49 protein-coding genes and 1 pseudogene (2 of these 50 only partly in view) are annotated in these 57,671 nt (G+C 48.7%); 33 read left to right on the top strand and 17 right to left on the bottom strand.

Going from position 1 to position 57,671, the window contains the following annotated elements; translation table 11 throughout:
* The 11 genes from LHL18_RS14935 to adk all read left to right on the top strand — a co-directional run.
* Positions 1-2,501 carry the 3' portion of a TonB-dependent receptor domain-containing protein gene (locus LHL18_RS14935; protein ID WP_134057080.1) on the top strand. It extends 484 nt beyond the left edge of the window, so 2,501 of the gene's 2,985 nt are visible here — the last part of the coding sequence; its start codon lies beyond the left edge, outside the window; the stop codon is at positions 2,499-2,501.
* A gap of 259 nt (positions 2,502-2,760) precedes the next feature.
* Positions 2,761-5,727, top strand: coding sequence for a TonB-dependent receptor domain-containing protein (locus LHL18_RS14940; RefSeq protein WP_226767639.1), 2,967 nt, complete (start codon positions 2,761-2,763; stop codon positions 5,725-5,727).
* A gap of 167 nt (positions 5,728-5,894) precedes the next feature.
* Complete coding sequence (locus tag LHL18_RS14945) at positions 5,895-6,266, top strand: HvfA family oxazolone/thioamide-modified RiPP metallophore (RefSeq protein WP_226767640.1); 372 nt, start codon at positions 5,895-5,897, stop codon at positions 6,264-6,266.
* Between the two features lie 56 nt (positions 6,267-6,322).
* On the top strand, positions 6,323-7,174 hold the full coding sequence (locus LHL18_RS14950) for an HvfB family MNIO-type RiPP peptide maturase (RefSeq protein WP_226767641.1): 852 nt from the start codon (positions 6,323-6,325) through the stop codon (positions 7,172-7,174).
* 4 nt (positions 7,175-7,178) lie between these two features.
* The gene (locus LHL18_RS14955) at positions 7,179-7,925 is read left to right on the top strand and encodes an HvfC family RiPP maturation protein (protein WP_226767642.1); all 747 of its coding nucleotides are present in this window, start codon (positions 7,179-7,181) and stop codon (positions 7,923-7,925) included.
* Positions 7,926-8,176: 251 nt separating this feature from the next.
* On the top strand, positions 8,177-8,725 hold the full coding sequence (gene apt / locus LHL18_RS14960) for an adenine phosphoribosyltransferase (protein ID WP_134057070.1): 549 nt from the start codon (positions 8,177-8,179) through the stop codon (positions 8,723-8,725).
* Between the two features lie 46 nt (positions 8,726-8,771).
* A complete protein-coding gene (gene dnaX / locus LHL18_RS14965) occupies positions 8,772-10,931 on the top strand; it encodes a DNA polymerase III subunit gamma/tau (protein ID WP_226767643.1) in 2,160 nt (719 codons plus the stop codon).
* A gap of 113 nt (positions 10,932-11,044) precedes the next feature.
* Positions 11,045-11,371, top strand: a complete 327-nt coding sequence (locus tag LHL18_RS14970) for a YbaB/EbfC family nucleoid-associated protein (protein WP_134057066.1) — start codon at positions 11,045-11,047, stop codon at positions 11,369-11,371.
* The gene (gene recR, locus LHL18_RS14975) at positions 11,371-11,973 is read left to right on the top strand and encodes a recombination mediator RecR (RefSeq protein WP_134057064.1); all 603 of its coding nucleotides are present in this window, start codon (positions 11,371-11,373) and stop codon (positions 11,971-11,973) included. Before LHL18_RS14970 ends, recR begins: the two co-directional genes overlap by 1 nt.
* 117 nt (positions 11,974-12,090) lie before the next feature.
* A complete protein-coding gene (htpG, locus tag LHL18_RS14980) occupies positions 12,091-14,025 on the top strand; it encodes a molecular chaperone HtpG (RefSeq protein WP_226767644.1) in 1,935 nt (644 codons plus the stop codon).
* Positions 14,026-14,518: 493 nt separating this feature from the next.
* A complete protein-coding gene (adk, locus tag LHL18_RS14985; protein ID WP_134057060.1) occupies positions 14,519-15,163 on the top strand; it encodes an adenylate kinase in 645 nt (214 codons plus the stop codon).
* Between the two features lie 67 nt (positions 15,164-15,230).
* On the opposite strand, the gene LHL18_RS14990 is transcribed toward adk, so the two are convergent.
* Positions 15,231-15,698, bottom strand: coding sequence for an Hsp20 family protein (locus tag LHL18_RS14990; RefSeq protein ID WP_226767645.1), 468 nt, complete (start codon positions 15,696-15,698; stop codon positions 15,231-15,233).
* Positions 15,699-15,863: 165 nt separating this feature from the next.
* Positions 15,864-16,484, bottom strand: a complete 621-nt coding sequence (gene tpx / locus LHL18_RS14995; protein ID WP_226767646.1) for a thiol peroxidase — start codon at positions 16,482-16,484, stop codon at positions 15,864-15,866.
* Between the two features lie 130 nt (positions 16,485-16,614).
* Here tpx and LHL18_RS15000 point away from each other — a divergent pair, with 130 nt between their 5' ends.
* Positions 16,615-17,631 (top strand): response regulator, encoded by a 1,017-nt coding sequence (locus LHL18_RS15000; RefSeq protein WP_226767647.1) that lies wholly within the window; start codon positions 16,615-16,617, stop codon positions 17,629-17,631.
* 2 nt (positions 17,632-17,633) lie between these two features.
* A complete protein-coding gene (locus LHL18_RS15005; protein WP_134057052.1) occupies positions 17,634-18,599 on the top strand; it encodes a sensor domain-containing diguanylate cyclase in 966 nt (321 codons plus the stop codon).
* A gap of 2 nt (positions 18,600-18,601) precedes the next feature.
* On the opposite strand, the gene LHL18_RS15010 is transcribed toward LHL18_RS15005, so the two are convergent.
* The 4 genes from LHL18_RS15010 to sodB form a co-directional block, all read right to left on the bottom strand.
* Positions 18,602-20,122, bottom strand: coding sequence for a SpoVR family protein (locus tag LHL18_RS15010; RefSeq protein WP_226767648.1), 1,521 nt, complete (start codon positions 20,120-20,122; stop codon positions 18,602-18,604).
* A gap of 30 nt (positions 20,123-20,152) precedes the next feature.
* Entirely contained in the window at positions 20,153-21,421 is a 1,269-nt protein-coding gene (locus tag LHL18_RS15015; protein ID WP_134057048.1) for a YeaH/YhbH family protein, read from the bottom strand.
* Positions 21,422-21,442: 21 nt separating this feature from the next.
* Entirely contained in the window at positions 21,443-23,365 is a 1,923-nt protein-coding gene (locus LHL18_RS15020; protein WP_134057046.1) for a PrkA family serine protein kinase, read from the bottom strand.
* 226 nt (positions 23,366-23,591) lie between these two features.
* Positions 23,592-24,176, bottom strand: coding sequence for a superoxide dismutase [Fe] (gene sodB / locus LHL18_RS15025; RefSeq protein WP_226767649.1), 585 nt, complete (start codon positions 24,174-24,176; stop codon positions 23,592-23,594).
* Between the two features lie 240 nt (positions 24,177-24,416).
* Between sodB and LHL18_RS15030 the strand changes: the two genes are divergently transcribed.
* Positions 24,417-24,758, top strand: a complete 342-nt coding sequence (locus tag LHL18_RS15030; RefSeq protein WP_134057042.1) for a Grx4 family monothiol glutaredoxin — start codon at positions 24,417-24,419, stop codon at positions 24,756-24,758.
* 62 nt (positions 24,759-24,820) lie between these two features.
* Here the strand turns inward: LHL18_RS15030 and rnt are convergent, their stop codons facing one another.
* A complete protein-coding gene (gene rnt / locus LHL18_RS15035; RefSeq protein WP_134057040.1) occupies positions 24,821-25,501 on the bottom strand; it encodes a ribonuclease T in 681 nt (226 codons plus the stop codon).
* Positions 25,502-25,630: 129 nt separating this feature from the next.
* On the opposite strand from rnt, the gene LHL18_RS15040 reads away from it, so the two are divergent.
* A complete protein-coding gene (locus tag LHL18_RS15040) occupies positions 25,631-26,500 on the top strand; it encodes a flagellar protein MotY (RefSeq protein WP_226767650.1) in 870 nt (289 codons plus the stop codon).
* Between the two features lie 13 nt (positions 26,501-26,513).
* On the opposite strand, the gene LHL18_RS15045 is transcribed toward LHL18_RS15040, so the two are convergent.
* The 4 genes from LHL18_RS15045 to mnmC form a co-directional block, all read right to left on the bottom strand.
* Positions 26,514-26,846: a hypothetical protein gene (locus LHL18_RS15045; protein WP_226767651.1), complete on the bottom strand. Its 333-nt coding sequence runs from the start codon at positions 26,844-26,846 to the stop codon at positions 26,514-26,516.
* Positions 26,847-26,915: 69 nt separating this feature from the next.
* On the bottom strand, positions 26,916-27,341 hold the full coding sequence (locus LHL18_RS15050) for a response regulator (RefSeq protein WP_226767652.1): 426 nt from the start codon (positions 27,339-27,341) through the stop codon (positions 26,916-26,918).
* Positions 27,334-27,969 carry a response regulator gene (locus LHL18_RS15055; RefSeq protein WP_226767653.1) on the bottom strand — a complete coding sequence of 212 codons (636 nt, stop codon included), beginning with the start codon at positions 27,967-27,969 and terminating at the stop codon, positions 27,334-27,336. Before LHL18_RS15055 ends, LHL18_RS15050 begins: the two co-directional genes overlap by 8 nt.
* A gap of 33 nt (positions 27,970-28,002) precedes the next feature.
* Positions 28,003-29,850: a bifunctional tRNA (5-methylaminomethyl-2-thiouridine)(34)-methyltransferase MnmD/FAD-dependent 5-carboxymethylaminomethyl-2-thiouridine(34) oxidoreductase MnmC gene (gene mnmC, locus LHL18_RS15060; protein WP_226767654.1), complete on the bottom strand. Its 1,848-nt coding sequence runs from the start codon at positions 29,848-29,850 to the stop codon at positions 28,003-28,005.
* A 174-nt stretch (positions 29,851-30,024) separates the two neighbouring features.
* Here mnmC and fabB point away from each other — a divergent pair, with 174 nt between their 5' ends.
* Positions 30,025-31,239, top strand: a complete 1,215-nt coding sequence (gene fabB, locus LHL18_RS15065) for a beta-ketoacyl-ACP synthase I (protein ID WP_226767655.1) — start codon at positions 30,025-30,027, stop codon at positions 31,237-31,239.
* A gap of 48 nt (positions 31,240-31,287) precedes the next feature.
* On the opposite strand, the gene LHL18_RS15070 is transcribed toward fabB, so the two are convergent.
* Complete coding sequence (locus tag LHL18_RS15070) at positions 31,288-31,482, bottom strand: PA3496 family putative envelope integrity protein (protein ID WP_134057028.1); 195 nt, start codon at positions 31,480-31,482, stop codon at positions 31,288-31,290.
* Positions 31,483-31,567: 85 nt separating this feature from the next.
* Positions 31,568-32,608, bottom strand: a complete 1,041-nt coding sequence (locus tag LHL18_RS15075; protein ID WP_226767656.1) for a glutathione synthetase — start codon at positions 32,606-32,608, stop codon at positions 31,568-31,570.
* 175 nt (positions 32,609-32,783) lie between these two features.
* On the opposite strand from LHL18_RS15075, the gene LHL18_RS15080 reads away from it, so the two are divergent.
* The 9 genes from LHL18_RS15080 (at position 32,784) to LHL18_RS15120 (ending at position 41,709) form a co-directional block, all read left to right on the top strand.
* Positions 32,784-33,326, top strand: a complete 543-nt coding sequence (locus tag LHL18_RS15080; RefSeq protein ID WP_226767657.1) for a sigma-70 family RNA polymerase sigma factor — start codon at positions 32,784-32,786, stop codon at positions 33,324-33,326.
* Positions 33,323-34,000, top strand: coding sequence for an anti-sigma factor (locus LHL18_RS15085; RefSeq protein ID WP_226767658.1), 678 nt, complete (start codon positions 33,323-33,325; stop codon positions 33,998-34,000). Before LHL18_RS15080 ends, LHL18_RS15085 begins: the two co-directional genes overlap by 4 nt.
* A gap of 113 nt (positions 34,001-34,113) precedes the next feature.
* A complete protein-coding gene (locus tag LHL18_RS15090; RefSeq protein WP_226767659.1) occupies positions 34,114-35,694 on the top strand; it encodes a DUF4331 domain-containing protein in 1,581 nt (526 codons plus the stop codon).
* A gap of 10 nt (positions 35,695-35,704) precedes the next feature.
* Positions 35,705-36,187, top strand: coding sequence for an Ig-like domain-containing protein (locus LHL18_RS15095; RefSeq protein ID WP_226767660.1), 483 nt, complete (start codon positions 35,705-35,707; stop codon positions 36,185-36,187).
* 56 nt (positions 36,188-36,243) lie between these two features.
* Complete coding sequence (locus LHL18_RS15100) at positions 36,244-37,302, top strand: tetratricopeptide repeat protein (protein ID WP_226767661.1); 1,059 nt, start codon at positions 36,244-36,246, stop codon at positions 37,300-37,302.
* A complete protein-coding gene (locus tag LHL18_RS15105) occupies positions 37,302-37,814 on the top strand; it encodes a hypothetical protein (RefSeq protein ID WP_226767662.1) in 513 nt (170 codons plus the stop codon). Before LHL18_RS15100 ends, LHL18_RS15105 begins: the two co-directional genes overlap by 1 nt.
* A 10-nt stretch (positions 37,815-37,824) precedes the next feature.
* Positions 37,825-39,876, top strand: coding sequence for a TonB-dependent receptor (locus LHL18_RS15110; RefSeq protein ID WP_226767663.1), 2,052 nt, complete (start codon positions 37,825-37,827; stop codon positions 39,874-39,876).
* An 85-nt stretch (positions 39,877-39,961) separates the two neighbouring features.
* The gene (locus LHL18_RS15115; protein WP_134057010.1) at positions 39,962-40,513 is read left to right on the top strand and encodes a glutathione peroxidase; all 552 of its coding nucleotides are present in this window, start codon (positions 39,962-39,964) and stop codon (positions 40,511-40,513) included.
* Positions 40,514-40,785: 272 nt separating this feature from the next.
* Positions 40,786-41,709, top strand: a complete 924-nt coding sequence (locus LHL18_RS15120) for a DUF2167 domain-containing protein (protein WP_226767664.1) — start codon at positions 40,786-40,788, stop codon at positions 41,707-41,709.
* A gap of 67 nt (positions 41,710-41,776) precedes the next feature.
* Here LHL18_RS15120 and LHL18_RS15125 read toward each other — a convergent pair whose 3' ends face one another.
* Together LHL18_RS15125 and LHL18_RS15130 are read right to left on the bottom strand one after the other, a co-directional pair.
* A complete protein-coding gene (locus LHL18_RS15125; protein ID WP_226767665.1) occupies positions 41,777-41,998 on the bottom strand; it encodes a 2-hydroxymuconate tautomerase family protein in 222 nt (73 codons plus the stop codon).
* A 23-nt stretch (positions 41,999-42,021) separates the two neighbouring features.
* Positions 42,022-42,765 carry an SDR family NAD(P)-dependent oxidoreductase gene (locus tag LHL18_RS15130; protein ID WP_226767666.1) on the bottom strand — a complete coding sequence of 248 codons (744 nt, stop codon included), beginning with the start codon at positions 42,763-42,765 and terminating at the stop codon, positions 42,022-42,024.
* Positions 42,766-42,905: 140 nt separating this feature from the next.
* Between LHL18_RS15130 and LHL18_RS15135 the strand changes: the two genes are divergently transcribed.
* From LHL18_RS15135 to LHL18_RS15150, 4 genes and pseudogenes are all read left to right on the top strand, one after another.
* Entirely contained in the window at positions 42,906-43,832 is a 927-nt protein-coding gene (locus LHL18_RS15135) for a LysR family transcriptional regulator (protein WP_226767667.1), read from the top strand.
* 118 nt (positions 43,833-43,950) lie between these two features.
* Positions 43,951-44,877 carry a homoserine O-succinyltransferase gene (locus tag LHL18_RS15140; RefSeq protein WP_226767668.1) on the top strand — a complete coding sequence of 309 codons (927 nt, stop codon included), beginning with the start codon at positions 43,951-43,953 and terminating at the stop codon, positions 44,875-44,877.
* A 15-nt stretch (positions 44,878-44,892) separates the two neighbouring features.
* Positions 44,893-48,578 (top strand): annotated as a pseudogene (gene metH / locus LHL18_RS15145) (methionine synthase).
* A gap of 132 nt (positions 48,579-48,710) precedes the next feature.
* A complete protein-coding gene (locus tag LHL18_RS15150) occupies positions 48,711-49,466 on the top strand; it encodes a substrate-binding periplasmic protein (protein WP_226767669.1) in 756 nt (251 codons plus the stop codon).
* Between the two features lie 21 nt (positions 49,467-49,487).
* Here LHL18_RS15150 and LHL18_RS15155 read toward each other — a convergent pair whose 3' ends face one another.
* Both LHL18_RS15155 and LHL18_RS15160 read right to left on the bottom strand, forming a co-directional pair.
* Positions 49,488-53,036: a hybrid sensor histidine kinase/response regulator gene (locus tag LHL18_RS15155; RefSeq protein ID WP_226767670.1), complete on the bottom strand. Its 3,549-nt coding sequence runs from the start codon at positions 53,034-53,036 to the stop codon at positions 49,488-49,490.
* 74 nt (positions 53,037-53,110) lie between these two features.
* Positions 53,111-53,599, bottom strand: a complete 489-nt coding sequence (locus tag LHL18_RS15160) for a TIGR00645 family protein (RefSeq protein WP_226767671.1) — start codon at positions 53,597-53,599, stop codon at positions 53,111-53,113.
* A gap of 188 nt (positions 53,600-53,787) precedes the next feature.
* Between LHL18_RS15160 and LHL18_RS15165 the strand changes: the two genes are divergently transcribed.
* The 4 genes from LHL18_RS15165 to alaS form a co-directional block, all read left to right on the top strand.
* A complete protein-coding gene (locus tag LHL18_RS15165; protein WP_226767672.1) occupies positions 53,788-55,830 on the top strand; it encodes a S46 family peptidase in 2,043 nt (680 codons plus the stop codon).
* A gap of 113 nt (positions 55,831-55,943) precedes the next feature.
* Entirely contained in the window at positions 55,944-56,666 is a 723-nt protein-coding gene (locus LHL18_RS15170; RefSeq protein WP_134056988.1) for a DUF2189 domain-containing protein, read from the top strand.
* 11 nt (positions 56,667-56,677) lie between these two features.
* The gene (locus LHL18_RS15175; protein WP_226767772.1) at positions 56,678-57,115 is read left to right on the top strand and encodes a regulatory protein RecX; all 438 of its coding nucleotides are present in this window, start codon (positions 56,678-56,680) and stop codon (positions 57,113-57,115) included.
* A 30-nt stretch (positions 57,116-57,145) separates the two neighbouring features.
* Positions 57,146-57,671, top strand: the 5' portion of a protein-coding gene (alaS, locus tag LHL18_RS15180) for an alanine--tRNA ligase (RefSeq protein ID WP_404817945.1). 2,093 nt of this gene lie beyond the right edge of the window; the window shows 526 of its 2,619 coding nt (coding positions 1-526); it begins with the start codon at positions 57,146-57,148; the stop codon falls past the right edge of the window.

Below are 57,671 nucleotides of genomic sequence, written 5' to 3' on the forward strand. Positions count from 1 at the left end.
ACGCAATTTCTGGTGCTATTAACGTTATTCTGAAAAAGAATTTTGAAGGCGTTGAACTGGATGTGTCTCACTCACGCACGGCAGAAGCTGATGCACAGACAAAAAATATTGCCCTGACGCTTGGCGGCAACTTTGATGATGATCGTGGTAACGCGGTATTATCATTCAGCTGGTTAGATCGTGACCCGCTGTTATTAGGCCAGCGCAGCCTGGGTAACTACGGTATCGCAACTGCAAGCGGTGCTAACTACCAGAACTTCGTAGACGGCATTGCTCCGGTTCCACCAGCGGATCCACTGTGTGGCGGCAGCACACCAAACGTTGTTGCGCCAGGCGGCGGTAGCGGCACTACTATCCCAACCCGCGTTGGTGTAGTTGGCGTGCCTGCAGTTGCCGGCCAGTTCCGTGATGACGGTACTTTAGGTATTGGCCCTGCATGTAGTGCCTTTAACTTCAACCCATTCAACTACTATCAGACGCCTGCTAAGCGTTACAGCGCAACAGCAATGGCGCACTATGATCTGAATGATGAACATTCAATCTACGGTACCTTTAACTTTACCAATACCTCTGTTCGCCAGCAGGTTGCACCATCAGGTATTTTCGGTTCCACGTTCTGGATCCCGATGGCTAACCCGTTCCTGTCTGCGCAGGCGCGTAACGCTATTTTAACCGGCTCTAACGCAAATATTGGTGCGCTGAATGGTCCAGGCCTGGAAACATGGCGTGATGTTAACGGCAACGGTGTCGTAGATGAAGCTGACTCATTATTAATGAGCGTTAACCGTCGTACGCCTGAACTGGGTGCGCGTTCTACGTCATTTAATACTGACCAATTCCAGATCGTTGCTGGTATCGAAGGTTTTATCAACGACAGCTGGGCATATGATGTATCAATCCAGCATGGCGAAACAAACCGTGTAAACACTAACGCTGGTTATACTAACGTTGCTAACATCGCTAACGCCTTAAACGCAGTTTCTGAAACAGAATGTTTAACGGGCGGTGCTGGCTGTGTGCCATTAAACGTGTTTGGTGGTTTTGGTACTATCACGCCTGAAATGGCGGCGTATGCGTCTGCAACTGCTTTCTCTACCACTGAATATCAACAGCGCGTGTTCTCAGCGATTATCGATGGTCCATTTGATTCTGTGGTGTCGCCATTTGCTGAATCATCGCTGGCGATGAGCTTTGGTTATGAATACCGTGAAGAAATCGCATTCTTCAACCCTGACGAATGTCTGAAACTTGCTCCTGCAAGCTGTTTAGGCGGTGCGGGTGGTAACTCTTTACCTGTTGGCGGTTCTTTCAAAGTAACTGAACTGTTTGGCGAAGGTAAACTGCCTCTGATTGAAAACGTGGCGATGGCTGACATCGTAGAACTGGAATTTGGTTACCGTCATGCTAACTACGACACTGTTGGCGAGAATGGTAGCTGGAAGTTGGGTCTGGCATGGCGCCCTGTTGACGAGTTATTGGTTCGTGTAATGAAGCAAAAAGCTACACGTGCTCCAAACGTTGGTGAGTTGTATGCACCTTTAACTTCTGGTCTGGAAAATGCTAACCAGGACCCATGTTCAGTTGCTAATGCAGCGAATATCGACGCTACTTTACGTGCCCGTTGTATCGCAACTGGTATGACAGATGCTCAGGTAGGTGCTGTTGATGATATCGTTAGCGGCCAGATCAACGTATTGTCTGGTTCAAACCCGAATGCATTACCTGATGCAGAAACTGCAGACACTCTGACAGCGGGCTTTGTTTGGACACCAGCGTTTGACACCGTTAAACGTGCACAGTTCTCTGTGGACTACTACGATATCGACGTTAGCGGCTATATCGGCGAAAACACTCCACAAGAGATTCTGGATGGCTGTTATGTGTTAGGTAATACTTCACAGTGTGCCCAGATTAACCGTATCGGTGGCGGTTTAACTATCTCTGGTTCAGGTATTCAGGCTTACACTACTAACCTGTCATATCTGCGCACCAGCGGTCTGGAATTCGCGTTTAACTTCGGCTTCGATCTGGATAGCTTCGGTTCAATTGACTTCAGCGGTAACGTTAACAAGTACCTGAAAGTAGAGCAGTTAAGTTCGCCAGTTTCTGAAGTAATTGACTGTAAAGGTTTCTATGGTACTAACTGTGATCCACAGCATGATTTACGTGCAACTCAGCGTACTACCTGGAACTACGAAGATCTGTCAATTTCGTTGTTATGGCGTTACTTAGGCTCAATCGAGCGCGAAACTGCGCAGCAAGCAGCGACGTTTGAACCTTTCCGTCAAATCGGTTCTTACAGCTACTTCGACCTGTTTGCTAACTATCATATCACTGACGGTATCAGTGTTAGCTTAGGTGTAGACAACCTGCTGGACAGAGATGCTCCGGTAGTGGGTGGCGAAGCAGGTTCAACTTCAGTTAACAGTGGTAACACCTTCCCAGGTTACTACGACATGCTGGGTCGTACCTACAGAGCAAGCGTCAGCCTGAAATTCTAAGCTGATTCGTTGCTAATAAAAGCGGCTGGATATCCAGCCGCTTTTTTGTTTCTGCTTCAGGTTTTTTATATTCATAGCTGATTCACTTTCATGTATTTCGAAAAGTTCCGTAAATGTGTTGACCCAGGCAAAAAATTGCGTTTATTATCGAGGCGCGTTAAATCGGAGGTTATCCGATGTAAACGGAGTGCCAACAGAAACTAAAGGTTGGTATCTGTCGAAAAATAGAATCACTACACAGTGATCCAGGGAGAAATACATGTATACGAATAATAAATTAAGCAAAGCTGTGCGCTTAGCTATTGCTTTTGGTGCTGTATCAGCTACTGCTTTTACTGCATCAGTCAACGCAGCTGAAGAAGAAGAAGTTGCTAAAGTTGAGCGCATCGAAGTTACAGGTTCTCGTTTACGTTCTACTGACTTACAAGGCTTTTCACCGGTTCAGGTAATTGATGGCAGCGACATTGATACATCAAGTGTTGCTAACATTCAGGAATTACTGTTAAAGAACCCAGCGTTCGGTGCGCCGGCTATCAGCCGTACTAACTCAAACTTCTCTACATCGAGCGCGGGTGCTTCAACTGTAGATTTACGTAACTTAGGCACAGCCCGTACTTTGGTACTGGTAAATGGCCGCCGTTATGTAACGGGTGTTCCAGGTTCAATGGCAGTTGACTTAAACACCATTCCTGCGCAGTTTATCGAACGTATTGAAATTATGACTGGTGGTGCGTCAGCAGTATACGGTTCTGACGCTGTTGCCGGTGTTGTAAACATTATTCTGAAAAAAGAGTTCGAAGGTATTGAATTCGACGTTCAGTATGGTGAAAGTTCAGAAGGTGACGCTGAAGAAACACAAATCCAGTTTACTACTGGTGTAACCTCTGCCAATGGTAAAGGAAACGTGATGATTCACGGTTCTTATACCGATCAGGGCGCAGTATACTCAAAAGATCGCGCGCGCTCGGCTGTAGATATCGCTTCTACCGGCGCTTATTTTACTGGTTTACCAGAAGATATGTTTGACGTAACGTCACCATATTACTCAAGTTATGCGCCGCAGGGCCGTTTCTTTACCGGCGATACTCAGTACACTTACAATTCAGCTGGCGAGCTGGTTGAGGGCTGGTCGACAAACGGTTCAGATACCCGTGAAGCAAACGGTTTTAACCGTAATGGCGCCCGTACTATTGCAATTCCTACCGAACGTTACCTGTTTGCTGGCCGTGGTAGCTATGAGTTTGCAGATGGTTGGACTTCTTTCATTGAAGGCACCTATGCTTCAAGCCAGACTACAACGCAGTTAGAGCCATTCCCATTTGATACCGAATCGCTGTATCCAAACAGCGGTGGTCAGATGCCAATCGAGTTTGAATCTTTTGTTGCTGATCCTCTGAACCCTGGCTCTTACGTTCGCAACGTAGTTGTTAACCCATTAGTGCCTCAACCGATCGTTGACGCAGCAACTGACACAGATGGCGATGGTTTACGTGATATCTTCTTCTCACGCCGTTTAGCTGATGTAGCTAACCGTGGTAACGTCGCAGACCGTGATACTTTCCGCGTTGTTGGCGGTGTTGAAGGCGAGATTACTGATGGCTGGTATGCAGACGCTTACTTTGGCTACGGCCAGACAAAAGAGTCTCAGGTATCAAGTGGTCAGGTAAACGTATTAAACTTCCGCAGCGCCTTAGAAGTTATTCCTGACGGTCAGGGCGGTTATATGTGCCGTGACGCGACTGCTCGGGCTCAGGGGTGTGTGCCGGCAAACGTATACGGTGCCAATACACTATCTGATGAAGCAGTAACTTATATTGCTGCTCCTGGCTTACTGGCAACTTTCGCTTCTCAAAAATATGCTGGTTTTAACTTGTCTGGCGAAGTGTTTGAACTGCCTGCAGGTATGGTTGGTGTGGCTTTTGGTGGTGAATACCGCGAAGAGTTTTCTCGCAGCGAGTTTGATCCATTACAACAAGCTGGCTTAAACGCCGGTAACGCTATTCCACGTACCGAAGGTGAGTTTGACGTAACCGAATTCTACACAGAGGTTAACGTACCTTTACTGGCAGATATGTTTATGGCTGACCAGTTAAACTTACGCGGTGCAGTGCGCGCGTCTGACTATTCTACTGTAGGTAGCACCACCAGCTGGAACGTAGCATTAGACTGGGCACCGATTCCTGAACTGCGTTTCCGCGCTATTCGGGCACAGTCAGTACGTGCACCTAACGTAGACGAGCTATACTCGCCACCAAGCCAGACTTTCCCAACTGGTTTAACTGATCCGTGTGTTGGTATTACTAATGCCAGCACTGGTGCGGTAGCAGAAGCTTGTCGTGCCGCTCCAGGTGTACAGGCGAACATCGATGCCAACGGTTCATTTACTCAGAACCAGTCTGATGCGCAGGGTATCAGTGGTTATAACCGTGGTAACCCGAATCTGGACGTTGAAAAAGGTAAATCCTGGACATTAGGTTTCACCTTCTCACCAGAAGGCTTCCTGAGTGATTTCGACTTTAACGTAGATTATTTCGATATTGAAATTGAAGATGCAATCGTAAGTACACCGCGCCAGTTTATTCTGGACCAGTGTTACGGCGGTGGCGATGCTTCACTGTGTGATTTCATCACCCGTCGTCCAACAGCTCAGGGTGCAAACAGTGCAGGTTCACTGGAGTATATCGACTCAGGTGTAACCAACAGCGGTGGTTTTGCTACTGAAGGTATCGACTTTGTTATCACTTACGGCAAAAACCTGGAAGACTTCGATCTGGCTGGCCGGTTTAACGCACGGTTATCTTATACCCGTCTGTTAGATGGTTATTCAATCCCACTGCCAGGCTCTGAGAAAGATGTGTTTGCTGGTGAAGTCGGTGCTGCAGAAGATAAATTCTTCTTAACCATGGGCTATGAAATCGGTGATTTCAGTATCTCTTGGAACACAACCTTTATTGGCCATTCGTACCTGGATGATCAGTTCTTATCTGGCTATGATTTAGCACCTGAGTCTGTAGGTGTTGGTGCTGTGACATACCATGATATCAACCTGTCTTATAAGCCGTCTGATAGCTATGAGCTGTACGTAGGCTTGCAGAACGCGTTTGATAAAGAACCGGCTCCAATCATTACTGGCTTACCTGGTAACAGTACTGGTACCGAAACTGACGCTAGCGTATATGACCCAATTGGTCGTCGTATGTACGCAGGTGTTCGTATGAAGTTCTAATCGAACTGATACTTAAAAAAAGCGGCGTAAGCCGCTTTTTTTATGCCTGCTGCAGACAACAGTTTTGTTCAGCATATTTTACAGCTATATTTTTATCCGCAAACGAAATGGTTTTACGTTAGTAAAGGTCTACTGTGCGGTAACTAACAAACACAACAGGTGGAAAAATGAAAGCAATAAAACATTCAGGTGTAGCAATGGCAGTTGGCGCTTTGGTATTGGGTTCACTGGCAGCAGTTGCGGGCAGTGCTAATGCTAACCCTTTTACGGCTGTGGATCTGGCATCGGGTTACGAAATGGCTGCTGGCGAGGGCAAGTGCGGTGAAGGCAAATGTGGTGAGGATAAAGCTAAAGCCAAAGGAGAAAAAGCCAAAGAAGGTAAGTGTGGTGAAGGCAAATGCGGCGAAGAGAAGATGAAAGCCAAAGCCGAAAAGATGAAAGAAGGTAAATGTGGCGAAGGCAAATGCGGTGAAAGCAAAGGCAAAGAGAAATCTAAAGAAGGCAAGTGCGGCGAAGCTAAATGTGGCGGTAACGTTTAAGCTAGCCGGATAGATAGAGCCTGCAGTTTGCAGGCTTTTGTTTGATGGGGATGTGTATGAGTAAACTGAGCTCACAAGTATTACAGGGGGCGGGGTTGGGGCTGCGCCGTGAAATGCTTGATGACATACTTACAGCTAAGCCTGCCATAATCGATTTTTTTGAAGTGGCGCCAGAGAACTGGATCCCATTTGGTGGCAGCCTGCAGCGAAAATTCAGCCAGTTAACAGAGCAGTATCGCTTTATCTGCCATGGCCTTTCTCTTTCAATTGGCAGCCCTGATCCGCTTGATGTGATATTTATCCGGCAAGTGAAGCAGTTTCTTAAGCAGCACAATATTCGCCTGTACAGTGAACATTTGAGCTATTGCTCTGGTAAAGGGCATTTATATGATTTGATGCCTATTCCTTTTACGCAGGAAGCTGTTCACTATGTTGCTAAACGCATACGTCAGGTTCAGGATATTCTCGAACAGCCATTAATACTGGAAAACGTATCCTATTATGCAGCACCCGGACAGCAAATGTCAGAGCAGGAATTCACGTTGGCGGTATTACAGGAAGCGGATTGCCAGTTGTTGCTTGATGTGAATAATATTTATGTCAATTCAGTCAACCACGGTTATAGCGCGGAGCAGTTTTTACGGGCAATGCCGTCGTCACGCATTGCTTATTATCATATAGCCGGCCACTTTAAAGAGGCAGATGATTTGCTGATTGATACACACGGCGCTGCTGTGGCAGACCCGGTTTGGCAGCTATTGCAAATGGCTTATCAGCAGCATGGTGTTAAGCCGACATTGTTAGAGCGAGACTTTAATATTCCACAGCTGAATGTGTTGTGTGAAGAACTCAGACAAATTAAAGAGTTGCAGGGCGAAACGTCAGAAAATGTTGTATTGAGGGCCTGACCTGATGCACTTTCAGCAAGTTCAGCACGCTTTTGTCGCCGCGGTAAGAGATCCTGAGTTGTCTGTGCCCTCAGGTGTCGACGAGCGGAGAATGGCGGTATACCGCGAATTGTTATTTAACAATGTACAAAGCTTTGTTGCCAGTGCATTTCCGGTATTAAAGTCGTTGTATCAACCAACAGCCTGGCAGGCTTTGGTAAGACAGTTTTTTATGCATTATTCTTGCTCCAGCCCTTATTTTTTGCACATTGCTGAGCATTTCTTACATTATTTGCAGCAGGATTATCAGCTAAGCAGGGACGACCCTGTGTTTATGTTGGAACTGGCACATTACGAGTGGGTAGAGTTGTATTTAGCAACAAAAATCTGTTCTGCGGAGCAGCAACCTATATCGGCAGAGCACGTCGCCTCAGTCGCGCTGCAGCTATCTGAGCTGGCGCTAGTATTGGCTTACCCTTATGAAGTGCACCGGATAAGCATCGAATTTCAGCCTACGTCGGCAGGGGATGCGCAATGTTATCTGTTGTACCGAGACAGCGAAGATGAAGTGAGATTTGTTTTAATTAATCAGCTTACGGCCGCACTGTTACAGCAGCTACAGCAGGCACCAGGTGCTACACTGGAACAGCTGGTACGGCAGCTGCAACCCATGTTGCCGCAGTTTAGTCAGCAACAGTTATGGCAGGGTGCTGTCAGTGTTATGCAGAGCTTTGCCGCAAAAGGCGTGTTGATGTCTTTTCAAGCGGAGTAAAATTCATTACCATAAACGCCCTTAAATCCGCTGATAACAGAAGAGTAGTGCAATGGCAGGCGAAAATTTTAAAGACTCGTTTAACCTGTGGCAGTTTCTGGCCCTGGTAGCAGTGTTTGTGGCTTTACTGTGTTTGGCACCGATAGTGCGTTGGTTTCAGATCCTGACATAAGGCACACGGTAAGAATATGAAGGCCGCCTGAGGGCGGCTTTTTTGTCCCATAAGGGATGCTTAACAAAAGGTTTCTGATATGGATAAGCAGGCATTAGCGCTTGAATTAAAACAGGTCATCAAGAAGGTCGTAGACTATCCCAAACCGGGTATTGTGTTTCGTGACGTCACCAGCCTGATGCAGGATGGCCCAAGTTTCAAAAAGGTTATTGATGCCTTCTGCCAGTATTATGCAGATAAAGGCATTACTAAGATTGTCGGCACAGAATCGCGTGGTTTTATCTTCGGCGCACCGCTGGCTTATGCGATGGGAATATCGTTTGTGCCGGTACGTAAACCCGGGAAACTGCCACGGCAGCGTATCTCTCAAAGCTACCAGCTTGAATACGGCGAAGATGCGTTGGAGCTACATGCAGATGCTATCAGCAGTGGCGACAAAGTATTATTAGTTGATGACTTGCTGGCAACTGGCGGTACCATTGATGCAACGGTCAAACTGGTACGGCAATTAGGTGGTACGGTAAATGATGCGGCTTTTGTGATTGCTCTGCCTGAACTGGGTGGTGTTAAACGGCTGGAGCAAGCCGGATTAAATATCCTTAGTTTGGTTGAGTATAACGGCGAATAAGTTTAGTCTGTCTCTGCATACAACTACTAAGACATCAGCAGCCGTTATGAGTTATCAGGTATTAGCACGCAAGTGGCGTCCGCAGCATTTTGCCCAGTTAGTTGGGCAGGAGCATGTCAAAAATGCCCTTAGCAATGCCCTGAACAATAACCGGCTGCATCACGCCTATCTGTTTACCGGTACCCGCGGTGTTGGTAAAACCACCATAGCGCGTATTTTTGCTAAGAGTTTAAATTGCGAGCAGGGCATAAGTGCTACGCCTTGTGGCCAGTGTAGCGCCTGTGTCGAGATTGACGCGGGTAACTTTGTCGATTTGATGGAAATCGATGCGGCATCGCGGACTAAAGTCGAAGACACACGCGATCTGCTGGATAACGTGCAATATGCCCCCAGCCGTGGCCGCTTTAAAGTGTATCTGATTGACGAAGTGCATATGCTGTCCAAGCACAGCTTTAATGCCTTGCTTAAAACGTTGGAAGAGCCGCCACCGCACGTTAAGTTTTTACTGGCAACAACAGACCCACAGAAATTGCCCATAACGGTACTGTCACGCTGTTTGCAGTTTAACTTGCTGGCGCTTAGCCCTCAGCAAATTGAACAGCATCTGGCGCATGTGCTGGAGCAGGAGCATATTCCTTTTGAAGCGGCAGCATTAACCATGTTGGCGCGCGCAGCTAAAGGCAGTTTGCGCGATTCTCTGAGTTTAACCGATCAGGCCATTGCACAAAGCAATGCAGATATCACAGTAGAAACCACGCGCAACATGCTCGGCTTTTTGGATCAAAGCTGGGCGCAACTGTTGTTGCAGGCGGTTATCGCGCAGGATGCAGCACAGCTGCAAATCCAGCTAGCAGCGTTGGTACAGCAACACAGCCATTTCAGTCAGGTGCTGGACGATATGCTGGCGCTGCTGCATTTAACGGCATTAAGTCAGTTTAGCCAAAGTGCTGCAGCTTTTTCTGCACAGCAAGATTATGTAATGCAACTTGCAGAAAAACTGGCTCCGGCACAGGTGCAACTTTACTATCAATTATTAATAAGCGGTAAGAAAGAACTGCCGTATGCACCAGACCCGTTAACGGGACTGGAAATGGCGTTGTTACGGGCAATGGCGTTTACGCCAGAGACGCAGCAGAAGGTTGCCCATTCAGCCGCAAAAGTGCCCGTCGCTCCGGCAGAAGTGGCGTTACAGTCTGCTGCTGATACTGCAGTAAAAACCGCAAGCCCTGAAAATACCCACACGCCGGCCAGCGAAAGTCCGGCCAATAGCTCAACGTCAGCTGCTGTCGCGCAGTCAGTGCAGGCTGAGGCAAAAGCAGAGAATGTCGAGGGGATCGATCCGGTTACTGCCCGTATTATGGCACGACGTGGTGTTCAGATAACCGCAGCTTCACCGGCAAAAAAGTCTGAGCGCCAGCAGGCGCTGACAGACGCCACCAACATAAGTCAGGCCACAGCTGTGACTGCTGGTTTGCAAGAAACAGTGACACAGGCGAAAGAAGCACAGTACGCTGCAGCACCAGCACCAGCACCAGCACCAGCACCAGCACCAGCACCAGCACCAGCACCAGCACCAGCACCAGAGCTTCCCGCTCTTGCAAAGCCGCAGACAGTTGAGGTCGTGCCGACAGAGCTCAGCACACCGAGTTATGATCAGGATAGTTATCCGGCGGATGACGTTGACATGCCAGAGTACGATATGGCGGCAACAGACGGCTTGTGGCAGCAGTATGAGCAGGAGATGCAATACACTGACACGTCACAACAGGCTCCGCTTGAGCAGTTTGATGGCAGCATTAACGAACAAAACTTTTCTGTCCGGCATGCTGCGCAGGTTGATGCCTGGGCGGCCCGGGTTGAGACGCTGGATACCGGCGGTTTAAGCCGGCTGTTTCTGTTAAATGCCGCTATGCAGCTAAGCGGCAATGTACTGAACCTGACGGTGGCCCAGAGCCAGCAGCACCTTGATAGCACGGCATTCAGAACTAAATTACAACAGGTGCTGCAGCAAAGTTTTAATCAGCCGCTTGAGATAAATATTAGTTATCAACCTGAAGTACCGGATAGTCCGTTGTCTATTCAGCAGAAAATTGTGCAGGAACGCTTGGTTTATGTCAGCCGCCTGTTGCAGCAGGATGAAAAAGTACTGCAGTTACAACAAATGTTTGATGCGCAACTGCTGACTGACACCATCACAGTGAATTGATGTGCTAATTCGCACAACTTGTAATTTGGCGACGAAGTTATTATCTTGTCGCCGTTAAAGTGCAGCACAGTAGTGCTGTCAGGCAAACTTAATTTTACAGCAGGTATAGAGCTATGTTTAAAGGCGGTATGGGCAATATCATGAAGCAGGCGCAAGCCATGCAGGAAAAAATGCAGAAAGTACAGGCCGAAATCGCCGCTATGGAAGTAACAGGTGAAGCTGGTGCGGGTCTGGTTAAGGTGACGATGCTGGGGAACCACAATGTGCGCCGTGTCAGCATTGATGATAGCCTGATGCAGGATGATAAAGACATGCTGGAAGATTTAATAGCAGCGGCAATCAATGACGCTGTGCGTCGCGTGGATGAGAGCAGCAAAGAAAGGATGGCGGCAGTGACGGGCGGCTTGCAGTTGCCTCCTGGTATGAAAATGCCATTCTGATGAGCCGTTTTACGCCACTGTTACAACAACTGATCGATGCCCTGCGTGTTTTACCCGGCGTGGGGCCAAAGTCAGCCCAGCGTATGGCATTTGCGTTGCTTGAGCGTAACCGCGAAGGTGGTTTGCAGCTTGGCGCTGCGCTTAATGCTGCTATGACTAAAGTTGGCCATTGTCAGCAGTGTCGTACGTTCAGTGAAACAGACCTGTGTTCTATTTGCGCAGACCCTGCCAGGGCAGAAGATGGTATTATCTGCGTGGTTGGTTCAGCTGCAGATCAGCTGGCTATAGAGCAAACCGGTCAGTTCAGTGGCCGCTATTTTGTATTACAAGGCTATTTGTCGCCACTCGATGGTATAGGCCCGCAGGATTTGGGCCTGGACAAATTGCAGCAATTATTTGCAGACAACAAGGTGCAGGAACTGATCCTGGCAACCAACCCCACGGTGGAAGGTGATGCCACAGCCTTTTATATTGCCGAGCTTTGTCACCGGCAAAATGTAAAAGTATCGCGCATAGCTCAGGGCATTCCGGTAGGTGGTGAGCTTGAATTTGTCGATGGCACCACACTGTCGCATGCTTTTAGTGGCCGCAAAGCGTTTTAAACTGTTAAAACCCTGCTTGAAATCCGGTTAATTCTCCCCATATTAGTTGTCAGTGTTCGGCTGCATGATGCAGCCTGATGTAAAACAGTCAAACTTTGATGTTCGAGGATTAGCACAATGAGTGATACTACAGCCACTTCAGCCGGCCAGAAACAAACACACGGCTTTCAGGCCGAAGTGAAACAGCTGCTGCAGCTGATGATCCATTCACTGTATTCCAATAAAGAAATTTTCCTGCGCGAGCTGGTATCGAATGCCTCTGACGCTGCAGACAAATTGCGCTTTCTGGCGCTGTCTGACGGCAGCTTGTACGGCGATGATGGCGAGCTGCGCGTACGTATAAGCCTGGATGAAAAAGCCCGTACGTTAACGGTTAGCGATAACGGTATTGGTATGACCCAGGATGAAGTTATCAGCCACCTGGGCACCATTGCAAAATCAGGTACCAAAGAGTTCTTCTCACAATTGTCTGGCGACCAAAGCAAAGACTCTAAATTAATTGGTCAGTTTGGTGTGGGTTTTTACTCTGCCTTTATTGTGGCTGATAAAGTAACGGTGCGCACCCGCAAAGCCGGCGCCGCGGCGAATGAAGCGATTGAATGGGAATCTGCCGGTGAGGGCGATTACAGCATTACGCCTATCAGTAAAGATAGCCGTGGTACAGACATAGTGCTGCACCTGCGTGAAGGTGAAGACGAGTTTTTAAGCCGCTGGAAAGTAGAAAGTATCGTTACCAAATATTCTGACCATATCAGTATTCCGGTAGAGCTTTGGCAGGAAGAGCAGCCTGAACGTGATGGCGCCGATGGTGAGAAAATTGCTGCTGTGCCTGGCCACTGGCAGGCGGTAAATAAGGCCACTGCGCTTTGGACCCGGGATAAGTCTGATATCAGCGATGAAGAGTATCAAGAGTTTTATAAGCACATCTCGCACGACTGGAGCGAGCCGCTAAGCTGGAGCCACAACAAGGTTGAAGGTAACAATAACTATACCAGCTTGTTGTATGTGCCGAAAAAAGCACCTTTTGATATGTGGAACCGTGATGCACAGCATGGCTTAAAGCTATACGTACAGCGTGTGTTTATCATGGACGATGCTGAGCAGTTCATGCCTAGTTATTTACGTTTTATCAAAGGCTTACTGGATTCAAGTGATCTGCCACTGAACGTATCGCGTGAAATTTTACAGGACACTAAAGTCACTCAGGCATTGCGTAAGGGTTGTACCAGCCGTGCGCTTAAAATGCTGGAGAAACTGAGTAAAGACAGTGAGCAATATCAGACATTCTGGAATGAGTTTGGTCAGGTACTGAAAGAAGGCCCGGCCGAAGATATGGCGAACAAAGAGCAGGTAGCCGCTTTACTGCGCTTTGCTTCAACCCATAACGATGACAGTACACAAAATGTTGCACTGGCAGATTATGTCAGCCGGATGAAAGAGGGACAGGATGAGATTTATTACATCGTAGCCGACAGCTATGCTGCAGCGAAGCATAGCCCTCACTTAGAAGTTCTGAAGAAAAAAGGCCTTGAGGTACTGCTGTTATCTGATCGTATCGACGAATGGCTGGTTCAGCACCTGTCCGAGTTTGATGGTAAAAAACTGCGCTCTGTGGCAAAAGGTGGGCTGGATTTATCCAAGCTGGACGACGAAGAGACGAAGAAAGCTCAGGCTGAGACAGAGCAGGCGTTTGCTGATGTAATAAGCCGTTTCAAAACCGCGCTTGGCGACCAGGTGAAAGATGTGAAGGTCAGCCATCGTTTAACGGAGAGCCCGGCCTGTGTGGTAACTGACGAGTTTGATATGAGTACCCAGATGATCAAACTGATGGAGTCAGTCGGGCAGAAAGTACCTGATGTAAAGCCTATTTTTGAGCTTAACCCTGAACATCAGCTGGTAAAACACGTAGCAGAAGAGCAGGATGAAGAGCGCTTTAAACAGTGGGCTGAAGTCTTGCTTGATCAGGCTCTACTGGCGGAGCGCGGCAACTTAAAGGATCCGGCAAGTTTTGTCGCACGTTTAAATGGCCTGTTATTATCACTGGCTAAGTAAGTTGTTTAATCAGGCACAGCTCTGCTGTGCCTGAGTTCAAGGCAATCACTGCAGTTTATTGTTTTTTATCAGTTTTACTTTCTTAATCTGTTCAATCGCCTACGCCCGTCATAATGCTCTTTGGGGTTACCTAGGCATGCCTGATGGTAAATATTGAAGCCTACAAAATCGCAACAGTATCGTTCTGGTAAGCATGTATCTGGCTAATGTAGTTGGAAATCCCTGAATGGCATACTGTCAGGGACTGCATATGAAGATTTACAACTTTAGTCGATATACAGAAGGCTTCTCGTTGTATTTAACTGCGTTTTTTACTGCTTTGACAGCAAAAACTACAGTGAATGCTGTCTTTTAATAGCTGTAAGACTAAAGACCAGTGAAATAGCCAGACCAGTTAACGCTGACAGACAAATTTCTTGTTTCAGGCATCACATTGTGTAAAGATCCTGCCTTTATTATTAATGGATCAATCCCAAGACATGAGGGTGTTGCTATGCGCATAATTTTGTTGGGTGCCCCGGGTGCCGGTAAAGGAACTCAGGCTCAGTTTCTGATGAGTAAATATGGCATTCCACAAATTTCTACCGGTGATATGCTGCGGGCTGCAATTAAAGCCGGTACCGAGCTTGGTTTAGCTGCGAAGCAGGTAATGGATGCCGGGCAGCTGGTATCAGATGATATTATTATCGGACTGGTGAAAGAGCGTATCGCCCAACCTGATTGCAGCAAAGGCTTTTTGCTTGACGGCTTTCCGCGCACTATTCCGCAAGCTGATGCAATGAAAGAAAAAGGCATAGTGATTGATCACGTTATTGAATTTGATGTGCCGGATGAAGTAATTGTTGAGCGTATGAGTGGGCGTCGTGTTCACCCTGCATCAGGCCGCGTATATCATATCCGCTATAACCCGCCAAAAGCTGAAGGTAAGGATGACGTTACTGGCGAAGAGCTTGTTATCAGGCCTGATGATGTTGAAGAAACCGTGCGTAAGCGCTTAGCTATCTACCATGAACAAACTGAACCTTTAGTTGGCTACTATCGTGCAGAGGCCGAAGCCGGTAACACCCGTTATCACCATATTGATGGTACTAAGGCAGTTGACGCGGTAACCAGTGAGCTGGTTAGTCTGCTAAGTTAGACAGATCAAAAGATTAGAAAAAAAAGCCCTGATACTTCAGGGCTTTTTCTTAGGAAGAAATTAAACCTCAGGCGACTTTCTCTGCATTTAACAATTGCGCCCCGGTCTGAGCTGCACTGCTGCCAATGCTGATTTTACGCGGCTTTAGTGCTTCAGGCACTTCCCGCAACAGCTCAATGTGCAACAGACCATGCGCCATATGGGCACCGGTTACTTTAATGTAGTCTGATAGTTGGAACTTACGTTCAAAGTTTCGTTCAGCGATGCCTTGGTGAACAAAGCGGCGACCTTCGTCTTTGCCTGCTTTCTGGCCTTTTACCAGTAAAGTATTGTGTTCAGTTTCGATGCTCAGCTCCTGCTCATCAAAACCGGCCACAGCCATTGTAATACGGTACTGATCTTCACCGGTGACTTCGATATTGTAAGGAGGGTATGCAGGCTGCTTTTCATTGCGTGCAGCGGCATCCATTAAATTAGCCAGGTGATCGAAGCCGATAAAAGAGCGGTAAAATGGAGTTAAATCAATATTTGTCATAACCAATTCCTCATTAGCAAAAAGGTGTTTTGTTGCCCTTCGGTTGAACGGGCTGTTAACTTAACCGGCACTATACCGGTTGCTGCCAGGTGCCGTATCCGGCCACCTGACTAGTTAATAAGGCTGGTCTGAAAATTTTCAAGCGGTGAAAACAAGTTTTTTATATCAACTTTTATTGGTCAGTGTTTTTAAAGCTTCCAGTGCTGCGGTATAGTCGGGCTCCTGCGCCAGTTCTGGTACAAGTTGCTGATATGCCAGTTTACCTTTTTCGTCAATGATCAAAACAGCGCGTGCAAGAAGGCCCATATCTTTGATAAGTAAACCATAATTACTGCCAAAATCCCGCCAGACAGCGTCGGACAGTACCAGCATTTTATCTATTTGCTCTTGCTGGCAATAACGTTTCTGTGCAAAAGGTAAATCGGTACTGATTGTCAGTAGCACAACATTCTGTGGTAAAGCGGCAATTTCAGCGTTAAAGCGCTTGGTTTGCAATGAGCAAATGCCAGTATCTATACTGGGCACTACACTGATCATGACGGTTTTACCTTTGAAGTCAGCCAGCGTGACTGTTTTAAAACTACCGTCAACAACTTTGAAAGCCGGCGCTTTGGCACCTGCACTAATTTTATTCCCAAGCAGGACAACATGTTGCTCACCTGCTTTTACCAGGCTCAATCGTTCCGGTAAACGGGCTTGTAAATCTACAGCAGAGACAGTAAAACTGAAGCTTGTTAAAGCAGCAGCCAGAACAGTGGTAGTATAGAGACGTGTGAACGCTGACATGATACAGCTCCTGTTAAGATTGAATGCACTAAAAGTAATACGCTGGAACACAACATATTTTTTGCTGTTTACGCCCGAACCAGTGATTTCAGTCTAGACTGAAATCAAGCCTCTATGAAGTGAGATGCCGATGACAACAGCGGTACTAATTTGTGATGACTCTAACCTGGCCCGTAAACAGCTGGCCAGAATATTACCACAGGAGTGGCAAGCTAACCTGTTTTTTGCCGGCCACGGCGCCGAAGCCTTAGATACGCTGTTAAAGCAGCGTATTGACTGGCTGTTTTTGGATCTGAATATGCCGGTGATGGACGGTTATCAGGTGCTACAAGAGCTGCGAAATCGACAGCTGGATTTGAATGTTGTTGTAGTGTCCGGTGATGTTCAGCCTGAAGCGTTCGAACGGGTGAAAAGTCTGGGGGCGCTGGATTTTATCCGTAAACCGGTAGACAGTGCAAAATTACAGCAGCTGATGCAGCTACACGCGGTCAGAACCCCTCCATTGCCCGAAGCTGAACAAAAGAGGGTAGCACCAACAGCGTCGGCAGAGCTTAGCGCCGAGATGCGTGATGTGCTGCAAGAGCTAACCAATGTGGCTATGGGACAAGCAGGTGATCTATTAGCACGCTTGCTCAATGTGTTCGTTAAGTTACCCATTCCAAACGTCAATTTAATTGAAGTCAGTGAGTTACACATGGCTTTGGCGTCGGTGGAACATGAAACTACAACGTCTGCGGTGTGTCAGGGTTTTATTGGTGGTGGCGTCTCTGGCGAAGCTTTACTGATCCTCACGGACTCAAGCTTTAAAGATATAGCCCGTCTGATGAACTATCAGGGGGAGTTAACGGTAAAAATTGAGCTTGAGTTATTGATGGATATTGCCAATATCCTGATTGGCGCCGTGCTCAAAGGCTTAGCTGAGCAAATTGATATGAGCTTTAGCCAGGGGCATCCGGTTGTGCTGGGGCAGCATGCTACGGTAAGTGAACTGATTAAAGCCAATGCCAGACGCTGGCGTAAAACGCTGGCAATTGAACTTAGCTATGGTATTGAAAACTATAATATTAGCTGTGATTTGCTGTTACTGTTTACCGAGGACAGCCTGAAAACACTGAATTATAAAGTTGCGTTTCTGCTGGAGGAGTAAGGATGTCACAAGCTCAGGTAGATGTATCAGAAGTTCATTGGCTGATGGATATGTTTCAGACGGTGGACGTAGGTTTGGTGGTTCTGAACTGTGATTATCGTATTCAGGTGTGGAACGGCTTTATGGAGAATCACAGCGGATTAACGCCGCGTCAGGTTCGTGACCGTTATCTGTTTGATTTATTCTCTGAGATTGATGAAGACTGGCTAAGACGTAAGTGTGATCCGGTGATTTTGCTGAAAAATCGCGCTTTCACCATTTGGGAACAACGGCCTTATATTTTTAAGTTTCGTAACTACCGTCCTATTACCGGTAGTGCTGAATATATGTATCAGAACAGCACTATTTTTCCGTTGTCAGATGCGCGCGGCCAGGTCACCCACTTGTGTTTTATTATTTATGATGTGACGGACGTTGCCGTCAGCCGTATCGAGCTGGAATCGATGAACGGCCGCCTGAAGCAGCTGACAAAAACTGATTTTTTAACCCAACTGTTTAACCGGGGGCATTGGGAAGAAAACCTGATCCAGGAGTTTAAACGGTTACAGCGCTATTCCCATACCAGTACTTTACTGATGTGTGATATTGACCATTTTAAACGCATTAACGATACCTACGGTCATGCTGCCGGTGATGTTGTGATTCAGGCGATTGCAGATGCGGTGCGCCAGACACTGCGCGCAACTGATATCGCCGGGCGTTATGGTGGCGAAGAATATGCGGTGCTATTAGTTGATACTGCTCTTGATGATGCTGCTGTGCTGGCTGAGAGGTTACGGCAATCCGTTGAAGCTATGTTGATTAATTACAATGAACATAAGATAAAAGTGACACTGAGTCTGGGCATTGCCCAATACAGCTCTGAAATGAAGGAACACCGGCAATGGATAGAAGCGTCAGATAAAGCGCTTTACCGTTCCAAAGCCAATGGCCGTAATCAGGTGACACGCTATCACGCCGATGAATAGCATCACAGCGCGCCTTGCTCAGGACAGCTGGCAAGTAGCTCAGTACTGCCATCGTCATTTAATTGTTCCAGATACACCGTGAAGCCCCATAATCTGTGCAGGTGTTTTAACACCTGTTGCTGGCTTTGCGCCAGAGGTATTCGGTTTTGAGGCACATATCGCAGTGTCAGCGAACGGTCGCCATTAAAGTCGACATTATAGACCTGAATATTCGGCTCCAGTTGACTGAGATTATATTGTTGCGACAACATCTGCCGGATTTTTAAGTAACCCTCTGCATTATGAATGGCGGCCACTTCCAGGCTGGCCGCTTCATCATCGTCAACAATGGCAAATAAATGAAAATCGCGGATCACTTTGGGTGACAGATACTGACTGATAAAGCTCTCATCTTTGAAATTCTGCATGGCAAAATGCAGAGTCTCCAGCCAGTTACTGCCGGCAAGATCGGGAAACCATTCTTTATCTTCTGCGGTAGGATGCTCACATATGCGGCGGATATCGGTAAACATGGCAAAGCCCAGCGCATAGGGGTTGATGCCGGAATAGTACTTACTGTTGTAGTCGGGCTGTGCCACCACATTGGTGTGGCTGTGCAGTACCTCGAGAATAAAACGGTCACTTACTTTACCTTCATCATATAGATGCTGCAGGATAGTGTAGTGCCAGAACGTAGCCCAGCCTTCATTCATTACCTGGGTTTGTTTCTGGGGATAAAAATACTGCGAGATTTTCCGCACAATTCGCACAATTTCACGCTGCCAGGGCTTTAGCAGAGGCGCATTTTTTTCGATAAAGTACAGGATATTTTCCTGCGGTTCAGCCGGAAATCGAGCGATAGATTCTGTGGTCTGGGCACTTTTTACCGGTATAGTGCGCCACAGATCGTTTACCTGAGATTGCAGGTAACTTTCACGCTCTTGCTGCCGTTTCTGCTCTTCATCAAGTGATATTTTTTGCGGTCGCTTGTAGCGGTCTACGCCATAGTTCATTAGCGCATGGCAGGAGTCGAGCATATCTTCTACTTCGGCTATGCCATATTTCTCTTCACATTGGCTGATATAGTGTTTGGCAAATAGCAGGTAATCAATAATTGACCCGGCGTCAGTCCAAGTTTTGAACAGGTAGTTGTTCTTAAAAAACGAATTGTGGCCATAACAGGCATGCGCCATCACCAGCGCTTGCATTGTTATGGTATTTTCCTCCATCAGGTAGGCAATACACGGGTTGGAGTTAATCACAATCTCGTACGCCAGGCCCATGTAACCACGTTTGTAATTTTGCTCTGTCTGAATAAACTTTTTACCATAAGACCAATGATGGTAACCAAGCGGCATGCCAACGCTGGAGTACGCATCCATCATTTGCTCAGCGGTTATTACCTCGATTTGATTGGGGTAATTGTCCAGATGGTACAGTTCAGCGACTCTGGCGATCTCCTGATGGTAGGCATCCAGCAGGTCAAAGGTCCAGTCCGGGCCGTCAGGTAAACATTGAACTGCTTTTAGTTTTGCTTTGGCCATATCAATCCTCACTGCAACCGGTAGAAGTATTCACGCTGCCTGTTTTTTGAATAATTCGCGAAACACAGGGTAAATATCGCTGACATCCTGAATATGCTGAATAGCGAAGTTATCGTACACCGGCAGCAGTTTTTCATACTCCTGCCACAAGCTCTGATGGGCTCTGGGCGTAATTTCTATATAGGCGTAGTAGCGCAGTAGCGGTAGTAGCTTCGTGGCCAGCATTTCTGCACAAGGGGCGCTGTCATCGGTCCAGTTGTCACCATCTGATGCCTGAGCGGCATATATATTCCACTCTACCGGGTTGTACCGTTCCTGTACTATTTCGTACATCAATTTGATTGCGCTGGAGACAATGGTGCCGCCGGTTTCCTGTGAATAAAAGAACTCTTGTTCATCCACTTCTTTCGCTTGCGTATGATGACGTATATATACTACTTCGACATTTTTGTAGCTTCTGCTCAAAAACAAATACAGCAAAATGTAAAAGCGCTTGGCCATATCTTTGGTGGCCTGATCCATAGAACCAGACACATCCATCAGACAGAACATAACGGCTTTACTGGTAGGTTCTGGCCGTTTCTGAAAGTTACGAAACCGCAGGTCAAAGCTATCAATAAAAGGCACAGCAGCTATGCGGTGTTTTACTACGTCTATTTCCTCAAGCAGTAAACGCAATTGATGCTGGTCCGGTACCGGCTCACGTTCAATGGCGGCAAGTTGCTGTTCCAACTCACGTAAACGGGCTTTTTTGTCTGCTGTCATCGCAACGCGGCGTGCCAGTGATCCTCGAAGTGAACGGACAATGTCTATATTACTGGGCACACCTTCAGAGCGATAACCGGCTCTGACGGTTTTGTACTGTACCAGTTTATCCAGCTGGTTTTTTTTCAGGTTGGGCAGCTCCAGATCTTCAAACAGTAAATCCAGATACTCATCCTTTGAGATGGAAAAGACAAAGTCGTCTGTGCCTTCGCCATCTGCACTGGCGTCGCCCTGGCCTGAACCGCCACCAGCGCCACCCTGAGGGCGTTTTATTCTGTCACCCTGGCTGAACTGATCATTGCCGGGATGCACGATTTGTCGCCGTCCCCCTTTACCCTGATGGAAAAGCGGCTCACTGATATCTTTACTCGGTATCGTCACGCTTTCGCCGCTACTGATATCGGTAACACTGCGGTTACTGATTGCATCGGACACCGCTTTTTTTATCTGTTGCTTATAGCGGCGAATAAAGCGCTGGCGGTTCACCGCGCTTTTATTCTTACCGTTCAACCGTCTGTCTATGAAGTGTGCCATACTGCCTCCGGCCAAGCTGCGTTACTGCGACTTACGAACACGCAGATACCACTCAGACAGCAATCTTACCTGTTTGCGGGTATAACCCTTTTCCATCATCCGGTTGACGAAATCATCGTGTTTCTTCTGGTCATCAGTCGACGTCTTGGCGTTAAAAGAAATTACCGGTAGCAGCTCTTCTGTACTGGAGAACATTTTCTTCTCAATGACAGTACGTAATTTTTCATAGCTGGTCCAGGTGGGGTTTTTGCCATTGTTTTTTGCTTTTGCCCGCAGCACAAAGTTAACGATTTCATTGCGAAAGTCTTTCGGGTTACTTATGCCTGCGGGTTTCTCAATTTTTTCCAGCTCGGCATTCAGTGCAGCGCGGTCAAACAACTGACCGGTTTCCGGGTCACGGTATTCCTGATCCTGGATCCAAAAATCGGCATAAATCACGTAGCGGTCAAAAATGTTCTGGCCGTATTCAGAATAGGATTCCAGATACGCGGTCTGAATTTCCTTGCCAATAAACTCGATGTATTTGGGAATTAAGTAACCTTTTAAATGCTCCAGGTAACGCTCTGCTACATCGGCCGGGAATTGTTCGCGTTCTATCTGTTGCTCCAGCACGTAGAACAAATGCACCGGGTTAGCGGCAACTTCAGTGCTGTCGAAATTAAATACCCGTGACAGGATCTTGAACGCAAAGCGGGTGGACAGGCCAGTCATCCCTTCGTCTACACCGGCATAATCGCGGTATTCCTGATAAGATTTTGCTTTAGGATCGGTATCTTTAAGGCTTTCGCCATCATATACACGCATTTTCGAGTAGATACTGGAATTATCCGGCGCTTTAAGCCGGGATAGCACGGCAAACTGAGCCAGTGAAATAAGCGTTCCCGGTGAGCAGGGCGCGGTATTGAGCTCACTGTGTTCGAGCAGTTTCTGATAAATGCGCATTTCCTCACTCACGCGCAGGCAGTAAGGCACTTTTACGATATATACCCGGTCAAGGAAGGCTTCATTGTTTTTATTGTTTCTGAATGTCTGCCATTCTGATTCGTTACTGTGCGCCAGAATAATACCGTCAAAAGGCAATGCGGCCAAACCTTCGGTTCCGTTATAGTTACCCTCCTGGGTAGCTGTAAGCAGCGGATGCAGCACTTTAATAGGCGCTTTGAACATCTCGACAAATTCCATCAAGCCCTGATTGGCACGGCACAGGGCGCCGGAGTAGCTATATGCATCAGGGTCGTTTTGGGCAAAATGTTCCAATTTGCGGATGTCGACTTTACCAACCAGTGACGCAATGTCCTGGTTGTTTTCATCACCCGGCTCGGTTTTCGCAATAGCCAGTTGATCCAAAATAGAAGGGTATTTTTTTACGACTCTGAACTGGCTGATGTCGCCATTAAATTCGTGCAGACGCTTACTGGCCCAGGGCGACATAATGTTACGCAGATAACGTTTGGGAATGCCATACTCCTGTTGCAGGATATTGCCGTCTTCGTTCACATCAAACAGGCATAGCGGATGGTCATACACAGGCGAACCTTTTAAATAGTAAATAGGCACCTGTTGCATTAAATGTTTTAGTTTTTCGGCCAGTGAAGATTTACCGCCACCGACCGGACCGAGCAGGTATAAAATCTGTTTGCGCTCTTCCAGGCCCTGAGCGGAATGTTTCAGGTACGACACTATCTGTTCGATGGCATCTTCCATACCATAAAATTCCGAAAATGCCGGATAGCGGGCTATGACTCTGTTTGAAAATAACCGGCTTAACTTGGGATCCTGAGCGGTGTCAATCAGCTCAGGCTGGCCAATCGCCAGTAAAAGACGCTCAGCAGCGCTGGCGTAACAACTCTTGTCACTTTTGCATAAAGCCAGGAATTCCTGGATGGTATATTCTTCTTCTTTTGCAGCCTCATAACGAGATTTGTAGTGCTCAAAAATACTCATACGCACCTCCAGCTTTGTAAACATCAGATAAGGGTAGCAGCCAAGCTGTTCCTCTAAGGTTAGACAGTAAAGCGCATTCCCGCCTGACTAATTGACAGAAATATCTACAATTTTCTTTTTCAGCTACGTTAGAGGGGGCGAAATGGTTTTATTGCGGTGGCGGGCTTAGTTGTAAAGCTATACTGACAAAAAACCCGGCGGTTGCCGGGTTTATACAGGGGATATATTACTTGCTGAAGTTCTCGCTGGCGAACTTCCAGTTTACTAATGCCCAGAACGCTTCGAGGTATGAAGGGCGCGCATTACGGTAATCAATGTAGTAAGCGTGCTCCCACAAATCGACAGTCATGACTGGTGTCAGATCTTTGTCAGTTAATGGGGTTGCAGCGTTGCTGGTGTTAACAATGTCCAGGCTACCATCAGATTTTTTCACTAACCAGGTCCAGCTTGAGCCGAAGTTGTTTACGGCTTTGTCGTTGAAGGCCGTTTTAAATGCAGAGAAAGAGCCCCACTTGGCGTTGATGGCATCGGCTAAAGCGCCTGTTGGTTCACCGCCGCCATTTGGTGACAGACAGTGCCAGTAAAAAGTATGGTTCCACACCTGAGCTGCGTTGTTAAAGATGCCGCCTTCAGACGTGCGGACAATCTCTTCCAGAGACTTGCTTGCAAAAGGTGTACCTTCAATCAGGCCGTTTAATTTTACAACATAGGTATTGTGGTGTTTACCGTAGTGGTATTCCAGCGTTTCAGCAGAAATGTGAGGTGCTAACGCGTCTTTTGCATAAGGTAAAGCTGGTAATTCAAAGGCCATAGTTGTTCTCCATTGACGTTGTTTATGTTGTCTGCATAGCGTAGACTACAAAACCTGACTAAAATACTCAAGTTTTACAGTGGTGGTGACGGCCTGTCTCGGTGTAGTTGAGTTGTATTGAGCAGAGCGCCGGGTCGTTGCGATGGAGATGGGGATTTTTTCCTGGATCTCAAGTGCCAGAAGTTGCATAACAGCGTAAAATATCTGCCAGTCTGAAAATGCTTATGTTGTGAGGTAGTGATGGAAACATTAGATAAAATTAAGCAGCAAATTGCTGAAAATCCGATTCTGCTATTTATGAAAGGCTCGCCGAAGTTTCCGAGCTGTGGTTTTTCCGCGCAAGCGTCGCAGGCTCTCATCGCCTGTGGTGAGCAGTTTGCTTATGTTGATATTTTGCAGAATCCGGATATTCGTGCTGAGTTGCCAAAGTATGCAAACTGGCCAACGTTCCCACAGTTATGGGTAGAAGGCGAGCTGATAGGTGGTTGTGACATCGTGTTGGAAATGTTTCAACGCGGAGAGTTACAACCCTTAATCAAAGAAACCGCTGCCAAACACAAAACAGACACTGCGGCAGAATAACGCACTCACCCATAGAAAAAGCCACTATAATGTGGCTTTTTTTATCGGATCAGCAGACATGGCTACACTGCATCCAGTGTCTCTGGATTGTCGTCTTCGGCCCCGGCACACGGCAAATTAGCCAATGGCCATCCTCCCAACTGCTGCCAGCGGTTAACGATATAACAAAATAGTTCTGCTGTGCGTTCGGTATCATACAAGGCACTGTGCGCTTCTTTGTTATCAAAGGCTATGCCAGCTGTCTGGCAGGCTTTAGCCAACACTGTTTGGCCCAGCGCCAGTGCTGACAAACTGGTGGTATCAAAGGATACAAAGGCATGAAATGGCGAGCGTTTGAAATTAAGCCGTTCTACTGCTGCATTAAAAAAGCTCTGATCAAAAGCGGCATTGTGCGCCACGATAACACTACGCTGGCACCCTGCGTCTTTCTGTGCTTTACGCACCGCTTTACAAATTTCGGTAATGGCTTCGCGTTCTGTTACAGCTGCACGCAAAGGATTAAACGGGTCGATACCGTTAAATGCCAGTGAGCTTGCATCCAGATTTGCACCTTCAAATGGCTGTACATGAAAGTGCAGTGTTTGTTGTGGGATAAGTTCACCGTTGTCATTCATACCCAGCAACGTGGCTGCGATTTCCAATAGCGCATCGGTTTTTGCATTAAAGCCTGCCGTCTCCACGTCGATAACTACCGGGTAGTAGCCGCGAAAACGTTGTGCAAGTAGAGAACTAGGTTGTGTCATAACATCGCCATTTAATAAATCAGCGGCTATTATGCCAAAAAAATGTGTCAGCGTCTTGTTGCGGCACAGTGCTTGCTAGCTTATGACAGGAATGACAAAGAGTTGTTTAGTGTAATGAGAAGCCGGATTATGCGAACCTTTATAGCGCTTAGTGCGCTGATAACATCTACTGTGGCGCTGTCACAGCCACAATTGCGTCAATATTCTGCCGCGATCGAGCAGTCCAACTGGCTGTTAAGTAAAAACTCGCCGCTAGAATGCCAGTTACAGCATGAAATACCGCAATTTGGTCAGGCAGTATTTCGCAGTGTGGCCAGCAAAGGGCTGAATCTGGATTTTGAATTGCAGATGCTACGTTTGCCAGACAGTTATGCGCTGGCTGAAGTGCTGTCTGTGCCGCCGTCCTGGCGCCCGGGCGAGCCTGCTAAGGCCGTCGCCAGCATGCAGCTGCTGAAGCAATATAACGGCGAGTTACCAAAGAAAACGGCCTGGACATTACTGACCGAATTAGAGCATGGCTTTAGCCCGACATTCTATTTCAGCGATTGGTACAGCCCATACGATAAAGTGGTTGCAGCGATGAATCCTGTGCAATTTCTATCTACCTATCAGAAGTTTAATGTCTGCGTGTCTAAGCTTCTGCCTTACAGTTTTGATGATATTGCATTTACCGTGCTAAGTTATGAAAGTGGTGGCGATCAGCTAACCCGCGAGTCTGAGCGAAGGCTTGCTCAGATCGCGGAATACCTGAAATATGATCCCGAAATAGACTTTGTTGAAATTCAAGGCTACACCGACAGTTATGGCGGCCGCTGGATGAACGAGCAATTGTCTGTGAAGCGGGCGGAGAAAGTGAAAAGCTTTTTTGTGGCAGCAGGGCTGAGTGAAGAGCGGGTACAGGTCGAAGGCTTTGGCGAACGGCGGCACGTTGCGCCGAATGATACGGCGATAGAGCGCAAAAAGAACCGCCGGGTGGTTTTGCAGCTGACTAAACCCTGAGCCGGTAACTGGCTCAGTTTTGTATCATAATATCAACTTGGCGCCAGTCATCTCTGTTTGAAATCAGGATCCGTACGCGGTTGCCGCTTACCGTAAAGTACAATTGCTCGCGACCATAATGCTGCTGGGTCATATCAGGTTGACCAAGCTGCTGGATATAATAGTCACGCAAGGCCGATTCACTTTGCTGGCTGAAAAAGCTCAGTACAGCCGGCATTTTGTTATCCAGACGGGCAAACTCCCGTGCATCGGTCGGGACCGGGATTTGATAAAAGTCATTGCCGTAGCTTTTAGCTGAAAAGCCGAAAAGGATAAAAGCTACACTCAGAAAAGCCACTAAGCGCATGATATTTCCTTATTTTAATTTGTTTTGTTTTATCTACCTTAACAAATTTTTTTCCAGCGCGCCGCAAGATTATACTGTATTGAGCTGCACAGGCTGTGGCTGAGTACGTTTTTCAAATAAACGCATCGCAGACAGTATTTTATCGCCACTAAAGGGTTTAACGATAAAGGTCGCGGCGCCGGCAGCTATGCTTTGTTGCACATTTTCCAGTGTGCTAAAGCCACTGATCATCGCAACAAAGCACTCCGGGCGTTCTTGCTTAAACTTTTTCAGCAGCTCCAGACCAGAGCTGTCCGGCAGTTCAATATCGAGAAAAACCAAATCTGGCGGTTGAACATTAAAAATTGTCAGCGCTGATGATGCATTATGCGCGTTAAAAAAGCTGAATGTAGTGTGCTTTAACAGCTTACTGCTGGTCAATGCCATGATGTTGTTACGTAGCAGTTGCCGGCTGTAGTCTACATCGTCAACCAGTAAAATCTTTGGTTCACGCATTACGGTCTCCAAACTGCTGAATAAATTCAGCAAAATACTGACAACTGTGTTTTAGTTCATCCATCGGGGCGTCTGAAAGCAACTGCTGCTGCAGTTTGTCAGCCAGTTCAGCGAGGGTTGCCTCACCAAAGCTGGCGGCTCCGCCTTTAATTTTGTGGCAGATCTGGCGCAGGGTTTCACGTTGTCCTGCAGTTAACGCATTATCAAACTCGACGCTTAATTGCCGCAGGTTCTGATAAAACAGTGTAATCAGTTCGGTATCCAGTACTAAAGCCACGGATTTGTGTTGCGGGGTTTGTTGCAGCAGATCCGCCAGCAGCTGAATATCAACCGGCTTAGGGAGCACCTGATTAAAACCGCTGTCTGCAATGTCGTCGGCAGACATCGCAAAAATGGGCCTGTCGTAGCCAAGCCGCCTTAACATGTGCATTGCAGTGAGACCGTCACACACCGGCATCTGAATGTCCATCAGCAGGATGTCATACTGATAACTTAATGCTTCGGTGACGGCTTCTGCACCATCAGGCACCGCTTTAGTTTGCATACCAAGGTTTCGACACTGAGCTTCAAGCAAAGTGCGCATAAAGTTATCGTCTTCGGCAATCAGTATTTGTTTTGTTTGGCTCATATTCGTCTCTGTAAACGCAACAACAGCGCCAGGCTAGAACCGGTTTGCGCTTAGCCTGTTAATAAGTGACAGATTTAACGGTAGAGGTTCTGCACAAATTTGGCAAGCCAGTAATTCAGCCAGCAATGGTGACAGCATAATGCCTCTGGCACCTAAAGCGCCAAACAAATAAAGCCCTGGCTGGTCTGTTACCGTGCCGACAACCGGCAAATGATCTGGCAGGGTTGCCCTGAATGCTGCTGCAGCACCGGTAATTTCAGTGTCTTCAAGCCACTCTGGATGCTGTAGCTGAGCCTGTGCCAGTTGCAGGTTTTCCTGATCGTCCTGCTCTGTTATTACTGATTCTGTTGATAAGCGGTCAAAAGTAGCGCCGATACAATGCAGCCCCTGCCACTGTGGTGTGATGTAGCCTTTATGGCAAAGTACGGTTTTAAGGGGCGCCATTGCAGCCTGTTTTATATGGCTGACCTGGCCACGGATTTTATTCAGAGGTAGTACTTTACTCTGGTCAAAACTTGCCAGTTTACTGCCGCATGCCAGCACTAATTTTGTTGCGCTGATTTCGCCTGTGTTGGTTGTGAGGAGCCAGGCGTCTTGTTGGCGGGTGAGCGCGGCAACATGGCAGTTCAGGCTAACGCGGAACTCGGCTTGCTGCTGCAGAAAATACAATGCCTGCTGACAAAACTGCTGCGGACTGAGCCAGCCAGCCAATGGATAGTAGATGCCACTATGGTTAACGGGTAACCCGGCTATCACTGAAGCCTGGTTTGCAGTTGCCGCCCTGACAAGCGACTCTGGCCACAGCGCTTTATCGATTAGCTTTTGCTGGCGCTGCTGCAACTGCTCGTTGGTAGCCAGATGCAATAACCCACACCAGTCCATCGCAAAATTAAGCCCTGCGTTGTGCCAGCGCTGGTAAAACTGTCTGGCATATAAAAAGGCCAGCGCATGGAGCTGGCTTTCCGGTGTCAGGTTAGCATGCAGGTTAGGGTAAACCGCGCCCTGGCGGTTTTGCGAAGCTTGGGCTGCGATGTTGTCATCTTCGCAAATCAGGTGTACTGCAATACCTCGTTGGATCAGCGCCAGAGCAGTGCACATTGAGGCTATGCCACCGCCGATAATCGTCACTTCCAGCGTTTCAGGCTCGGCTAGCGCAGCAGATAACTCCATCCGGGCGGTTAACATTTCGCGTTTTCGGCCAAAGCCTTTTACTTTGGCCACAGTAAATCCCGCTTGTTGCAAGCCTCGCTTGACGAGGCCGGCAGAAGTGAAAGTAGCAACAGTGGTGCCGCTGTAGCTGAGTCTGGCTAAATTGGTAAATAACTCAGGTTGCCACATGTCTGGGTTTTTGCTTGGCGCAAAACCATCAAGATAAATCGCATCAGCGCGGCTGTTAATCTCTGGCAGTAAGGTGTTTACATCACCAAGCCACAAATCCAGTATGACACTGCCGTTGTCAAAACTCATTCGGTGACAACCACTTAATGGCAACGGGTAGGCTGCCAGCAATAGCTGGCACAGCTCTGACAGTTCAGTGTGTATAGCCAGTGCGCGGGTCAGATCATTTAAGCTTAACGGGAACTTCTCAAAGCTGCTGAAATACAGGCGCTGGCAGGTCGCAGCAGGGAACTGCTGCCGGTGCTGGCGAAAACGTTGCCAGGTCAGAAGAAAGTTAGCGCCTGTGCCAAAACCGGTTTCAATAATATGAAAGGCACTGCCGGTATGGTTTTGCCAGCGCTGTGGTAAACCATTGTGCAGCAGAAATACGTAATCCGTTTCTGCCATACCGCCGTCATTAGAAAAATAGACATCGTCAAAGTCAGAAGCTACCGGCGTACCTTGTTCATTAAAGTGTATTTTAGCGTTGCTAAGCTCGGACATAGACTGCGGATCCACAACAAAATTCGGCTTGTAGTTTACCTTAAGCTACCGCAGAATTGGAAACAGAGTACAAGTGTGCGCTGAAAGCTGACCACTTTCGGTCACAAAGTCCGTACAATGACGCACAGTATTATTTTAAAGGTACCGGCAGTGGCCCGGTCTGTGGGAGTTAGCATGAAAAGAGCAGTAATCACAGGTATTGGTATTGTTTCCAGTATCGGCAATAATAAAGACGAAGTGCTGGCGTCGTTAAAGGCTGGACGCTCCGGTATTACGCGTTCTGAAGAGTTTGCCGAGCTGGGACTGCGCTCTCAGGTGTGGGGTAATATCAAACTGGATCCGGCAGAGCTGATTGACCGTAAAGCCATGCGTTTTATGGGTGATGCTGCTGCCTATGCGTATCTTGCGATGCAGGAAGCGATGCAGGACGCCGGTTTTACTGAAGAGCAAATCTCTAGTCCGCGCATTGGTCTGGTAGCAGGGTCTGGTGGCGCTTCATCAAAAGTACAGGTTGAAGCCGCTGATATTTTGCGTGAGAAAGGTGTTAAACGCGTCGGCCCTTATGCGGTACCTAAGACAATGTCCAGTACCTGTTCCGCCTGTCTGGCAACACCCTTTAAAATTAAAGGCGTGAATTATTCAATTAGCTCGGCTTGTGCCACCAGTGCGCACTGTATCGGCCATGCGGTAGAGCTGATCCAACTTGGCAAGCAGGATGTCATCTTTGCCGGTGGTGGTGAAGAAGTACACTGGACGCTGGCAATGGAGTTTGACGCCATGGGCGCATTGTCAACCAAGTACAATGACACACCTGAACTTGCATCCCGTACTTATGATGCGAACCGTGATGGCTTTGTCATCAGTGGCGGTGGCGGTATGGTGGTGGTTGAAGAGCTGGAGCATGCACTGGCGCGCGGTGCGACCATTTATGCCGAGATTGTGGGTTATGGTGCAACCTCTGACGGTTATGACATGGTCGCCCCAAGTGGTGAAGGCGCCGTGCGATGTATGCAGATGGCGATGCAGGGGGTAACGGCAGAGGTTGACTATGTAAACACCCACGGTACCAGTACCCCTGTTGGCGATGTGAAAGAGCTGGGCGCTATTCAGCAGGTGTTTGCCGGTAAATCACCGGCTATCAGTGCGACCAAAGCTATGACGGGCCATGCGCTGGGTGCAGCCGGTGTGCATGAAGCTATATACTCGCTGCTGATGATGAAGCATAACTTTATTGCGCCTTCTATCAATATTGGCGAGCTGGACGAAGCGGCGCAAGGCTTGAATATAGTGACTGCTGCTAAAGCAGCTGAACTGAATACGGTAATGTCTAACAGCTTTGGTTTTGGTGGCACCAACGCCACGCTGGTGATGCAAAAATACCGCGGCTAAGTACGCATGAGTTGTAGATAAAAAAACGGGCGCTGTAAGCGCCCGTTTTTATGCTTCATCGTCTTCCAGATCCCAGTCATCCAGCAACTGGCGCAAACGTTTTTGCTCCAGTAAATCATCGATACGCCGGCGGGCTTCAAGCTTCTGTTTGGCCTTGCTGTCCTTGGGCGATAGTTCTTTTATAATTTCATTGTCTTCTGATAAATCTTCCAACTCAAACTCGTTGCTTTCTACCTGTGACATAAGCGCACCTCAGATTTTTTTGCCTATTTACCGAGATTTACCGGTTAAAAACAGTGAATTATTTTTTCAAAGACGATAAAAATTTTCAATTAAGCGCTTCAGCCTCGGTCAGCAAGGGTCTGAACACCTGCTTACGCGGTGACAAATGCGATTTAGTGCTAACCATATGTTCAATAAAATCAATTACTTTTTCTTGCAATCTGACACCGTTCAGCCGGTTGATTCTGGCGATGCCGCCGGGGCTCATCACATTCACTTCAATCAGTTTGCCGTTGATCACATCAATGCCGGCAAAAAATAAGCCGTCACGTACCAGCTTGGGGCCAATGTGCGCGCAAAGCCGCTTTTCCCGTTCGGTCAGCTGATATTTGATTACACTGCCGCCAGCATGCACATTGGAGCGTACGTCGTCCGGCGGCGGAATGCGGCGCATTGCACCTATGGCTTTGCCGTTGAGCATCAGAATACGGATATCGCCAAGCTCGGCGCCTTCAACGTATTCCTGCAAAATCACGTAGTTGCCACGCTCCTGATCGCCGATATAAAAATCCAGCAGTGAGCGGGCACTTTGTGCGGCAGATTTTTCCAGCAAAATAACGCCTTTGCCGCCGTAGCCGTTCAACGGTTTCAATACCATTTTATCATTTGGCGATTCAGCTAGTACCCGCGCCAGATAGTCTTTATCTTTTGATACATGCGTCACCGGAATAAATTCGTTATCCGGATCATGTAAAGATGCCGTATACATTTTATTGTTAGCGATACGAACACCATCTAAATCGTTCATGATAAAGGTGTCTTCACGCACCGAGTCCAGAAAGTTCAGCACAATGGGGTCAAGCGGCGGGTTCAGCCGGATAAAAATAGCGTCAAAGGCCGCCAGTGGCAGCTTCTGCTGGTTAAACTGTGCATTGCGGTAAAAACTGGCAATATTACTGGAGATTTTCTGCCCTTTGACAAACACTTTGCAAAACGCCTGCGCGATGCTGTCGCGCACCGTCAGGTTAGTCGCATGCGTAATAGCAACCGTATGGCCACGACTCACTGCCTCGTGGATCATCCGGATAGTGCTGTCGCCATCGGGGTAAACTTTGTCCCACGAGTACATTAGAAAACAAATTCGCATAACGTTCTCTGCATCAATATCGTTGGCTAAGCATAAAAGAGCCGCCGGAAAAAGGAAGCGGATGATAGCTTAGCGGTAAAAAAACACACGTGAAATTTGTATTAATCTGCGCTGGTTTGCATCCAACTCATCAAGTCCGGCGTATTAGGTTTAGGACATCATCACAGGGTACAGCATGGAACAGTCACAACAACAATTACTGCAATGGCTCTTTGCGACCGCACAAGGTAATAAACAGGCGTTTGAGCAGTTGTATCAGGCCACATCAGGCAAGCTTTTTTCAGTTAGTCTGCACTTACTCCGGCGCAATGATTGGGCTGAAGATGTGTTGCAGGACGCTTATGTCCGTATTTGGCACAATGCGGGTGATTATCATGCTGAAAAAGGTAGCGTGATGAGCTGGATGATTAGTATTACCCGGTACCGGGCACTGGATTTGCTTAAATCCCGTCGGGTAAAAGCTGAACATCTGGATTTAAGTGAAGAATTACCTGATGAGGTACAGCCGGGGGAGGCAATTGGCTTGGTCCGGGACAAGGTTAAGCTGGACGACTGTATGCAGGGGTTAGCTGATGAGCACCGGCAGTCTATCCAGCTGGCTTACTTTAACGGGCTGAGCCATCAGGAAATTACGGCCCATACCGGCTCACCGCTTGGCTCAGTAAAAAGCTGGATTAGGCGAGGTTTAACGCAGTTAAAGAGGTGCCTGGAAGCATGAAGTATCAGCAACAGGAACTACTCGACGCTCTGGCAGTCGATTTTATTCTCGGTGCCATGCGTGGCGGCGCCCGCAGGCGTTTTCAGCAGCTGATGATGGCCAGACCGGCAGTGCGCGAAACCGTATGGCGCTGGGAGCAGCATCTTAATCCGCTGGCCGAAGGCTTACCACCAACACCACCAAATCCCGCTGTTTGGCAACGTATCCAGCAGCGATTGGGCTGGGTTGCGCCAACGGTTAGTGCACCACCTGTTTCATACCGGTCTGTCTGGCTTGGCCTGGCTTTTGCTGCTTCTGTCGCATTGGCAGCGGTGATGCTAAAACCGATGCTTAGCAGCATGCCACAGCAAGATATTGCGATGATCCAAAGCAGCGATGCCAAAGCCTGGTGGTTAATTAGCAAAGCGCAGCAGAAGCTGACGATAAAAGCTACGCCCGCCGTAGCGGCGGAAACAGCTAATGATTATGAACTTTGGATGCTGCCTGCAAATGGGCAGGCGCCAATATCTTTAGGGTTGCTGCCGCAGCAAGGTCAGCGCGAGCTCTCCTGGCCACAGGCAGCTGAAGGCCTGGCGATCGCGGCGTTAGCGGTAAGTCTGGAACCAAGGGGCGGTTCTGCAACCGGTGCACCGACCGGGCCGGTGTTGTTTACCGCGCAAATTGTTACGCTTTAACGCTGAAGAAAACAAAAAACCGCTACGGCGGTTTTTTTATTTTTACTTTTAGTGCATCCGGTTCAGTCAGTGAGTCGTTACTTGGTGGCAACTTAAACTGAAGGATAACAGAAATGAACCGTACAATGCTTTTTCTGGCCGTTAGCTCGGTGCTGGGCGTGGCAGCACTAAGTATCGATGTTCAGGCGTCGAGCCATCGTGAGGCGCCAAACATCACCCGTATGCCGACACTGGATGCCACTGATTTTTATCTGTTCAATAGCTATGAAGCGGGTCGTGAAGACTATGTGTCGTTAATCGCTAATTACATTCCGTTGCAGGACGCCTATGGTGGGCCGAATTATTTTGCGATGGATCCCCAGGCTGTTTACAGTATTCATATCGACAATGATGGTGATGCCAAGGCTGACATCAGTTTTAACTTTCGCTTTTCCAGCAGGCTGGCCAACGAGGGCATGGGCGTAAAATTACCAATAGGCCCTGCCGACAATCAGAGAATGGTCGCTGTGCCGCTAAAAAATGTCGGCGCGATAAGTGCTGACGATGCAACAGCACTTAATTTTATTGAAAACTATAGCCTGGAGTTACAAAGCGGTACCGCCAGTACCATGCTGTCGCCAGATGGCGCAACAACTTTCACCAAACCCTACGATTATGTGGGTAACAAAACCTTCAACAGCGCCAGCGCTTATCAGGCCTATGCTGATCAATATGTCTACAACGTTGCGATACCTGGCTGCGATGCGAAAGCTCGTGTTTTTGTTGGTCAGCGTAAAGACCCCTTTGTAGTGAATCTGGGAGAAACCTTCGATCTGGTGAATTATGTTCCGGTTGAGGGCGACAGCACGCCGGGTGCTGGCGATGGGGCGGGTTTTCCCGGCGGCATTACCCAAAGCAGTGCCAATGACGATTTGGCCACTAAAAATGTAACGGCTCTGGCCATTGAAGTGCCAAAAGCCTGCCTGACAGGAAGCGGTAACGGCGTGATAGGCGCCTGGACTACTGCCAGTCTGCCACAGGCGCGCATTTTAAACCCAAACGCCAGCCTGAGCCGGCCTGAAGTAAACGGCGGGGCGCTGGTGCAGGTGTCCCGTCTGAGTAACCCTTTGGTTAATGAGTTAGTCATTGGCCTGGCTGACAAAGATAAATTTAATAGCAGCCAGCCTGCAGATGACGGGCAGTTCGCTGACTATGTGACACATCCAAGTTTACCTGCATTGCTGAATATTCTGTTCAAAGATGCGGTAAATGCGACATTGGGAACCGATATTACCGATCTGGCGCCATCGAACTTCCCGCGGCTGGATTTAGTTAATGCCTTTTTAACCGGCGTAGAGGGAGTTAACCAGTTGGCTACAGTTACACCGTCAGAAATGCTGCGGCTAAACACTGCTATCGCCGCTAAACCGATGCAGATGCAGTCAGCTTTTGGTGTTGCCGGAGATGATTTAGCAGGTTTTCCAAATGGCCGGCGTCCGGGTGATGATGTGGTTGATATCGCACTGCGTGTGGTAATGGGGGCTTTGTGTCATGACATTCCGGTAAATGGTACGCCGACTAACTTAGGTTACTGCGCACCAGAGGATGCGCCTGTTGGTAATGTACCGTTTACCGATGGCGCGCCGGTCAATGCCAGTATGTTCAATAGCAGCTTTCCCTACCTGTTAACACCGCTTGCCGGTTCACCAAATTAAGGGGGACACCATGAACAGATTAGCTGCAAGTACAGCTTTCGTTTTGGCTGTGTTACTGGGCGGATGTAACGACTCTGACCAGCCTAACGTCGCGCCAGAGTTGGGGGCCAACAACTTTGTCACTGAAACAGATGTCCCGGTAATGGATAGGATTAGTGCCAGCGATACTAACGGCGACAGTCTGACGTTTAGCGTGGCATCACCGCCGCAAAATGGTGGCTTGATGTTAAGCGCAGACGGCCGCTTTACCTATACACCCGACAGCGGGTATACCGGTAGTGACAGCTTTATGGTGGCGGTATCGGACGGCGAGTTGACCGCAAATGGGCAGGTTACTGTGGATATTGCGGTGGCGATAGTGTCGTTTCTCAGTTATAGCCGCGCTGCTTTTGCGCAAACAGAACAGGATTTGCCCCTGGGCGTTAATGGTCGCGATTTTACGCAGGATGCGACCAGCACTTCAGACTACACAGATCTTCTGACCGGGCCTTAACCTGCCAAACGCAGAGCGGTATTACTGCTCTGCGTTTTTACTTTTAAGAGTATGCTATGCGTATTATCCGTATCACTTTAACGATGCTGTGCCTACTGAGTTTATCAGTTGCCGCAGCGCCGTTTAAACCAGCATCAGATTCGACACTTCAACTGCAACCGGTGTTACCCCTTAGCGCAAGAATGCAACAGTTATCGGCACAACTGGGGCGTCATCCCGAAGACAATACGCGGCTTGAACTGGCAGGGTTGTATCTTCAGGGGGCCAGGCAGCCGGGTTATGACGACTGGTTTCACCAGGCGGATGAATTGTTGCACGCCGTGAGCCAGACAGGCTCGGTTCGTTATCTGCTGCTACAGGCCGATTTACAGCAACAGCAGCACCAGTTTTCGCAGGCTATGCAAAGTTTAAATAAAGTATTTGCTGCAACACCGCATCATCAGCAAGCCAGTCTGATGGCTGCGCGCATTTATCTGGCCCAGAATGAGCAAGCGTTAGCACAGCAGGCTTGTCACCGGCTGTGGCAGCAGGATCTTTTTTTGTTTTCTGTGTGCAGCTATGAAGTGGCCGGGCGTCGTGGTCAGTGGACACAAAGTTATGCTGCGCTGCAAGAACTGTGGCAACGTCAGCGGCTGACTTCAGAGCTGGATATCTGGTTAAGAGGAATATTAGCCGAGCAAGCAGAACAGCTACAACAGGTCTCTGATGCACGGCAATGGCTAACACCCATACTGCAAAATGCCCCGACCAGTTTATGGCTAAAATGGGCAGACCTTAGTCTGCAGCTGAATGATGCAAAGCCGGTATACCAGCGGCTGTCACATGCATATCAACAGCATGGTCTGTCAGATGGTTTATTACTGCGCTTAACGTTAGCCGAGCGCCAGCTTGGAGCGGGCAGAGCTTATCATGCTCTGTTGACAGAGCGCATCGAGTTACGCCTTGCCAGAGGGGATGCCGATCATGCTGCAGATTTGGTGCACTATTTTTTACGGCTCAAACATGATGCAAAAGCAGCGCTTTATTGGGCTACCGTGAATTACCAAACTGCAAAAGAGCCGGATGATCTGCGCTTACTGACATTAAGCGAAAATGCCGTAAAAGGAGTTTATTGATGAGACTCACCGCAATCTGTCAGCTGTTAGCCGCATTGCTGATGCCTGGCAGCGCTATCGCGCATACCTTCAGCACCGCATATATGGAAGTCTCAGTTTTTAACGGGCAGCCTGCTGTGCTATGGAAAGTTGCGTTACACGATTTAGCTAAAGCCCGTTTGATCCCCGGCGAACATGATGAACAGATTAGCTGGCAACAAGTGATGGACAGTGAGCTGGCGTTACAGCGCTATGTTGACCAGCATCTTGCATTTAACAGTGCAGAGCAGCCGTGCCGGGTTACTGCACTAGCCAGCAATGAATGGCAATTACAACGGCTGCAGCGCGATCTGTACTTACTACTGCCACTAAAGGTTGATTGTCCGCAGCCGGACAACTGGCAGCTAAGTTACCTGGCCCTGTCTGAATATGATGCCAGCCATAAATTGCTGTTGTCGTGGCAGGTGCCGGGAGAGAAGGCAACTGCCGTTTTGTCGGCCACTGCACCATATTATCCAGCCGTTAGTCGCTAAGGACGCTTTAATGAAATATCTCCCGGTCAGCTGGCTCAGCCTGATGCTTTTGTCGCTAGCGCCATTATCTCAGGTGATAGCAGACCCTTTGTCTGCCCACATGATGGAGCAAATTACTATTAAAGGCAGGCAGACCGATTTGCTGGGCCTGGCCAGTTCGGCGTCTGAGGGCGTTATTGGTAACAGCGAAATTGCCGACCGTCCTTTACTGCGAACCGGTGAAGTACTGGAGTTTATTCCCGGTATGGTGGTAACCCAGCATAGCGGCAGCGGTAAAGCGAATCAGTATTTTTTGCGTGGTTTTAATCTGGACCACGGCACCGATTTTGCCACTTATGTTGACGGTATGCCGGTTAATATGCGCAGCCACGGCCATGGCCAGGGCTATACCGATTTAAACTTCATCATGCCCGAGGTTATCGCACAGATTGATTATCAGAAAGGTGCTTACCATGCTAATAGCGGCGACTTTTCCTCAGCGGGTACCGCACGCTTTGGTATTCAAAACCGCACTAGCAAAACGGCAGCACTTACTTTGGGGCAACATGGCTACAGCCGCCTGCTTGGCAAAGGTAGTTCCGCTGCAGGCAAGGGCAACATGCTGTTGGCAGCAGAGTTGCAGCAATATACCGGGCCCTGGACGGATGTCGATGAAAACGTTGATAAAGTAAATTTGCTGGCTCGATACAGCCAGAATGTGGGCGCGGGCCAGTTAGCGCTGACAATGATGGCATATGACAATAGTTGGAATTCAGCAGATCAAATACCACAGCGGGCAGTAGTACAGGGATTAATTGACAGCTTTGGCTCACTGGATACTGATTTGGGTGGCAACAGTTCACGCTATAGCCTTTCTGCCAGTTGGTACAGCGATGCCTGGCAGTGGAATGCTTATGCAATACAGGCCAAAATGGATCTGTGGTCCAATTTTACTTATTTCCTTAATGATCCGGTCAACGGCGATCAGTTTGAGCAGGTCGATGACAGGTGGATATATGGTGGTGAGCTAAGTCATCACTGGCATCATCAGGTAGGCGAATTTGCGGTGGAGCATGTCGCCGGGACACAGCTGCGTTATGATGATATCGCTGAGGTAGGGCTTTACAACACCGCAAAGCGGCAGCGTTTAAGTTCAGTTCGTTCAGATGCCGTTGAACAAGGCTCTGTGGCGTTATTCAGCCAAACTACGCTGCAACTGAACAGTGACTGGAGCGCGCACTTAGGTATCCGTTACGATTATGTCGATGCTGACGTGACCAGTGATCTGGCTCTGAATGGTGGTAGTGTCTCTGACGGTATTGCGTCGCTGAAAACGGGGCTGAGTTATCAGTTTGCCGCGAATTGGCAGGCTTATATCAATGCCGGACAAGGTTTTCACTCGAATGACGCCCGTGGCGCAACGACGACAGTCGATCCGGTTAGTGGTGACAGTGTCGCGCCGCTTAACCTGCTGGTTCGTAGCAATGGTGCTGAACTTGGCCTGCGCTTTTTTGACTACAGTGCGCTTAATGCGTCAGTCGCGTTGTGGTACCTGGAGATGGATTCTGAGCTGTTGTATGTCGGTGATGCCGGTACAAACGAACCCAGCCGTGCGTCAAGGCGCTTCGGCGTAGAAGTGGCAGCTTATTACTGGTTTAACAGCAATTGGAGCATAGATGCCGAGCTTGCACTGACGCGCTCACGGTTTTCTCAGAATAGCCCTGAAGAAGGCAATTACGTAGATGGTGCTTTGCCGGTAGTTGCCAGCTTGGGAGTGATTTATAAAGCAGACTCTCCCTGGCAGCTGAGTTTACGGCTGCGACATTTTGGCAAACGTACATTGGACAGCTATAACCGCCAGCGTTCCGGCACCAGCACCGTGCTAAATGGCGGCTACCAGTATCAATGGCAAAACTGGCAACTCGGGTTTGAGCTGCTAAACCTGCTCGACAGCAATGACAGCGACATTGATTATTTTTATGCTTCCCGTCTTACTGATGAGCCGGCAGAGGGGGTGGAGGACAGGCATTCTCATCCGATGGAACCCCGCAGTGCCCGCCTGACAATACGGTATCAGTTTTAAGCCTGTCGCTTTGGTACAGATCGGTTTAAGCTTAGCGTACGTAATGAACTGGCAACATAACAGTGAGCCCTTACAGGAGATAACAATGAAACAGCTACTAAGCGCTATGGCGATAATCACCTCAGTGCTTGCCGCGCCGGCGATGGCAAATCAATGCGGTGAAATTCTTGGCCATTCCATGCAGCAACTGAATACCCGGGAAAGCGTAGATTTATGTGACAGCTTTAAAGGCAAAACTGTGCTGGTGGTAAATACCGCAAGCAAGTGTGGCTTTACACCGCAGTTTGATGCATTGGAAGCGCTGTACCAGAAGTATCAGGACAAAGGTTTGGTGGTGCTGGGCTTTCCTTCCGACAGCTTTAAACAGGAATATGACGATGCCGGTAAAACGGCTGAAGTGTGTTATTTAACCTACGGCGTAAAATTTCCTATGTTTGCCAGTTCTAAAGTCACTGGTGATGACGCTAACCCGGTATTTAAAGCGCTGATTGCCAAAACCGGTGAAACACCGAGCTGGAATTTTAATAAGTACCTGGTGAGCAGTGATGAGCAAACCGTAAAACACTTTGGCAGCCGCACTAAGCCGGACGATAAAGAGTTTATCGCTGAGCTGGAAAGTATGCTGGCAGGTAAATAACCTTATTAAGGAAAAAACTAGCGTTTAGTCTGTAAATAATAATGGCAGCGTATCAACCTATGCTGCCATTTTTTCGGAAATATTGGCATCCACTCTATAGCATTACCGCTGCCGCAAAAGCTGATTACAGCAATTTTTATTATATTACTCAGGCTTGCTTCGAATAAAAATTTGAATTTATTAATAAAAACAGCGACATTCTATCTGGCGCTGCTCGTTACCCAATTCGCCTTTTTGCCATGATGGAATAACTTCGCTCAGAAGGAAGCATAATGAAACTGACACATATTTTTGCCGTTTGCTTCATGTTGCTGGCACCAATTGCTTATGCCAGTAATGAAGAAACAGTCGTCCCACAGGACGAAACTACACAGCAACAAGCAGAATACGAGGAATGGGCCGGTCAAATCCTGGCATCATTGCAGAAAAATCAGGGTAGGATCAGCCTGCCGGGAACGGATGCAACACTGAATATTCCTGATGAGTTTTACTTTTTATCAGCAAAAGATGCCGAAACCGTGTTGGTTGATGTGTGGGGTAACCCGCCGGGACAAAATGTACTGGGCATGATTTTTCCGGCTAATTTCACCCCGTTTGACGCCGAGTCATGGGCAGTTACTGTCGAATACGAACAGGACGGTTATGTATCGGATGAAGATGCTGCAGATATTGACTACACAGAATTGTTAGTACAGATGCAGCAGGATACAGCAGAAGCCAGCAAAGAGCGGGTAGAGCATGGTTATGAGCCAATCGCGTTAGTCGGTTGGGCCGCAAAACCATTTTATGATCAGGCGCAGCATAAGCTGCACTGGGCCAAGGAAATTCAATTTGGTGACAATGAAGTTAATACGCTGAATTACAATATCCGCGTGCTGGGGCGTAAAGGGGTACTGGTATTGAATTTTATTGCCGGTATGGAACAGCTGCCACAAATTAACCAGAATTTAGATTCGGTACTGGCCCTGGCCGAATTTAATAGTGGTGCTCAGTATGCTGATTTTAACCCGGAGCTGGATCAGGTTGCTGCGTATGGTTTGGGCGCATTAGTCGCCGGTAAAGTGCTGGCGAAAACCGGCTTTTTGGCGCTGGCACTGGTGTTTCTGAAAAAGTTTGGTGTTTTTATTTTGCTGGGCCTGGGCGCATTGCTACGAAAACTATTTGCTAAGAAGTCAGTACCTACCTCACCAAATTGAAGCTATGTAGTGTACTTGCATTGTATAAAAAGCCCGGCTACTGCGGCGGGCTTTTTATTACAGGCATTTATCGCTCAGTTTTTTTTGCCGCTTCGCGCTGACGGCGGCGGGTGATATTTTCCCGGTCCAGGCCCCAATTATCGGTAGGTACCTCATCAATAATGACAAAGGTAGTGGCCGGGTCCTTACCCAGCACATCGCTGAGTAAGTCTGTTACGCCTTCAATTAATTGCAGTTTCTGCTCTGTTGTCACGCCCTCTTCAGTGACACGGATATTAACGTATGGCATAGCGATGCTCCTTGGACAATCAATTACCAGACACCGGCTGCGGCGCCGCCGTCAACCGCCATAATAGTACCACTGACATACGCCGAATCGGTCAGATACAACACAGCCGCGACGATATCCTGCACAGTGCCGGTTTTACCGCTGGGTGACAGCTGATTCAGGAACGCTTGAGCGTCAGCAAAGTTACCATGCAGCGGCGTTTCAATAATACCCGGTGCTACCGCATTAACACGGATATTTGTCGGCGCCAGTTCGACTGCAAGATGGCGGGTAGCCGCATTTATGCCGCCTTTTATCAGTACCGGCAAGGCAGCCGGCAGTTTGGCGGTAGGCTGTAGCCCAATGTTGGCGGTGATACTGACAATATGGCCGCCGCCGTGAGCTTGCATATGGGTCACAGCTTGCTGCACCGGGTAGAAAAAGCCCTGCAGGTTAGTCGCAACTAAGGCATTAAGGTCGGTTTCAGTGTAATGATTTACCGGCTTGGCGATAAATACACCGGCATTATTAATCAGCACATCGACACCGCCGAAGTGTTTAATGGTCTGGTCGAATAACATTTTGGCTGTCTCAGGTTTGGCAATATCACCGGCCACAGTGAGAAAGTTGGCCGGGTTACCTAGCTCGTTCGCGGCCTGCGCTAAGCGCTCAGCCGTGCGGGCATTACCTACTACATTATAACCACGCTCTAAGTATGCTTTAGCAATGGCAAACCCAATGCCACTGGAAGCACCTGTCACTATAACTGTCTGTTTGCTGTTGCTCATATTTTGCTCCTTGTAGCTGAAATGTTGGCACCGTAAACCGGTCAGCAATGACACTTTACTTTTAACCAGAGTGCCGATAAATATCGGATTATTTGAATTACTTGATACATAATGTAATCAATTGTGAGGAGGGCAGGCTGATGACGCATATATTCGATGACAAGCAATACAGTGGTATTGAGCTGTTCTGTCTGGCGGCAGAGACTGGCAGCTTTACTAAAGCTGCGCTCAGTGCCGGTATTACACCGGCAGCAGTAAGCCGGTCGATATCCAGGCTGGAAGACAGGCTTGGCGTCAGACTGTTTGTCCGTACGACGCGGCAAATCAGGCTGACTGATAATGGCCAGAGTTATTATCTGAAATGCCATGATGCGTTGGCGCAGCTGAAGGAGGCCGAGCGCGAAGTCTCCGGTGGCCAGGCCACGCCATCAGGCCTACTCAGGATCAGTGCGCCGACACCCTACGCACATTTTCGCTTGCTGCCGTTATTACCATTGTTCAGGCAGCGTTATCCGGATGTGCAGTTTCATTTGCACCTGGGCAACCGCAATGTTGATTTTGCAGCAGATAATATCGATCTGGCTATCCGGATGCGTGATCCGAAAGATTCAGGTCTGATTGCCCGTAAACTGGAGGATGTGCAATTGGCAACGGTAGCTGCACCGTCTTACTTGCGTCGGGCGGGCACACCAAATCATCCGGACGATTTACAGCAGCACGACTGCCTGCAGTTTGAATTGCCCAGCACCGGTAAAGCCATCAGCTGGCCTTTTATGCAGAACGGCCGGCAGGTACAGATAGAAACCCGCGGCAGCTATCAATGTACCGATGATTTGTTGGGCGTGGTAACCTTAGCAAAACACGGTGCCGGTATTATTCAGACATACCGTTTTATGTTTGAGCGCGAGCTGGCACAGGGCAAATTGGTTGAGTTGCTGCCACAATACAGCGGCACATCCCGTCCGGTGTATCTGTTATATCCGCATGCCCGGCATATGCCGCTGAGGCTACGGGTGTTTATCGAATTTCTGCTGGCGCAGCTGCGTCCCTCGCCAACAGTAGCATGATGCTGTACTTTAAACCTGACAAATCCATTTCATTATTTAGCCATCTAAACGTATAGAAGTTGACTTCGCTGTGCATTTTACGCAACATAGCGGCTATGTCAGTTAAGCGGATGTGGCTATGCCTATTAAAGTGATCGATCAGTTGCCGGCGGTAGAAGCCTTGTCGGCAGAAAATGTGTTCGTGATGACCGAAAGCCGGGCGCAGTCGCAGGACATCCGGCCGCTTAAAATTGCGATTTTAAACCTGATGCCCAATAAAATTGCCACTGAAATTCAACTGTTGCGTTTATTGGCGAATAGCCCGTTGCAGGTGGATGTCGATTTACTGCGCATTGATGATCATGTAAGTAAAAACACGCCGCCAAGCCATCTGAACTGTTTTTACCGTTACTTCTCAGAAGTACAACAGCAGAAGTATGATGGTCTGATTATTACCGGTGCGCCACTGGGGCTGGTAGATTATGAAGACGTTACCTACTGGGCGCAGTTTGGCGATATTCTGCGCTGGGCCGACAATAATGTTACCTCAACCTTATTTCTGTGTTGGGCGGCGCATGCGGCGCTGTATCAGTACTATGGTTTGCAGCGCGAAATTCGCGGCGAGAAACTGTCGGGGGTTTACTGGCAGCAGGTGACCCAGCCACTGTGCCCGCTGGTGCGTGGTTTTGATGACGAATTTTTAGTGCCACATTCGCGCTATGCCCAGGTACCCAAGCAAAAATACCAGCAGCACGACGATTTACATATTCTGGCCGAGGCCGATGTTACCGGCGCCTATTTGCTGCAAAACAGCAGTGGCAGCCGGGTTTTTGTTACCGGCCACCCTGAGTATGACTTAACCACTTTGGACGAAGAGTATCAGCGCGATCTGGCCGCCGGCGTAACTGCTAAGTTGCCGGAAAATTACTATCGCAATAATGACCCTATGCAAGGGCCACAGAAACTGTGGCAAAGCCACGCCTTTTTACTGTTCAGCAACTGGCTGAACTACTATGTGTATCAGGCCACACCATTTGAGTTAAGCCAGATTGGTCACGGTGCCTAAGATAAAGAGCATATTATGACAGCAAGATTAACAGCGCAGCAGTTTCGTCAGTTGCTCGAAAAGCGAATTTTAATTCTGGATGGTGCTATGGGCACGATGATCCAGCAACACCGGCTGCAGGAGGCTGATTACCGCGGCAGTGAGTTTGCCAACTGGCCTTGCGATGTCAAAGGCAACAACGATTTGCTGGTGCTGACGCAGCCGGATTTAATCGCAGATATTCACCGTCAGTATTTACTGGCTGGCGCCGATATTGTTGAAACCAACAGCTTTAATGCCACCAGCATTGCCATGGCGGACTACCAGATGGAAAGCTTGTCGGCGCGGATAAACCGCAAATCTGCCGCTTTGGCGCGTAAAGTCTGTGATGAGATCACGGCACTTGAGCCACACAAGCCGCGCTTTGTCGCCGGCGTGCTTGGGCCGACTAACCGTACTGCTTCTATCTCGCCGGATGTCAACGACCCGGGGTTTCGCAATGTCAGTTTTGAAGAGCTGGTCGAAGCTTACACTGAATCTACCAGAGCACTGATTGAGGGTGGTGCTGACATCATTATGCTTGAAACCATTTTTGATACGCTAAATGCCAAAGCCGCGGCTTTTGCGGTACTGCAGGTATTTGATGAGGTCGGCGTTAAGTTGCCGGTAATGATTTCCGGCACTATCACCGATGCCTCTGGCCGCACCTTGTCGGGCCAGACTACAGAAGCGTTCTATCATAGCCTTGCGCACGTTGAGCCGGTGTGTTTTGGCCTTAACTGCGCATTAGGGCCAGACTTATTGCGCCCCTATGTCGAAACACTGTCCGGCGTGTCGGAAGCGTTTGTGTCGGTGCACCCCAACGCAGGTTTACCTAATGAGTTTGGTGAATACGATTTGGGCCCAGAAGAGATGGCAGCTGAAATTGCCGATTGGGCTAAACAAGGCTTTTTAAACATTGTTGGTGGCTGCTGCGGTACGACACCAGAGCATATCAAAGCGATAGCTCTGGCGGTTAAAACAGCGCCGCCTCGTCAGCCTAAAGCAGCTGCGCACAGTTTTCACTTAGCCGGCCTTGAAGCCTTTTCTCTGGAGTGGTGATGCAACAACAAGCCAGATTTATCAATGTCGGCGAGCGGACTAACGTGACCGGCTCGGCAAAATTTAAAAAACTGATTTTAAACGGCGACTATGAAGCGGCGCTTGATGTGGCAAGACAGCAGGTCGAAAACGGCGCGCAAATCATCGATATCAATATGGATGAAGCGATGCTGGACAGCAAAGCTGCAATGGTGCGCTACCTGCAACTGCTGGCTGCAGAGCCCGATATTGCCCGCGTGCCGATTATGGTCGACTCATCCAAATGGGAAGTCATCGAGGCCGCACTGAAATGTATTCAGGGCAAAGCGGTGGTTAACTCCATTTCGTTAAAAGAAGGCGAAGCGCCATTTTTACATCAGGCCCGGTTGCTACGCCGTTATGGCGCCGCTGTTGTGGTAATGGCGTTTGACGAATCCGGTCAGGCCGATACCAAAGCGCGTAAAGTGGAAATTTGCCAGCGTGCTTATCACATCCTTACACAGCAAATTGGCTTTCCGCCACAAGACATTATTTTTGACCCTAACATCTTTGCTGTCGCCACCGGTATAGAAGAGCATAACAACTATGCGGTAGATTTTATTGAGGCTACCCGAGAGATAAAGCGGCTGTGCCCGTATGCCAAAATCTCCGGTGGTGTATCCAATGTGTCGTTTTCGTTTCGTGGCAATGACGCGGTGCGTGAGGCGATTCACTCGGTGTTTTTATACCATGCCATTGCTGCCGGCATGGACATGGGCATTGTTAATGCAGGTCAGCTGGCGGTATATGATGATATTCCGGTTTTGCTGCGCGAGCGGGTGGAGGATGTGATTCTTAACCGGCGTGACGATGCAACCGAGCGCTTGCTGGAGATTGCCGCTCAGTTTAAAGGCGATGGCAGTGTTGCCGAAAAAGCTGATGATGCCTGGCGCAGCCTGCCGGTTAATAAGCGGCTGGAGCATGCCCTGGTAAAAGGCATCACTGATTTTATTGAACAAGACACCGAAGACGCCCGCCAACAGGCAGAAAAGCCGTTGCATGTGATTGAAGGCCCGCTGATGGACGGCATGAACGTGGTAGGGGATTTGTTTGGTGAGGGCAAAATGTTCCTGCCGCAGGTGGTCAAATCGGCGCGGGTGATGAAAAAAGCGGTGGCTTATCTGCAACCTTATATCGAACAGGACAAAGCTGGCGGCCAGGCGCAGGGCAAAGTGCTGCTGGCAACGGTAAAAGGCGATGTACACGATATTGGTAAGAATATTGTCGGCGTGGTGCTGCAGTGCAATAACTTTGAGGTTATTGACCTTGGTGTGATGGTGCCTTGTGCAGAGTTATTGCGCGTCGCCAAAGAGCAAAATGTGGATGTAATCGGCTTATCCGGCCTGATTACGCCGTCACTGGATGAAATGGTGCATGTCGCCAAAGAAATGACCCGGCTGGGTTATACCCAACCGCTGTTGATAGGCGGAGCGACAACGTCCAAAGCGCATACAGCAGTCAAAATTGAGCCTAACTACAGTCATGGCGTGGTGTATGTACCGAATGCTTCGCGCAGTGTGTCAGTAGTACAGGCGTTAATTGGTAAAGACAGCAAAGCAGATTATTTAGCGCGCATTAAAAATGAATATCGGGTTGCCCGTGAGCAACATGCGCGCTCAAGGCCCGGGCAAACACTGCTCAACCTGGAGCAGGCAAGAGCAAACCGCTTTCAGCTCGATTTGAGCCGTGTTGCGCCAGCGCCAAAACTCGCTGGCGTACATTTGTGGCAGAACGTCGATCTGAATGTACTGCGCGATTACATTGACTGGACACCATTCTTTTTAACCTGGCAGTTGTCGGGTAAGTATCCGGCTATTCTGAACCATGCTGAAGTCGGCATAGAAGCACGAAAGCTGTTTAAAGATGCCAACACTATGCTTGATAAAATGATTGGTGAAGGCCATGTCAGCGGCAAAGCCATATTCGGTTTATTCCCGGCGAACAGCGATGGTGATGACATTGTGGTATACACCGATGAGAGTCGCAGCACTGAAAAAGCCCGCTTATATAATCTGCGTCAGCAGCTGCAGCTGAGAAATAATGCGCCAAACTGCTGTCTGGCTGATTTTGTCGCGCCAGTTGACAGTGGTGTGGCGGATTATATCGGGGCTTTTGCCGTCAGCACCGGCTTTGGCGCTGACGAGCTGGCCGCCGAATATGCGGCAGCTCATGATGACTACAGCAGTATTATGGTCAAAGCGCTGGCCGATCGTTTAGCCGAAGCGCTGGCCGAATACCTGCATTTAAAAGTGCGACGCGAGTATTGGGGCTATGCCGCCGAGGAGAATCTGGATAATGAGCAGCTGATCCGTGAGTTGTATCAGGGGATCCGGCCGGCACCAGGTTATCCGGCCTGTCCGGAGCATACAGAAAAGGGCACGTTATGGCAGTTGTTGGATGTCGAAGCGCAAACCGGCATCCAATTAACCGAGAGTTATGCCATGTGGCCGGGGGCTGCGGTAAGTGGCTGGTATTTCGCGCATCCGGACAGTAAGTATTTTACCGTCAGTAAAATCGGTGCAGACCAGCTAAATGAGTACGCACAGAAAAAAGGTTGGAATGAGCAGCAGGCTCAAAGCTGGCTGGCACCGAACCTTGGTTAAGTTATTGTAAAACATCAAAACTCTTTTGTTTCTGCCTTCGGGAAGAACTTGAAATTTATCCATGCCGTCAGGTAAAACGGTCTAAGCTTTAACAAAACAAAGCTGGAGTCGTTGTCGATGCGCAGATGGATAATGTTAGCTTTAATAGTGTTGTGCAGCGGCAAGCTAAGCGCTGCACCGCTGAATGTATTGGTGGGGCAAAACAAGCCGCCTTATATCCGGCTTGAGACGGTCAGTGGTTATGAATTGGAACTGCTGCGCGAAGTTATCCGCCGGATGGGACATGAAGCGGTGTTTGTCTTTGTGCCTAACTCCCGTATCCGTGCTTTACTGGAAAGCGGTAATGGTGATGTAGCGACGTTACAAGCGGTTACAGCCGATGAGCCGGGCGTATTTTTTTCCCAACCTTATATCCGCTACCAAAACGTTGTTGTCAGCCGCAGTAATGATGAGCTGACGATACAACATCCGGCTGATTTGGCGGGTAAAACGGTGATTGCGTTTCAGGGCGCCAGTAAAGTGCTCGGCGCGGATTATCGCGACGCCGTTTTGCAGAACAAAAGCTATCAGGAAACGGTGGATCAGCGGGCACAGGTAGAAATGTTGCTGCAGGGGCGGGCCGCGGCGATAGTGCTTGATCGCAATATTTTTACCTATCATCAGCAGAACTCAACAATGCCAGCAGCAGTGACAGTGCATGAGTTGTTTGATTCCACCTTGTACCGGGCGGCATTCCGTGACCCCGCACTTCAGCGTAGCTTTGACAAGGCTCTGCTGAGTGTTTTGCTGGATAATTGGTATCAACAGCTGCAGCTGAGCTATTTTATGCAGCTAAACCAGCAGCTACCTAACCGTTTTTATTGTGACGGGCCCACAGACAGTTACTGAGCTGCCGTGTTGGCTGCAGTGTCAGTCGAGCCATTTACGCAGCAGCTCAGCCAATTTTGAGGCATCAATAGGTTTACTGATAAGTTCATTCATCTTTGCCTGGCTGGCATCTTGCCTGGTAGAGTCAGAATTGTGTGCTGTCATGGCGATAACCGGCAGATTACTGAGCCCGGGCAGTTGGCGTAGCTGTCGTGTCGTGTCAAAACCATCAATGCCTGGCATTTCTATGTCCATCAGTACCAGCGATACCGTCTGTGATGTCAGACACTGCAGTGCCTGTTCACCACTGGTGGCGAGCACCACTGTATAACCGAGTTTCTGCAGAATAATTTGCGCCAGTGCCTGATTAAAGTAATTATCCTCTACTAACAAAATTGTATGTTTGCCGGTCGTCACACTGGTGGTGAGGGCAGGTATTTCTTTATCGACTGTCAGAGCTGCAACGTCAGCAACATCAAACATCAGACTGAAACTAAAGCGGCTACCCTGGCCGGGGGCGCTGCTAACGCTGAGCTTGCCTCCCATCAGCGTGACCAGACGCTGGCAAATCGTCAGACCCAGGCCTGTACCGCCATATTTGCGGCTGATTGAACTGTCAGCCTGATTAAAAGCGGTAAACAATTGCTGTTGCTGATGTTCACTGATACCAATACCGGTGTCGGTCACTGCAAAAAGCAGCTGGTAACGGTCTTTTACGGCTTCTGCTGAAACACTAAGGGTAATTTCGCCCTGCTCAGTAAATTTTATCGCGTTACTTAGCAGGTTAATCAGTACTTGTGACAGTCTGAGGGCATCACCAGTCAGCTTATCCGGAACATCGTGCTCAAGCTGCAGCACAAATTGCAGGCCTTTTTGCGAAATTTGCGCACTGAACATATCAATGACTTGTGTCAGCATTTCCCGCAGGCTAAATGCCGCTTGCTCCAGTTCCAGTTTGCCAGCTTCAATTTTGGAGAAATCAAGTATATCGTTGATTATACTAAGTAAAATTCTGCCGGATGCCCGAATTTTGTCGAGGTAGCTCTGTTGCGTTGCCGGGTCTTCACTTTGCTGGGCCAATTGGGAAAACCCCAGTACGGCGTTGAGTGGGGTACGCAACTCGTGGCTCATATTAGCCAGAAACTCACTTTTGGCCTGTGCAGCAGACTCAGCACTCTGTTTCGCCTGTTGTAACTGCGCCATGGTTTGCTGCAGATGTGCTGTACGCTGTTCCACCAGCCGGGTTAGCTGGTGTTTTTCCTGCGTTAAGTGATAAGTGCGCCATTTTAGCAAAACGTATATCAGCAGCACGAAAAGCAGGACATAACCGGCCCAGGCTGCTGTGCTGAAATACCAGGGGGGCGCAATGTAGATGTTGAGCTGATCAGATAATTGCAGATTACCCTGGTGATCGCGGCTGCGCACCATAAACTGATAGTCTCCCGGTGCCAGGTTAGTGTAATCACGGTACAGCTCATTGCTCCACAGCGACCAGTCTTTATCATAACCCTGCAGTTTGACCTGAAACTGGGGCTGAAATAAGTGGCTGAAGTTCGGGCTGGCATATTCAAAGCGTAGCGCTGTGCTGTCAGGCCCAAGCTTCAGCCTATTGGGTAAGGCTCCACCGCTGTAGACTGCCGGTCCGTCAAGTGTACTTAATTGGCGCAGCAGCGGCGGCTTGGGTGGCAGGTTACGATGTTCATTTATCGCAAAACGGAATATGCCTTCTGCACCGCCAAACCAGATCACGTTCTGTTCGTCTATCAACAGCGTATCCAATGGAATATCCTGCAAGGGTTTTAGCGCGGAGGCCTGCCAGCGATAAAAGCCTGCACTGTCTGCAAACAATACGCCGGCCTGACGCCTGCCGGTATCGTTATCCCAGGTTAGCAGCCATAAGTTATTGTTTTTATCGGTTTGCGGATCCCGCACCCAGGGCTGAGAGTCTGTAAAGGCCAGAGATAACTGAGGGTCCAATGTAAATTGTTGTTGCTGCTCATCAAAACGATAGAAACCGGCAACCGTTGCAATCAATAACGCCTGTTTGTACCAGTAGACGCTGTTTCGGTTATTGCTGGGCAGGCCTTCATTACTGCTAAAACGCTTGATAGGCAAAGGCACGGAATTGCCGCCCTGCCACTGACCTGGCAGCGTCAGGCGGTATACACCATGCGCTAAAGTCCCCAACCAAAGCTCACCATCCGGCGTTTCCAGAATACTGTTCAGATTACCCTGCACACCGGGAACCCGGCCTTCATCAAGCCAGCGTCCCTGTTCATAGCGCATGCTGGCCAGGCCATTTTGCAAACCGATATAAACGCGCTCTGGGTTGCGCAATGACTGATACAACACTTTACTTGCCAGTTCTGAGCGTCGAAGCAGAGTGACATCGCCTTGCTCAAGGGCATAAACGCCTTTGCTGTTTGCGATAAGCAGCTGCTGCTGATAGTTGATAAAATCCCAGGTTTGTTTTTGTATCTGGCTTACAGGCTCGAAGCGGTTTTGCGCATTACGCCGGTACAAACCGAGGCTGGTACCTGCATATAGTATGTTCTGGTGCTGATAAAGCGACAGCACATTGCCTTGCAGACCGCTGGCATCACTGTAATAGGAGATGGCTGCAGACAGATCTATCCGGCTAAGTCCGTGATCAAGCGCCAGCCATAAGCCTTGCTGGTGGTCCTGATACAACGCCCTGACATTCTGATCGACCAATCCCAACGCCGTGGTGATGTGGCTTTTTAACTTGCCATCAGCTGTCAGAATAAACAGGCCTGCCTCAGTGGTACCAAGCGCGTAATCGCCGTTTCTCAGTCTGATACCGCTGTACAGTGAAGCTTGCTTTAGCGCGTCATCTATTTCGGTATGCCAACGCTGGCTGCCGTTCTCGGTTAGCAAAAACAGTTCACCCTCGCGATTGCCTGCCAGCAATGTTTGCTCATCAAAGGGTTCAAGCATAAATACGCTGGTATCAGCAAAGCGCTCTGCTCCCGGCACGGCGCTGAACTCGCCATCGCGCAGCTGCAACAAGCCGCGGCCTTCTTCCCTGACGAATAACCGTTCCTGCAGATAAAATGCTTTGTGAAAGGCACTACTGGTTGTCCAGACTTTAACTTGCTGTGGCGTCAGCAAAAAAATAGCACTTCGGCTTACAAAGTATATGCCTTGCGGCGTGGCAAAAGTTTGGCGCACGTCCTGAAAGTTGCGGTAATCGGCCGGAATACGCTCCAGCAATGAAACGTACTGGGTACCTTGCGGGCTGCTGGTGTCGAGGTAACCCAGCTCTCCTTTAGAACCTACATATATCTTACCATCGGCGGCTAGCGCCAGTGAACGGACAACTGCTTTGTTACGGGTCGGTATCATACGCCAGCTGGCACCGTCATATTCAAGCACCCCTACGTTGTTGCCAACATAGAGCACGCCTCGATGATCCTGAACGACAGCCCAGTTCTGAGTGCCGCCATTGTAGTCTTTGGGTTTGAAATTACTCAGCAGCGGAGTGCCGTACTGCTGAGCCGCGATAGTCTGGCAGCTCAGTATTATCAGCAGCACACAGTAGCGCCAGTACGACTGAATAAATGTTATCACTATGCTCACCTCTTGTTTGCACAGCTGAAATTAGCGTTACACCCGTTTGATTCCGTTCGGGTGAGCGTTAGTTTTTATTTGCGCAGAACTTTATCCAGATAGCCCATCGCAAAGGCCGATAAAACGAAGGTTATGTGAATAAGCAAATACCATTGCAACTTGTCGTTAGCGATGCTTTCAGTATTCATAAATACCTTCAGCAGGTGAATTGACGATATTGCGACAATAGAGGCTGCAACTTTGTTTTTCAGTGAGCCAGAATCCAGCTTGCCTAACCAGCTCAGCTTGTCGTCATTACCTTCTAAATCAAGGCGTGACACAAAGTTTTCATAACCGGAAAACATCACCATGACGATAAGGCCGCCAACTAAAGCGATATCTATCAGCGACAACACAACCAGCACCAGCTCAACTTCTTTCATGCTTAGAATAATGGGCAGGATATGAAAAATTTCCTGAAAGAATTTTATGCCCAGTGCAATTAATGCCAGGCTAAGACCAAGGTAAATGGGCGCCATAATCCAGCGCGAGGAATACATCAGTTTTTCCAGAAAATTTTCCATAACAGCACCTGTTTTGTCCAGTCGCTGTATTATGCGGTCATCGCCCCAGAGATCAAGCTCTGGCCAAGGTTTTTCTTGCGTCTGAACGTGTACGGTTACCGCAAATTCCGGCGTTTTACCGCAATCACTGCTGACAGTAAGTCAGAATATGATAGCGTCTGCGCCAGATGAATGAGCGATACCTTGTTATGAAGAAAATACTAAGTTGCACTCTGCTGGCTGTGTCTCTTTGCTGGGTAAATGCCCGCGCAGAAGAAGGCTTTTGGTTGCAGCGTCAGCTTGAGCAGGGCAGCGAAGCACTGCGTGGTTTTTCTTTTGCAAGAGGTGATGCGCCACATGGTTTGCCGTTGTCTCATATACAGCGAACAAGCGGGAAACTGGGTAATTGCAGTACTGCTTTTGTGTCTGCAACGGGCTTGCTAATCACCAGCTATCATTGTGTGGCGCCTTACCTTGGCGCTACAGATGGTAAAGAGTTTGTCGCGCAAAGCCATGACTCAGAGTTGCCGATTACCGATCTTGAGCTGTTGTTACCACAGCAGACACAAGATGTCACAGTCACCATCAACCGTGAGCTGAACTCCGAGCCAACACCACAGCAGCGCAGTGTTAAACTGCAACAGCTGAAAACTGCTATGGTAAGCGATTGCCAGCAGCAAAGTGATTATCGCTGCGAGGTAGTATCGTTGCATCACGGACTGGAGTTTTATCTTATCCGCTACAAAGTACTGCGCGATCTGCGTCTGGTATACCGGCCAGCATCAGCAGAGCAAATGCCGCAGCGCAGTTGGCCGCGGTACAGCCAGGACTATGTGTTATTAAGAGCTTATGTTGCTGGTGCTCAGACCGACGGCGCTCTTGCCAGTACAAACATCCCTTATCAGTCTGAATTTGCCCGACTGTCACGCCAGGGGGTCACAGAAAATGAGCTGGTGATCTCACCGGGCTTCTCTTCTGCCAGTCAGCGTTATGCTACTGAAGCTGAGATACGTTTTAACTTTGAATTATTATACCCGCGTTCAGTTGGCTATTTTGAACAGGCTGTTGCCGTTATCGAGCAGTTGGCACCACCAGGCAGTGAACGGGCTGAACAATATGCTGCAACACTGGCAGAATTAAAACAGCAAGCTGAGACAGTCAGCGCTTTGCTGGCGCATTACCAGCGCAGTTCTCTTTTAACGTTGAAACAGCAGCGGCGAAATGCTGTAGTGGAGTGGATAAACAACAGTCCGGTCAGGCAGCAGTTATACGGGCCTGTGCTAGACCGCTTGCAGCAGGTACTGGAGCGTCAGCAAGCTGCCGCTCAGCGCGATCTGGCGCTGGGATTTCTGAAGTATGCTCAGCTACCGGCATTGGCTAATCAGCTGTATAAACTGGCATTACATCCAGACAAGCAGCAGACAGCGCGTTTGCGTAAGCAATTATCAGAGCTGGATGCACACTTCGACGCCCGGGTTGATATGGAGTTGGCACTGCACTTCCTGAGCCAGTATTCACAGTTGCCTGAAACTCAGCGTTTGCCAGCATTAGATCAGTATTTTGCGCTAAGCGATGGTTTTAACCGCGAAATTGTGCGGCATAAATTGTCTGCTATGTATCGTGGAACCTCTTTAACCGAACCGGCAAAACGTCTGGGGTGGCTTGAACGCAGCGCCGAGCAGTTTCAGCAAAGCGGTGATCCACTGATCAGTTTTGCCGTGGCGATGTATGATACAGCCATGCAGCTTGCGCAAGATCGCACAGAATTAAAAGCAGAACTGGACAGTGTCCGTGCTGCCGTCATGGAAGTGTTGCTGGCATTTAATGACGCCAGGGGTAAAGCTACCTATGCAGAGGCAAACGGTGCACTGCGTTTTAGCATAGGGCGTGTCAGTGGTTATAGCCCGATGGACGCTGTCTGGCATCAACCCTTTAGCAGCCTGAAAAGTTATCTGAAACGCCAGCACGACGTCGATTCTTCGGACAGTGTTACCCCGATACCCGACATTGCGGTTAACTTTTTGAGCAGTATCGATAGCTGCAGTGATTATGGTGCAGCGCCTACCTTTAATGCTAAAGGGGAACTTGTCGGCATCATGTTTGCTGGTGTGCAGGAAAATCTGCTGGCTGACTGGCACTACGACGCAGCACTGAGCCGGTCTGTGCATGTCGACAGTCGTTTTATTATCTGGCAGTTGCAGCAAACGGGATCAGCCAAAGCCTTACTGACTGAACTGTTGCCCGGGCATTAATCCGGGCATCGGTTGCACAGATTTGTATCAAACGCTCTTCATTTAGCCTGATTTCCAGTATTATTAGCCACTGTATCATTTAGCAGATAATGCTTTTGACTAGTGGAGAGGATGTGGACAAGCAGTTTCGGGTAAAATTAATTGTGCGCCGGGCACCGGTGTTGGCATCAATTAACTGGCTTAAACAAGCCTGGGCTATTTTTATAAAAGCGCCGCTGAACTGGGTGTTGATGTTCATTATTTTGGGTGCCATAGCCTTACTGGGACAAATTCATCCGTTCACCGCTGTAATTGGCATTTTACTCAACCCGTTTCTCACAGCTGGGATGTATAAAAGCGTCGTTGCAATACAAAATCAGCAGACGATGCAATTTACAGGATTATTTTCGCCGTTAAAGGAAACTGGTTGCCGTGCCGTGTTTATCCGTCTTGCCGGGTTGAATATGCTGGCATCTATTCCGCTTAGTAGCCTGGCTGTGGTGCTGATGCAGCAACAACAGGACAACAACCTGCAAATGCCGTTGGTATTGTTGTTCGTTATGGGCTTTGTGCTGGTGTGGATGATATTTGCCTATGCCGTTGCTATTGCCTATTTTCTTAAAGAGCGGCGCTTGCTTGCTATCATGCAAGCGAGCTTCGTTGCCTGCTGGCGTAATATTATCCCGCTAATGGTTTTCCTTCTCTTGAGTCTGGTACTGATAATGCTTACCATGCCTACGTACTTTATCGGGCTGCTTGTCGTTGTACCGGTGCTAAATATCGCATTCTTTTTATCCTTCAATGAATTTTTTGCGTTGCAAGTCAAAGCTACTGACGACGCAGTGTTGGAAGTATAATTTTGGCGGATGTGGCTGAGCTTAAGCGTATGGCACTGAACTGGTTAAGCCGGCGCGATTACAGTGAAAATCAGCTAAGCCTGCGGCTGGGCCGCCAGGGCGGTGAGCCGGCTGATATCGCCTTGGTTATTGCCTGGTGCAAGCGCGAGAATTATCTGGATCAGAACCGTTTTCTGCAGATGTTGGTGCGCAGCCGGGCCGGTAAAGGTTACGGCCTGAATTACATTGTGCAGGAATGCCGGCAACAGCAGATAGCCAAAGAGCAGGTATTACAATGCGCGGCCGAGCTGGAAATTGATTGGTTTGCCATGGCCAGCCAGCAGTACCAGAAAAAGTACGGACAAAGTGAAGTAACTGATTATAAAGAAAAGCTAAAACGCATGGCATATATGCAGCGCCGTGGTTTTAGCAACGAACAGATTCAAATAGCGATGAATCAAACAGAGTAAAACCGAAGCGGACAGGATTTTTTCATGACAATGACATCGGCCAGTATCAGGCGTGCCTTTTTAGACTTTTTTGCCAGCAAACAGCACCAAATTGTACCCAGCAGTTCGCTGATCCCGGGTAACGATGCCACATTATTGTTCACCAATGCCGGTATGGTGCAGTTCAAAGATGTATTTCTGGGTCAGGATTTACGCAGCTACAACCGTGCTGTCTCAGCCCAGCGTTGTGTGCGGGCTGGCGGTAAACATAACGATTTGGAAAATGTTGGTTATACCGCGCGCCATCATACCTTTTTTGAAATGCTGGGTAATTTCAGTTTTGGTGATTATTTTAAACGTGACGCTATCGCCTATGCCTGGGAGTTTCTGACGGTTGTCGTGAAGCTGCCAAAAGAAAAGCTGTGGGTGACGGTGTATGAAACCGATGATGAAGCTTACGATATCTGGTTAAAAGAAGTTGGTGTGCCGGCTGAACGCATTATCCGTATTGGCGATAACAAAGGTGCACCCTATGCATCTGACAATTTCTGGGCTATGGGCGATACCGGCCCGTGCG

Origin of the sequence: Rheinheimera aquimaris (assembly GCF_020531985.1) — a bacterium.
Lineage (GTDB): Bacteria > Pseudomonadota > Gammaproteobacteria > Enterobacterales > Alteromonadaceae > Alishewanella > Alishewanella aquimaris.

What these genes read in the sequence shown, in the direction of transcription:
- LHL18_RS14940 (WP_226767639.1), top strand. Translation starts at nt 2,761, where the DNA reads ATGTATACGAATAATAAATTAAGCAAAGCTGTGCGCTTAGCTATTGCT.
- LHL18_RS14945 (WP_226767640.1), top strand. Translation starts at nt 5,895, where the DNA reads ATGAAAGCAATAAAACATTCAGGTGTAGCAATGGCAGTTGGCGCTTTG.
- LHL18_RS14950 (WP_226767641.1), top strand. Translation starts at nt 6,323, where the DNA reads ATGAGTAAACTGAGCTCACAAGTATTACAGGGGGCGGGGTTGGGGCTG.
- LHL18_RS14955 (WP_226767642.1), top strand. Translation starts at nt 7,179, where the DNA reads ATGCACTTTCAGCAAGTTCAGCACGCTTTTGTCGCCGCGGTAAGAGAT.
- apt (WP_134057070.1), top strand. Translation starts at nt 8,177, where the DNA reads ATGGATAAGCAGGCATTAGCGCTTGAATTAAAACAGGTCATCAAGAAG.
- dnaX (WP_226767643.1), top strand. Translation starts at nt 8,772, where the DNA reads ATGAGTTATCAGGTATTAGCACGCAAGTGGCGTCCGCAGCATTTTGCC.
- LHL18_RS14970 (WP_134057066.1), top strand. Translation starts at nt 11,045, where the DNA reads ATGTTTAAAGGCGGTATGGGCAATATCATGAAGCAGGCGCAAGCCATG.
- recR (WP_134057064.1), top strand. Translation starts at nt 11,371, where the DNA reads ATGAGCCGTTTTACGCCACTGTTACAACAACTGATCGATGCCCTGCGT.
- htpG (WP_226767644.1), top strand. Translation starts at nt 12,091, where the DNA reads ATGAGTGATACTACAGCCACTTCAGCCGGCCAGAAACAAACACACGGC.
- adk (WP_134057060.1), top strand. Translation starts at nt 14,519, where the DNA reads ATGCGCATAATTTTGTTGGGTGCCCCGGGTGCCGGTAAAGGAACTCAG.
- LHL18_RS14990 (WP_226767645.1), bottom strand. Translation starts at nt 15,698, where the DNA reads ATGACAAATATTGATTTAACTCCATTTTACCGCTCTTTTATCGGCTTC.
- tpx (WP_226767646.1), bottom strand. Translation starts at nt 16,484, where the DNA reads ATGTCAGCGTTCACACGTCTCTATACTACCACTGTTCTGGCTGCTGCT.
- LHL18_RS15000 (WP_226767647.1), top strand. Translation starts at nt 16,615, where the DNA reads ATGACAACAGCGGTACTAATTTGTGATGACTCTAACCTGGCCCGTAAA.
- LHL18_RS15005 (WP_134057052.1), top strand. Translation starts at nt 17,634, where the DNA reads ATGTCACAAGCTCAGGTAGATGTATCAGAAGTTCATTGGCTGATGGAT.
- LHL18_RS15010 (WP_226767648.1), bottom strand. Translation starts at nt 20,122, where the DNA reads ATGGCCAAAGCAAAACTAAAAGCAGTTCAATGTTTACCTGACGGCCCG.
- LHL18_RS15015 (WP_134057048.1), bottom strand. Translation starts at nt 21,421, where the DNA reads ATGGCACACTTCATAGACAGACGGTTGAACGGTAAGAATAAAAGCGCG.
- LHL18_RS15020 (WP_134057046.1), bottom strand. Translation starts at nt 23,365, where the DNA reads ATGAGTATTTTTGAGCACTACAAATCTCGTTATGAGGCTGCAAAAGAA.
- sodB (WP_226767649.1), bottom strand. Translation starts at nt 24,176, where the DNA reads ATGGCCTTTGAATTACCAGCTTTACCTTATGCAAAAGACGCGTTAGCA.
- LHL18_RS15030 (WP_134057042.1), top strand. Translation starts at nt 24,417, where the DNA reads ATGGAAACATTAGATAAAATTAAGCAGCAAATTGCTGAAAATCCGATT.
- rnt (WP_134057040.1), bottom strand. Translation starts at nt 25,501, where the DNA reads ATGACACAACCTAGTTCTCTACTTGCACAACGTTTTCGCGGCTACTAC.
- LHL18_RS15040 (WP_226767650.1), top strand. Translation starts at nt 25,631, where the DNA reads ATGCGAACCTTTATAGCGCTTAGTGCGCTGATAACATCTACTGTGGCG.
- LHL18_RS15045 (WP_226767651.1), bottom strand. Translation starts at nt 26,846, where the DNA reads ATGCGCTTAGTGGCTTTTCTGAGTGTAGCTTTTATCCTTTTCGGCTTT.
- LHL18_RS15050 (WP_226767652.1), bottom strand. Translation starts at nt 27,341, where the DNA reads ATGCGTGAACCAAAGATTTTACTGGTTGACGATGTAGACTACAGCCGG.
- LHL18_RS15055 (WP_226767653.1), bottom strand. Translation starts at nt 27,969, where the DNA reads ATGAGCCAAACAAAACAAATACTGATTGCCGAAGACGATAACTTTATG.
- mnmC (WP_226767654.1), bottom strand. Translation starts at nt 29,850, where the DNA reads ATGTCCGAGCTTAGCAACGCTAAAATACACTTTAATGAACAAGGTACG.
- fabB (WP_226767655.1), top strand. Translation starts at nt 30,025, where the DNA reads ATGAAAAGAGCAGTAATCACAGGTATTGGTATTGTTTCCAGTATCGGC.
- LHL18_RS15070 (WP_134057028.1), bottom strand. Translation starts at nt 31,482, where the DNA reads ATGTCACAGGTAGAAAGCAACGAGTTTGAGTTGGAAGATTTATCAGAA.
- LHL18_RS15075 (WP_226767656.1), bottom strand. Translation starts at nt 32,608, where the DNA reads ATGCGAATTTGTTTTCTAATGTACTCGTGGGACAAAGTTTACCCCGAT.
- LHL18_RS15080 (WP_226767657.1), top strand. Translation starts at nt 32,784, where the DNA reads ATGGAACAGTCACAACAACAATTACTGCAATGGCTCTTTGCGACCGCA.
- LHL18_RS15085 (WP_226767658.1), top strand. Translation starts at nt 33,323, where the DNA reads ATGAAGTATCAGCAACAGGAACTACTCGACGCTCTGGCAGTCGATTTT.
- LHL18_RS15090 (WP_226767659.1), top strand. Translation starts at nt 34,114, where the DNA reads ATGAACCGTACAATGCTTTTTCTGGCCGTTAGCTCGGTGCTGGGCGTG.
- LHL18_RS15095 (WP_226767660.1), top strand. Translation starts at nt 35,705, where the DNA reads ATGAACAGATTAGCTGCAAGTACAGCTTTCGTTTTGGCTGTGTTACTG.
- LHL18_RS15100 (WP_226767661.1), top strand. Translation starts at nt 36,244, where the DNA reads ATGCGTATTATCCGTATCACTTTAACGATGCTGTGCCTACTGAGTTTA.
- LHL18_RS15105 (WP_226767662.1), top strand. Translation starts at nt 37,302, where the DNA reads ATGAGACTCACCGCAATCTGTCAGCTGTTAGCCGCATTGCTGATGCCT.
- LHL18_RS15110 (WP_226767663.1), top strand. Translation starts at nt 37,825, where the DNA reads ATGAAATATCTCCCGGTCAGCTGGCTCAGCCTGATGCTTTTGTCGCTA.
- LHL18_RS15115 (WP_134057010.1), top strand. Translation starts at nt 39,962, where the DNA reads ATGAAACAGCTACTAAGCGCTATGGCGATAATCACCTCAGTGCTTGCC.
- LHL18_RS15120 (WP_226767664.1), top strand. Translation starts at nt 40,786, where the DNA reads ATGAAACTGACACATATTTTTGCCGTTTGCTTCATGTTGCTGGCACCA.
- LHL18_RS15125 (WP_226767665.1), bottom strand. Translation starts at nt 41,998, where the DNA reads ATGCCATACGTTAATATCCGTGTCACTGAAGAGGGCGTGACAACAGAG.
- LHL18_RS15130 (WP_226767666.1), bottom strand. Translation starts at nt 42,765, where the DNA reads ATGAGCAACAGCAAACAGACAGTTATAGTGACAGGTGCTTCCAGTGGC.
- LHL18_RS15135 (WP_226767667.1), top strand. Translation starts at nt 42,906, where the DNA reads ATGACGCATATATTCGATGACAAGCAATACAGTGGTATTGAGCTGTTC.
- LHL18_RS15140 (WP_226767668.1), top strand. Translation starts at nt 43,951, where the DNA reads ATGCCTATTAAAGTGATCGATCAGTTGCCGGCGGTAGAAGCCTTGTCG.
- LHL18_RS15150 (WP_226767669.1), top strand. Translation starts at nt 48,711, where the DNA reads ATGTTAGCTTTAATAGTGTTGTGCAGCGGCAAGCTAAGCGCTGCACCG.
- LHL18_RS15160 (WP_226767671.1), bottom strand. Translation starts at nt 53,599, where the DNA reads ATGGAAAATTTTCTGGAAAAACTGATGTATTCCTCGCGCTGGATTATG.
- LHL18_RS15165 (WP_226767672.1), top strand. Translation starts at nt 53,788, where the DNA reads ATGAAGAAAATACTAAGTTGCACTCTGCTGGCTGTGTCTCTTTGCTGG.